Origin of the sequence: Flavobacterium cheongpyeongense, from assembly GCF_003202435.1 — a bacterium.
Classification (GTDB): domain Bacteria; phylum Bacteroidota; class Bacteroidia; order Flavobacteriales; family Flavobacteriaceae; genus Flavobacterium; species Flavobacterium cheongpyeongense.
On record NZ_QJHK01000004.1, the window covers coordinates 1 to 57,671 of the forward strand.

The window sequence follows — 57,671 nt, forward strand, 5'->3', positions numbered from 1 at the left end:
AGTTTTGTTTTAGGATAAACCGTTCTCAATTTAAAACAAGTATTTTTCATAAATCCATAGAAAGAATGGTAAATGCAAAACCGATATATCAAAAAAATATAAAACAGATATTAAGTGCATAACTCAATAATTTTATAATAGGTTGTTCTTTTGAGGGCAACCTATTTTTTTAGCGCAATATTTGTGATTTCGAGTAACGAGAAATCTTCGCAAGTAACTCCGTAAAGAGAATCCAATCTTTGTCGAGCTTCTCACGAAGATTTCTCGTTCCTCGAAATGACAAAATTGCGGAAGAGCTTTACGACGAACTTTGACAAAGCTTACTACACGTAAAGTTTGTCATTCCTGACAGAACAAACGAAAATACTCTTATGAAAATGACTGCCCTAGCCCCGATAGCAGTGAAATCCTTTTGTGGCGGGGTTCGCCACAAAAGATTGCAACGGATAGCGGGATTAGCTCCTAAAAAATTCTTTTTTCCATAGACAATCGAAATGATAAAATCACGCTGTTTTACTCAAAATAAAGAGAGGGAAAATTATCCATCACATAGCGTACATTCTCCATGTTCTAAAATCTGTAATCGTTGCAACTTTGTAATGTCAAAAGACAACAACAAATAATAACAATTAAAAATCAAATAAAATGACACGATTAACAGCATTAAACCCGGAAGAAGTAACAGGAAAAACTAAAGATTTATTCAACGCTGTACAGGCAAAATTAGGCGTTGTTCCGAATATGATGAGAACAATGGGGAATTCTCCAGCAGTTTTGGAAGGATATTTAAACTTAAGCGGTGCATTAAGCCACGGAAAACTGAGTGCTAAAACAGGTGAATTAATTGCTTTGGCAGTTTCAGAAAGCAATTCATGTGATTACTGTTTAGCGGCTCATACTTATATCGGAGAAAAATTAGTTAAAGCTGATCCTGCAGTTTTAAAAGCGGCAAGAGCAGGAAATTCTACAGATGTAAAAACAGAAGCGATTTTACAATTGGCTAAAACATTAATTAGCAAAAATGGTTTAGTAAATGATGAAGATGTAAATAAAGCTAAAACCGCGGGAGTTTCTGATGCTGAAATTGCAGAAACTGTTGCACATACAGCATTAAATGTTTTGACAAACTATTTTAACAATTTAGCAAATACTGAAATTGATTTTCCGGCTATAGCTGAATTACAAAACTAATTTTACCAAAATTCATTAGAAAGATAGTTATGAATATTTTCATGACTATCTTTATATTTTTTAAAACAGCACTTTATGAGTTCTCAAAATGTTTCTACTTTAATAAATCCAAAAACTGGTAATTTAGCATTCAAAATTCTTCCATTTGAGGACAACGTTCATTTTGATCATTTACAGCGCAATAATTATTTCTCTTTAATTTGGGTGACCAAAGGAAAAGGGAAAGTAAAGGCCGATTTTGCAGAACATCATTTTGAAGAAAACTCCCTTCTCGCCTTTTCTCCATATCAACCCTTTATGCTGTGTGTAAACGAGTCAATTGAAGGAGTTGCGATTCAATTTCATCCTGATTTTTATTGTATTCACATGCATCAAAAAGAAGTTTCATGCAATGGTGTTTTATTCAACAATATTTATCAGCCCCCTTATGTGCAGGTTACAGAGCAAGCAGAACAAACTTTTAAAATGATTTTAGAGCAAATGAAGGCTGAAATTAAAAATGCAGAATTGGCACAATATGAATTGCTTATTTCGTATTTGAAAATCTTTTTGATCACAGCTTCAAGATTAAAAACAGAACAATTAGAGGAAATGAATTCAGTTCCGGATTCAAAAGAGCCTATAATTCTTCAAAATCTGAAAGATGCCATTGAACTCCATTTTAAAACCAAACATTCAGCGGGAAATTATGCTGATTTACTGAACATCTCTCCAAAGGCTTTAGCCAAATTGTCCAAGAATTATTTCAACAAAACCTTAACCGATTTAATTTCGGAAAGAATTATTATCGAAGCCAAAAGAGAATTATACCTGACCAGTAAAACAGTCAAAGAAATTGCCTACGAATTGGGTTATGACGACGAGCATTATTTTAGCCGTTTCTTTAAAACCAATGCAGATGTTTCACCTCAAATTTATCGCGAAACGGTAGGTTTTGGAAAAATGGATACTTAATTTTATTCTTATCTTCTATCCATTTTGCTATGTATTTTGTGCTTTTAGTGTATGCTACTACAGCAAACTTCCTATAAAAACTATTCTTCTTTAATACATTTAACCGAAAAACAATATCGCTTAAAAATACTGTCTCTCCTTACATCTGCAAAAGCCTGAAACATTCTGTCACTCCAATTGTACAATTCAAAACTTCCATTGACAGTCCAATAATATCCGTTAGATCTAAGCATATAAAAAGCTCCCTCCTCGTCCCGATACCCGCCCGGCAACGCATTAAAACCAGTTACATTATTACCCACCGTATTAGACGGCAACCAATGTGTGTTTCCTTTTTCTTTTAAAAAAATCCCTATTGAATTGGAATTAATAAAAGACTCCAGTTCCTTTAAATCTTCTTCTGTCGGAATCCTCCAGCCTTTTGGTGCAATACGTCGGATATCTTTAAGGCAATTGTAATTGTATAAAAGTCCGTACTCTTTTACAAAAGCAACATCATTATTATAGAAAGAATAACCCGCTTGTTCTGCCTTTTTCCAATCTTTATTCGTTGTGATTTTTTTAATCGAATCTCCATTATTAAACCGGGTGACTTTAAGGTTTTCTACCATCCAGGTCTGCTTTCCAATCTTTGTTGTATGGTATATGTTACCGTCTAAATCTTCTACTGTTTCAGCATTTTTACAAGAAAAGAAAGAAAGAAAAAAAAGAAGAACAGCTATTTTGTAAATATCTTTAATTTGTGTCATTATCCATTATTCTAAAGCATTTTAAACATCTTTATTTCTTTATTGGTTTCATAAAATATAAAACAATCCTGTTCCAAATTCTTTATAAGAAATCCGTTTTTCTTTATTACAAGAGATTCCGGTACTTTTTTTACAATATCTGTTCTTCCCGCAGGTTTTACGGACACACAAAAATGCACTCCTTCAGGTTTTATATTCTCAATTGAAAAGGGAGAAATCCAATATGAATAATCCTTATGTGAGGATAAAATAATTCCTAATTTTAATTGATTACCATCCTTTATCAATACAGCATAATCAAGTATTTGGTCATTATTAATATCCGTATAACATTCATTTGGAATCATATTGCGATCATAAAAATCCCAAAACAAATTAGAATACTCTTCTTTTTTTATCATTTCAAGCTTTGGGAATTTTTGCAGAAAATCATTTTCTACCTTTTGAGGGATTGTAAAAAGATTATTTTGCTGCGGAACAGACCTTTCAAAATCCATACTACGTTCTTTGGAAGCATCTTTGCATCCGTAAAAAGATAATAGAAAAATAAAAAAAATAAATCGGCTTATTGATCCGTTCATAGAAAGAAATTTATAAAAGCGATATGAAAAATCACATCGCTTTGTTTTTTAAACTATACTATTACCACGTTCCGTTCACAGCCGTATAAGTCTGACCGTTTACTTTAGTACTGCAATTCGTTGCATTTTGATGCTGAACATTAGGATGCCCATTACTTACTGTACCTGCCAGGACCTTTGTATTGCTTGCATTTTGCAATAAAATACCCTGAATGGCTGTATTGGCAATATCAACAGTATTTACGGTACAACCGTTGCTGCCCGTAACGCTAAAGAAACCGCGTCCGCTGCCTCGGGAATATACTTTACTACAAACTACATTTGGTCCGTTATTATTGGCACAACGAAAAGTCGCATAACCTGTAACTGAACCTGTTGTACTGTTATTGGTTCCTGTAACCGTACCCACAGTTCCATTTTTGGATTGATTGAGTAATACTCCGCAAGCAGCATTATTGCTGGAAGTCACGTTGCCAATAGAAAACCCGTCAACACCATAGGTTTCAATAGAATTATCTCCGCCAGTAATATTAATAGTTCCGCTGATAGTCAAATTGCTGGTTGCAGCTGTACTGTTATCAACCCTGATTCCTAATCCTAAATCAGCCTGAGGCACCCCTATATTCATGGTAATATTACTAATATTCATAACTGTACAGCCTTTAAACCAAATACCGTAGCGCGGTTTTCCCGAAACCTTAAGATTTTTTACCTCAATATTCGTTTTTCTGTCTGCCCAAACTGGAATAACCAAAGCATCGCCGCTATTTGCATTGAAAGTATTGTTTGCAAAATCTAAACCCGTATAGCTTGCCATATTTACATATTTCAGAGATCCGCCTGTTGAACCCGACGCACCTGAAACGCGAACGGTTACCCACTCTTTTGTATCTCTCCCTGAAGTAAGATTGTTAATCGCAGCCTGTATTGCAGCCACATAATCTGAACCGGTGTATTTGGTTACACCATTTACTTTAGCAACATAAGCTCCTGTTGAGCCTGTTACTTCACCTGAAAGATTCCCGCCTTTTGCTGTTGAAGGTTTAATGATTTCATTTTGTACTGCAGCTTCTTCGTTTGTTTCTAAGCTTTCGCTTTCGCAACCTACAAATAAGTTTAGGCCAAAGAATAACATTGAGACGATAAAAAGTCTCTTAAACATTTGTTTTTTCATAATAACGTTTGGTTTGATAGTTAATAAGCGAGTAAATTATTACTATTTATCTCGTAAACTATCCTGTACAATCCTTCTTTATAAAAACACAAATAATTAAAAACACAAATGATTAAAAACCAACTAACTAAACCTGATTTAAATCAATAAATTGAGCCTATTCAAAATGCAAAAAAAATTAAAGATGCTTATTCTTTGCTTCTATCCATTTTGCCATATATTTAGTACTTTTTAAAGTATGATGCTGCAATAGGCTTCCCATGAAATTATGAAGGCGATGAACCTCATAATCATTCAATAAAGCATTAACCCTATTTATTAATTTTTCTGAATATTTATCTTTTAAATAACACTCATGTACAATAGCAATTCCGTTTTTCTGAGCTTGTCCCCAGAGATTCTGATCCTTATAAAGCGAAATTGCTTTTTTAGCAAACTCATCTGGAGTATCTTCAATGAAACCATTCCAGGGTAAATTTTCATGCATAGCTTCAGAACCAATTACTGAAGTTACACTTGGTGTTCCGCATTGCATAGCTTCTAATAATTTGCCTTTTAAACCTGCTCCAAAACGAATTGGAGCCAAAACAATTCTGGCATTTTTTACAATCTCATTCGCATCAGTAGCCCTTCCCATAATAAAAAAACCGTTTTTAGGCTGATGCAATTGCAAAACTTTTTGCGACGGATAAGCCCCGTAAACCTGCAAAACCGCTTCCGGAAAATCTTTTCTAATTAATGGCCAGATTGTTTCTTTTAAACACTGAACCGTATTCCAATTGGGTTCATGAAGAAAATTTCCGATGAAAACAAAATGCTGACGATCTTCAAAAGAAGGCAATTTCAGTAAATCTTCCTCAGACATTTCTTCAACCAAAAAAGGCAGATATTGCAATAAAGCAGAATCGATTTTAAAAACATCCTTTAAAACCTTCAGTTCAAATTCTGAAATAATATACGATAAATCACATCTCAGAATACTGGCAATTTCGCGTTTGGCAACTTCTTCAGAAAGTAAATCCGTCAGTTTAAAAGTGCTGTTTTCCTTGAAAGCTTTTTGTCTCGCTGTTCTTAAGCAATGTAAATCTTCTGTATCTAAAATCCGGATGGCCTTCGGGCAATTCTCTGCAACACGCCAGCCAAATTGTTCTTCAATCATAAAACGATCAAATAAAACGACATCCGGATTTAATTCGATTATAAAATCATCAAAACTTGAATTATTGAGTTCAATTGATTTTTTTTCAACACCAAATTGAGACAAATCAACCATAAAATCGCTGTCTAAGGCAGGACTTGCAAAAGTAATTTTAAATCTATTTGCTGCAAAAACAGAAATCAGCTGCATCATCCTCCCGCCAGCCGCAGAAGAGTTTGGTTCAGGCCATACAAAGCCAATAATTAAAAGTTTTTTCAACCGTTCGGTTTTAATTGGTTTCATTTTACAAAATAATGGTTTTCTGAACGTTTTTGCACCATTTTTTCTAACTTTTGGTTGTAAAAAAAGACTAATTTTGCAGCATATAAACTACCGTCGTCATGTTAGGATTAAAATTAGCAACAGACCCACGCTGGGTAAATATTGTCGAATCGAATATCGAAGAAATTTTAACGGATCATGCCTGGTGTGAGCAAAAAGCTGCTTCAAATGCCATTAGCTTAGTAACATATAACTCTGAATTAGAAGAACTTGTAACAGAAATGCTTGTAATTGCCAGAGAAGAACTTGAACATTTGCAATTGGTTCACAATTTAATCAAGAAAAGAGGCCTGACTTTGGGACGTGAAAGAAAAGATCATTATGTAAATGAACTTTTCAAATTCATGAAAAAAGATGGCAGCCGAAAAGACGCGCTTTGTGATCGGTTATTATTTTCTGCCATGATTGAAGCCAGAAGCTGTGAGCGTTTTAAAATCCTCTCAGAAAATATCAAAGACGAAGAACTGGCCAGATTCTACCGTGATTTAATGATTTCTGAAGCAGGTCATTACACTACATTTTTAGGATTTGCCAGAAAATATGCTGACAATGTCGATGTAGACAAACGCTGGAAGGAATGGATTGAATACGAAGGCTCCATTATTACTAATTATGGCAAAAATGAAACTGTTCACGGGTAATCATCCTATTCTATAACCATTATTTAAATATAAACTAGACAATATTTGTTATGTTAAAAAACAAATCCAAATCGATCTTATTAAAAATTGGAAAATATACCGGAATAACTTTTTTTGTTATTTTAGGATTACTTTTTTTGACACCGATTGTTTTTGCCGATAAAATCAAGGAACAGATTAAAAAAACTGCCAATGAAAAATTAAGTGCACAGCTCAATTATTCTGATGTTTCACTTTCTTTTTTTCATCATTTCCCTTCACTGACCCTAACTTTAAACGATTTAAACCTTAACGGATCAGCACCTTATACAAAGGAAAAATTCATTACCGCAAAAGAAGTCTCTTTTGGAATTAATGTTGCCAGTCTGATATTTAGCAAAGAAGTCAAAATTGACCAGATTTATTTATCGGATTCGTTTATTAATGTCAGAGTGAATCAAAAAGGAGCTGCGAATTACAATATCTATAAATCTTCTTCACAGCAGGAAAAATCGAAAGACAGTACAGATACGGCCTTAAAACTGGAAAGAATTGAAATTATAAACAGTAAAATAATTTATGATGACCAGTCGACCAAAGTTCATTTTGACGCATTAGGATTCAATTACTTAGGAAAAGGGGATTTAAACAAAGCTGTTTTCGATTTGTATTCGAAAGCTAAAATTGAAAAACTCAATATTGTTTATGAAGATGAACCGTATTTAATGAATAAAAAGATTGATGCTGATTTAATAACTAAAATTAATGTAAACTCATTGTCTTTTTATTTCCAGCAAAACAACTTAAAAATCAATCAGCTTTTGGTTGATTTTAAAGGGAATTTTGATTTTTTAAAAGACGGATACAATATAGATTTTGTTATCAAATCTGACAATAGTGACTTGTATGATGTTTTTACAGCATTCCCTCCAAAATACATTACATGGCTTTCTAAAACCAAATTAAAAGGAAAAACCAATTTACTTTTTACCCTGAAAGGAAATTATATAGCATCTCAAAAAATTGCGCCTGATTTAAATTTAGATGTAAAAATAGACAATGGATTTGTGAACTATAACAAAAGTGCTTTTCCGGTTTCAAATTTAAATATTGAAGTAAAAACGACCGTTCCATCTTTAAACCCAGACCTTTTAATTGTTGATGCTAAAAATTTATCTTTAAATGTAGGCAAGGATTATTTAAAATCTAAATTTTACATGAAAAGCATGAATACTCCTGACATTAATGGTGATTTTAAAGCTAAGATTGACCTTGAAAAATTAAATAAAGGTCTTGGAATTCCTGATTTAACATTAAAAGGAATTTTAGTTGGTGACGTTAAAGCAAAAGGGAAATTTGATCAGAAGAATAAACTTTTTCCAGTTACAAACGGAGTAATTGATTTGAAAAATGGTTATTTAAAAACAAAATATTATCCAAATCCGATTACCAATATTACTTTAAAAACTAAAATTGAGAATCAAAAAGGGACTTTTCAGGACTTAAAAGTTAATCTGAAACCTGCTCAATTTACTTTTGAAGGAAAACCTGTTTTTGTACAAGCAGAATTGAGCAATTTTGATGATTTAAATTATGACATCAAAGCAAAAGGTGAACTTGATGTTAAGAAAATATATAAAGTTTTCTCCAAAAAAGGACTTGATTTAGACGGTTTTGTAAAAGCTGATTTGGCTTTGAAAGGTAAACAAAGCGATGCTGAAAAAGGAAATTACAGAAAATTAAACAACAAAGGAACCCTTGAACTTAGAAACATAGGAATAGCTTCTGAGTATTTGCCTAAAAAGTTTATAATTAAAGAAGGCTTTTTTAAAATCAATCAGGACAAAATGTCTTTCAATAACTTTTTGGCGGCTTACGGCCAGTCTGATTTTAAGATGAATGGTTATTTGCAAAATGTTTTTAATTATGCTATCACTAAAACCGGAATCCTGAAAGGTTCTTTTACGGTTTCAGCACGATATATTAATGTAGATGAGTTTATGTCTATTACGCAGACCAATACATCGGCAACGAAAAACCCGGCTTCAAAACCTGAAACAAAACCCACCACAACAAACCAGACAGGAGTTATCATAATTCCGGCCAATTTGAATTTACAGTTAATAGCAAATGCCGAAAACATATATTTTGACAAACTTAACCTCCAAAATGCAAAAGGAAATTTAAGCATGAAAAATGGCAAACTTACCATGCAAAATACAGGCTTTAATTTAATTGGCTGTAACGTGAGCATGAATGGTAATTATCAGTCCACAACATCTCAAAAGGCTAATTTTGATTACGCTATCAAAGCTTCAGATTTTAGTATCAAAAGAGCATATAACGAAATTGAAGTCTTTAGAAAAATGGCCAGCACCGCCGAAAAAGCGCAAGGAATTGTTTCTTTAGATTACCAATTAAAGGGCAGATTAAATGAAAATATGGAGCCTGTTTACCCATCTTTAGCAGGAGGCGGAACACTTTCTGTAAAAGATGTAAAATTAAGGGGATTGAAAATGTTTAATGCCGTGAGTAAGAAAACAAGCTCAGAATCCATGAAAAATCCTGATGTTTCCAAAGTAGATATTAAAACTAAAATCAAAAATAATATTATAACAATTGAACGTTTTAAATTTAAGTTTGCCGGATTCAGACCAAGAATTGAAGGAACAACAAGTCTGGACGGAAAACTGAACTTAAAAATGCGTTTAGGACTGCCACCGTTAGGCATATTTGGAATTCCGCTGACTGTTACCGGAACTCAGAATAACCCAAAAGTAAAAGTGGGACGAAATACTGAAAACCTTGAGGAAACACAAGATACTGAGTAATTTCAATAGCAAAATTCAATTGTAATATCAAATTTTAATTTTGGAAATTCCAAATTCCAATCATTAAACAGCCTTTGTCAAAGTTTACAAAGGTTTTTCTTTTATATGTTATCGATACGATTCTTGCGATAAATGACCGAAGTGTGAGTGTGCCTTTTAAAATGAAGATATCACTTTATATGGTAAAACAAACTTTGCTATTTTAGCAAATAAAAAACCCGATCTTTTTCAAATCGGGTTTTGTATAATAATTTATCTAATGATTATGCTTCAAATGGAAGGATAGATACATAAGATTTGTTATCTTTTTTCTTTTGGAACTTAACAACTCCAGCTACTCTTGCGTGTAGTGTATGATCTTTACTAATGTAAACATTTTCACCTGGATTGTGTTTTGAACCTCTTTGTCTAACGATGATGTTCCCAGCAATAGCAGCCTGACCACCAAAAATCTTAACGCCTAGACGTTTTGATTCTGATTCTCTACCATTCTTCGAACTACCGACACCTTTCTTGTGAGCCATGACGTATGAGTTTAAATATTGTTATTATTCTTCTTTAGCTTCTTTTTTTGCTTTTGGAGCTGCTGCTTTTTTTGCTTTTGGAGCTGCTTCAGCTTCAGTAGCCGGAGCTTCTTCTGCTACAACTGCTTTTTTAGCTGCCGCTTTTTTAGTTCCGCCTGCTGCAGTAATACCTTCAATTACAATTTGTGTAAGATATTGTCTGTGACCATTTCTTTTTTTGTATCCTTTTCTTCTTTTCTTTTTGAAAACGATAACTTTATCACCTTTTAAGTGTTGTAACACTTTAGCTTCTACTGAAGCACCTTCTATAGCTGGGGCGCCTAAAGTTACATTTCCGTTGTCATCTAATAAAAGAACTTTGTCAAAAGAAACTTTTGAACCTTCTTCATTAGCCAAACGATGAACATAAACCTTTAAGTCTTTGCTTACTTTAAATTGTTGCCCTGCTATCTCTACGATTGCATACATACCAAATTGATTTATTGATTTTTAAGGTTGCAAATATACAATTAAAAATTTACTGTGCAATCTCTTAATCCAAAAATATTTTTCACGCTTTAAAGTCTGCTTTTCAAGCTGTTTGTTCTCTTTCCTAAAAACATTCAGAGGTAAAAGATTGTTAAAATACAACCAAAAAAAGCACCTGTTTTTAAATGATGAACAAAAAAACTTATTTTTGGTGTAACATAATCAACTCTTGAATATCTAATTTAATTTAGATAATTATAAATTATTAATCTTTATGAAAAATTCTATAATGATGTTAAGTGCAGCAATAATGCTCGGTGGAGTAGCTAGTGCCCAAAAAGTAGCTTTCGAAGAATACAATTTAGACAATGGCCTGCATGTTATTTTACACAATGATCCTTCAGCCCCTGTTGTTATTACTTCTGTAATGTACCATGTAGGATCTAAGGACGAGCGCCCGGACCGAACCGGTTTTGCACATTTCTTTGAACATTTATTATTTGAAGGTACCGAAAATATAAAACGTGGTGAATGGATGAAAATCGTTACCGCAAATGGAGGCGTAAACAATGCAAATACATCCGATGACAGAACCTATTATTATGAAGTTTTTCCATCAAACAGTTTAGAGCTTGGTTTATGGATGGAATCCGAACGATTGATGCATCCTATTATTAACAAGATTGGTGTTGATACACAAAACGAAGTGGTAAAAGAAGAAAAAAGAACCCGTTACGATAATCAGCCTTACGGAAATATTTTAACTGAGGTAAAAAAATACATGTTCAAAAACCACCCTTACCGATGGACAACCATTGGTTCGATGAAAGATCTTGACGCTGCCACTCTTGAAGAATTCCAGGCTTTTAATAAAAAATTCTATACGCCAAACAATGCCGTTTTGGTTGTTGCCGGAGATTTCGACAAAACCAAAACCAAAGAATGGATTCAGAAATATTTTGGACCAATTCCGAAAGGAGAGGTGGTGAAAAAACAAACTTTTACAGAAGAACCGATTGCACAAACGATAAAAGCCTCTTACGAAGATCCTAATATTCAGATTCCGATGGTCGTTGCTTCTTACAGAACTCCATCAATGAAAACAAGAGACGCAAGGATTTTAGATCTGATTTCTTCTTATTTGAGTGATGGAAAAAGCTCAAAATTATACAAAAAAATAGTTGACGATAAAAAAATGGCGCTTCAAATTGGCGCTGTTGGTTTTAATCAGGAAGATTACGGAATGTATATTTTGTACGGTTTACCAATGGGAACTTACACAACAGCCGATATCTTAAAAGAAATGGACGAAGAAATCGTAAAAATCCAAACCGATTTAATTTCAGAGAAAGACTATCAAAAATTACAAAATAAATTCGATAATAATTTCGTAAATGCAAATGCAAGTGTTGAAGGAATCGCAGAAAACCTTGCTTCTTATTATTTACTATACGGAGACGTAAACCTAATCAATACAGAAATCGACCTTTACCACTCTATCACACGAGAAGAAATCAGAGAGGTTGCCAAAAAGTATTTAAACCCTAATCAGCGTTTAATTTTAGATTATGTTCCTTCAAAAAAAGTTCAAAACTAAGCACCGAACCATGAAAAAAATACATACAATTTTAATCCTTTTATTCCTTAGCGGAATTATGCAAGCACAAAATCGTCCACAACCCAAACCAGCAAATGCACCAGTAGTCAACATCAAAAAACCACAAACTTTTGTTTTAGCAAACGGTATGAAAGTTTTGGTGGTTGAAAATCACAAATTACCAAGAGTGAGTTTTAATCTAAAACTGGACAACGCTCCTTTTATTGAAGGAAAGAAAAAAGGCGTCGATGAGCTAACCAGCAGTTTAATTGGTAACGGAACAAAAAAAACGAACAAAGAAGCGTTTAACGAAGAAATTGACTTTTACGGAGCCAGCATCAATTTCTCATCATCTGACGCTTACGCAAGTTCTCTTTCGAAATATTCAGGACGTATTTTAGAATTATTAGCGGAAGGTGCCTTACAGCCAAATTTTACACAGACGGAATTTGATAAGGAAAAAGCAAAAATGCTGGAAGGACTAAAAGCTGATGAAAAAAGCGTTCCTGCTATTGCCAGCCGTATTGTTGATGCTTTGGCTTTTGGAATAAACCATCCTTCCGGAGAATTTGTTTCTGAAGAAACCCTGAAAAATGTCACTCTTGCTGATGTTGAGGCTAACTACAATACTTATTTTGTACCTGAAAATGCTTATTTAGTTGTAATTGGCGACATTAAATTTAAAGAAACAAAAGCAGCTGTAGAAAAACTTTTTGGAGGATGGAAAAAACAAACCACCCCAAAAAATACATATCCAAATCCAGAAAATGTTTCTAAACTTCAGATAGACTTTGTAGATGTTCCAAATGCGGTTCAATCTGAAATTTCGTTGGTAAATACCGTAAACTTAAAAATGAGCGATCCTGATTTTTTCCCTGCCGTAATCGCAAATCAAATTTTAGGAGGAGATTTCAATAGTTACCTGAATATGAATTTAAGAGAACAGCATGCCTGGACTTACGGAGCAAGTTCTAATATTGGAAGCGGAAAATACGTAACCAAGTTCAAAGCTTCGTCTGCAGTTCGAAATAGTGTTACGGATAGTGCTGTTGTTGAATTTGTAAAAGAAATTAAAAGAATCCGGACTGAAAAAGTTTCTGAAGACGTATTAAAAAACGTAAAAGCAGGATATATTGGAAGATTTGTAATGCAAGTTGAGAAACCTCAGACTGTTGCACGTTATGCCTTAAATATCGAAACCGAAAAACTTCCGGCTGATTTTTACGAAAAATACATTCAGACTATAAATAATGTTACTGCAGATGATATTTATCGTGTATCCAACAAATACTTCGCAATTGATAATATGAGAATTGTAATTGTTGGAAAAGGATCAGAAGTTATTCCCGGATTGGAAAAACTTCAAATCCCGATTTTTTATTATGATAAATACGGGAATCCAACTGACAAACCTGTTAGTAAAAAAGAAGCTCCGGCAGGAATTACAGCAAAAACTGTTTTTGACAATTATATCAAAGCAATTGGCGGAGAAAAATCAGTTGTTGCAGTAAAAACATTATTTATGAACGGAACTACTACAATTCCGCAGGCTCCATCTCCACTGGCTTTTGTTTCAAAGTTAGATTCGAAAGGAAAAATGATGGTTTCGCTTTCTATGGGAAGTATGGCTTTGATGAAACAAGTTGTAAACGACAAAGGAGCTTATATTGAACAACAAGGACAACGCAAAAATCTGGAAGGAACAGATTTAGCCGAAATGAAGGCAAACGCAACTCCCTTTGAAGAGTTACAATTAAACAAAAGAACAGATCTAACTGTAAGCGGAATTGAACAAATAAACGGTAATGATGCTTACGCCATAAAAGACGGAAAAACGATTTACTTCTATGATGTAAAATCAGGGCTAAAAGTAGCCGAAACGAAAGTAAAAGAACAAAGCGGACAATCGACTACACAAACCACCTATTTTAATGATTATAAAGAAGTAAAAGGAGTAAAAGTCCCTTTTAACCTAATACAAAATGCAGGTTTTGAATTAGACATTAAAATGTCTGATATTAAAATAAATGAAGGAGTTACAGAGAAGGATTTTCTTTAAGTATCTGAGTTACTAAGATGCTGAGATTCTAAGATTTTTTTTTAACAGAAAGGCTGTCGTAACTGACAGCCTTTCTGTTTAACTCATATTGTTTTTTTGTCAAGCTGAGCGGAGTCGAAGCGAGTTCCAATGGATAATAATCTTTGACTTCGCTCAAGGTGACACGACAACAACATTTTACATCTCACAAAAACCATTTCACAGCCAAAAATTATTTTTTAGCCGACAAATAAACCCCAATTAAAATAACAAAAGCACCAAAAAACTGAATAGGCGTTAACATTTCATTATCCAGCAATCCCCAAAAAAAGGCCACTATTGGAATCAGATACGTTACGGAGGTCGCAAATACAGGCGAGGACATCTGAATAAGTTTAAAAAACAATACATTTGCAATTCCGGTTCCTAAAATACCCAAAATCATTACAAACAAAACAGCATGTTGTGTTACTTCCAGATTTATTTTTTGTGTAAAATCTGTTGTGCCTAAAATAAGTAAAGCAGGTAAAAGCAAAATTGCAAAATTTCCTGTTGTAATACTCAACGAATTCAGATCGGAAAGATATTTTTTTATCAGATTCACATTAACAGCGTAACAAAGAGAGGCTGCAACTACAAAAATCAAATAATAATAATTTTGCCCCGCATCATTTGAAGCACCGCTTAAAATCAACAACAAACAACCTATAAGTCCGATAAAAACTCCTATGCCCTGACGTTTTTTAAACTCAACTCCGAAAAAAATTATCCCTAAAATCAGTGTATTTAAAGGTGTTAATGAATTCAGGATTGCTACAATCGAACTATCAATCTGAGTTTCGGCAATAGCAAAAAAGAACGCTGGAATAAATGTTCCAGAAAATGAAGTTAGAGCCACAAATTTCCATTGCCGAAGTGAGATTTTCTTCAAACTTGAAAATCCTACTATCAGCAAGAACAAAGCCGCAAAAATAATTCGGAGCGAGCCTACCTGAATTGCCGTTAATCCAACCAATCCTCTTTTTATCAAAATAAAAGAGCTTCCCCAAATTAGCGAAAGCAGGAATAAATAAAACCACTTTAATTGTTTTGCATCCATAAACCGAATTTTGATACAAATTTGTACTATTTTTAGGAACTGACCTTCTGATTTTTATTAATTTTGCAACAAATAATATTGACGTCTAAAATTATACATAATGAAAATCACAAAAATACTCGTATCATTAACAATTGCCGGTCTGGTATTGGTAAGCTGCAAAAAAGAAGAAGATAAAAGTTTGGCAGTCGCAAAAGGCGAAAAAACAGAAACTCCAAAAGAGCATAAACCAATTGCAGCAGAAAATGTACAGACCGCGAGTTTTACAATCGAAGGAATGACCTGTGCTGTTGGATGCGCTAAAACTATCGAAGAAGAATTAGCAAATCTTGACGGTGTAGAAAAAGCCGCTGTTGATTTCGACAAAAAAACAGCAACTGTAACTTTTGACAAAACCATTCAAAATACTGAATCTTTGACAAAAGTGGTTCAGGAAACCGGAGACGGAAAAACATATAAGGTTTCTAATTTTAAATCGTAATTATCAACTCTCAAACAAAAAACGGCGCTCAATCTGAACGCCGTTTTTTGTATAATCTACTTCCACTTTAAGGTTTCCATCAGCCTCTGCATATCATTTTTGATATAACTCGCTGCGGGCATGATTGAATCAAAATTTGGTTTTGTGTAAAAATAAACCGATCCTGTTATAAAGTGCTTTGTACTGTCAGTAACATAAAATTGTGAGTTGGTTGCCGCATTTCCGTTTACCTGATAAAACATTCCGTATACTTTTTTGGAGGGATTTAAATACGGCTGTTCTAATATATCATCTGCTTTGATAACATGTTCATACGTTAGTTTTTGGGCATCTCTAAGCAATTTATCAATATTATTATGTACAGGTTTATAGGTTAAATAAATAGTGGCTTTCATTTTTGGATACGTAATGGCAAAACCACACTCTTTTTCACCTTTAATTACTGCTGCTTCATTCATTTGAAAAGAAAACGGACACGTATTTTCGAAGTTTACATATTTAGCTTCCGGATAATCCAATCGCAAAAAACCGGCAGGTTTAGGCAGTACATCGTCTTTACAGCTTGCAACAGTCAGTCCTATTAAAATTACGGCCAACCACATTGTTTTTTTTAACATCTTACTCTATTGTTACTTTTATTTGTTTTACTCGTTTATTATCGACAGCTTCTATTGTAAAAACACAGTTTTCAAAAGTGATCTTCTGATTTTTTTTTGGAAAGTTACCCAGAATTTCCAGAATAAATCCGGCCAGCGTCTCGGCCTCTCCTTTGTGATCTTCAAAAATTTCTTCATTAACTTCAACAATTCTGTAAAAATCCTTCAAATTAATTTTGCCTTCAAAAAGGAAGTTTTTTTCATCGATTTGAGAATAATTCAAATTTTCATCATCAAACTCATCGCTAATATCCCCAACTATTTCCTCAATTACATCTTCTAAAGAGACCAAACCTGAGGTTCCGCCATATTCATCAACCACAATGGCCAGGTGGCTTTTAAGACTTTGAAAATCCTTTAGCAGGTTGTCAAGTTTTTTATTCTCCGGTACAAAAAATGCTTCCCTGATTAAATTGCGCCAGTCGAATTGCGGATTATCTATATGAGGCAGCAAATCCTTAACAAATAAAACACCTTCAATCTGGTCAATATTATCACGATAAATTGGAATCCTCGAATACCCTTTATCAATAATTTTTGGATAAATCATTTCAAAAGATTCCGAAATTTCCAAACCAAAAATATCGATCCTTGGACTCATTACCTGTTTGGTATCAGTATTTCCGAAAGAAACAATTCCTTCCAGTATTTTTTGCTCCTCAGTTGACGTTCCTTCAGAATCGGTAAGTTCCAGGGCCTGAGAAAGCTGATCAACTGAAAAATTAGTCTTTTGCTTTCCTAATTTATGATGCAAATATAACGTAAGCGAACGCATTGGCAAACTTACAGGAGAAAGTAATTTATCTAAAAAAGCAATTGGATAGGCTACCCTTTTTGCAAATTTTATATTGTTACGGCTGGCATAAACCTTGGGTAGAACTTCTCCAAAAAGCAAAATGAGAAAAGTGACCAGAATAACTTCTGAAATAAATTTTAATAATGACGATTCGATTCCTTCAAAGATGTTTCTGCCAATAAAGGAGAACAGTATGACAACTCCAATATTCAAAAAATTGTTGGCTACTAATAAGGTAGCTAAGAGTTTTTTTGGTTTTTCCAATAGATTTGAAATTATTTTACCCTTTTGGTTATTTTCCTGCAGTGTATTGTCAATATCTTTTTGAGACAAGGAAAAAAAAGCAACTTCAGCACCTGAGACAATGGCTGATAAAAAAAGTAAAATAAATATACCGACAAAACCAATAATCAGGTTGTTGTCAGCAGATTCTAAAAATAAACCGGGCTCCGGGTCCAAAATTAAAAGAAATTAGTTAAACAATTAAAAAGGCAAATCATTTATAGGTAAGCCCTCATTAGGATTTTCAAAGTTAGCATTTTTTGGTGATTCTGCCGCTTGGGTTTGTTTATTGTGATCGGTTTCTTTTTTGGTGGTCAAAAAAGTAAATTCGGTTACCTGAATCTCGGTGGTATGTTTTATACTTCCGTCTTCAGCCTGCCACTGCCTGGATTTAATGCGTCCTTCGACGTATATTTTATCTCCTTTAGACAAATATTTTTCACAGATTTCAGCGGCTTTATTGCGCACAACCAGATTATGCCATTCTGTTGAGCTAATTTTTTCGTTTGTAGTTTTATTGATATACACTTCATTTGTAGCCAGTTGAAACCTTCCAATACAGTTACCTCCGTCAAAATAATGCATTTTAACATCATCGCCCAAATGACCTATCAACATCACTTTATTTAATGTCCCATTCATGATATAACATTTGTGTTTATATCAAAGGTAATTTTTTTCAACGACTTATTTCTTCCTTTTCAATAAAATTATAAATAGCTATCGGAAACGGAAATAATTTTAAATCATTAAAATTCAAGCCATTAACTAAAACATCATTCACCTTAATTTTCCAAAACTGGATATGCAAGTGCTGATGTGAAAGTTTATGGATAATAGTGGCCTCCGGATACTCCTCAAATGCGATGATGGTCTGAGAAGACAAAATACCTTCCTGAACAGCTTTGAAAACAAAATCAAAACCCTCAATTTTATCCGTTTCCAAAAGTGGAAATTCGTACAGATTATGCCAAATGCCTTTTGAGGTACGTTTTTGAATTAAAGTTTTCCCTTCAGCATCTTCTAAAACCAGGTAATTAAAGAAACGGTTGGTAACTTTTAGTTTTTTTAATTTTACAGGCAAAACAGCGACTTTCTTCTTTTTCAATGCCAGACAGCTCCCGTTGAAGACACAAAGAGAACAATCTGGATTTTTAGGGACGCACTGGATTGCTCCGAATTCCATAATGGCCTGATTAAAAATTGCCGGGTTGTCTTTTGGCATCAATTCCTGTGCAAGAGCAGTAAATTCTTTTTTAGTTGCAGGTAAAGCGATATCTGATTCAATATCAAAATAACGCGAAAGCACCCTGAAAACATTTCCGTCAACCACCGAAACAGCTTCATTATAAGAAAAAGAAGCAATTGCAGCAGCTGTATATTCACCAACCCCTTTTAATTTCAACAAATCATTATAAGTAGTAGGGAAAAGTCCATTTAAATCATTTGCAACGTATTGAGCCGTTTTATGCAGATTTCTGGCCCGGGAATAATACCCTAATCCCTGCCAAAGTTTCAAAACCTTTTCTTCATCGGCATTTGCCAAATCACGTACGGTAGGAAATTCCTGTGTAAAAGAAAGAAAATAAGGCATTCCCTGCGCTACTCTTGTCTGCTGGAGCATAATTTCTGAAAGCCAAATATGGTACGGATTGACCGTATTTCGCCACGGCAAATCGCGCTTATTTTGTAAATACCAATTTATCAGTGTGTTATGAAAATCCATTTAAAAATACTTAGAAAACAAAAGTAAATGTTTATGTAATTAAAATTTAACGAATTAGCTTGATTAATTATTTTTTTAATTCCTATATTTGCAAACTCAAAAAAATAGTACATCATTTATAAAATAAAATAGGAAAGAAAATGACGAAAGCAGATATCGTAGCGAAGATTTCAGAGAAACTAGGTCTTGAAAAAGGAGACGTTCAGGCAACAGTTGAAACTTTTATGGAAGAAGTTAAAACTTCATTAGAAACTGGTGACAATGTTTACCTGAGAGGTTTTGGAAGTTTCATCGTAAAAACCAGAGCTGAAAAAACAGGAAGAAACATCTCTAAAAATACCACAATCAAAATTCCTGCACACAATATTCCTGCTTTTAAACCTGCAAAAGTTTTTGTAGAGGGAGTAAAAACAAATAACGAAGCAAAATAATACTATTAATTAATCATAAAATCGATACGATATGCCAAGTGGTAAAAAAAGAAAGAGACATAAGGTAGCTACTCACAAAAGAAAGAAAAGAGCGAGAGCTAACCGTCACAAAAAGAAAAAGTAGTTTTAAACTACTTTTTTCTTTTTAACGTTCATTGAAATCGAAAATTAGTGTTCAGTATTCCGTTTTTAGTATTCAGTATACTGCTGACTTAAAACTGTTAACTGCCAGCTAACTTTCCCCGGGTTCAATACCTGTTAAAATATTGTTTAATCCATCCTTGTAGAAGTTGATGGCTGATGGTTTTTGGTTAATGGTTTTTACCAACAACTGACAACAACCAACCAACAACCAATTCACGGATAAAAATTTACAGAGTGAATAAAGAATTGATCATTAGGTCTGGTTCTGAAGCCGTAGATTTTGCCTTATTAAAAGATGGAAAACTAATTGAATTACACAAAGAACAAGAAACAAGCAACTTTCAGGTTGGTGATATCTTTATTGCCAAAATCAGAAAACCAGTTGCCGGACTTAATGCTGCTTTTGTCAATGTAGGCTTCGAAAAAGATGCCTTTTTACATTATCACGATTTAGGTCCAAACTTAGCTTCCCAACTGAAATTCATAAAACTTGTAAGCGCAGGTAAATTAAAAGATTTCTCCCTAAAAAACTTTCAGTTTGAAAAAGAGATTGACAAAGATGGCATCATTACTGATATTTTAAGTGCCAATCAATCTGTCTTAGTGCAAGTCGTTAAAGAACCTATATCGACCAAAGGGCCAAGAATAAGCGCTGAGCTTTCATTGGCAGGAAGATTTATTGTTCTCGTTCCGTTTTCTGACCGCGTTTCTATTTCACAAAAAATAGAAGACAAAAAAGAAAAAGATCGTCTAAAAAAACTTGTTCTATCGATCAAACCTAAAGGATTTGGTGTTATTGTTCGCACAGTAGCCGAAGGCAAAAATACAGCCGAATTAGAAAAAGATTTGCAGAACCTGCTTGGCAGATGGACTGCAATGTGTAAAAAATTACCAACTGCTCATCATCCGTCCAAAGTATTAGGAGAACTCAACAGGGCTTCTTCGATATTAAGGGATGTCTTCAACGATACCTTCAGCGGTATTCAGATAGATGATGAAGAGTTGTACCATCAAACGAAGGATTATCTGCAGGAAATTGCACCTTCAAAACAATCAATTGTGAAGTTTTATCAATCAAACGATACTCCAATTTTTGAGAAATACAATATAGAGAGACAAATCAAAACTTCTTTTGGAAGAACGGTTTCTATGAGCAAAGGTGCTTACCTTATTATTGAACATACTGAAGCTTTGCACGTTATAGACGTGAACAGCGGAAATCGTTCTAATAAAGCGACCAATCAGGAAGATACCGCCATGGAAGTAAATATGATTGCCGCTGCAGAAATCGCCAGACAACTTCGTCTGCGTGATATGGGCGGAATAATCGTAGTTGATTTTATCGATATGTCTAATCCTGAAAACAGAAAGGTCTTGTTCGACTTCTTGCGAGAAGAAATGAGCGACGATAAAGCAAAACATAAAATATTACCGCCAAGTAAATTTGGTTTAGTCCAGATTACAAGACAGCGCGTAAGACCAGAAGTTAATATTAAAACCAGAGAAGAAGATCCTAACAATGAAAATGGCGAAATTGAAGCGCCTATTTTAATCATTGATAAAATCGCACTGGATTTAGACAGACTTTTAAAAACCCACAAAAATGTTGTCCTAAACGTACATCCGTTTGTGGCTGCTTACCTCAGTAAAGGTTTTCCATCCTTACGTTCAAAATGGTTTTTTGAACATAAGAAATGGGTGAAAATCATACCTCGTGACGCTTACACGTACTTAGAATATCATTTCTACGATAAAAAAGGAAATGTTATTTCAGAATAAAACAAAAACCGCCTTTCGAAAGAATGGCGGTTTTTTTATGCGTAATTGTGAGCAACAAAGTAATCTAATTTTGCATTTCACTTTTACCCCTGTAGTTTGGGATTTCCAAATTGAAATTTGTTTTATTAGAAGCAGTCTCCAGTTATACGCTTGTATCTTTTACTGTCTAAAGAAGCCAGAAAAAGGATACCGCTCCTATCTGGGCTAGGCACTCAATTTCATAACAAACTTTATCTGATCAAAATATCATTGATTTCTGGAATTGGGACTCGGGCGATAGCAAACAGGTGAAGCAATTTCAAAAAATTGGAATTTCTTTTAAAATTTATTCTCTAACTATCTCAATTTTCCTTCTGATTTCATTCCCATCAGCATCTACAACTGTAATATAATGAAATCCTGCCGTAGGTGAAATAGGCAATTCATGAAAGGTTTTGGTTGTGGCTTTATAAACATTATCAACATACCAGAATAATTCTTTGTCCCTTTCAGAATAGGCTACTTTTAAAATTACGGGCTGGACTTCGCTGTTAAAATCCTTCGTTAAATAAATTTTGCTATTGGCTTTCGGATAAATAAAATCCATTGTTGTCGTTTGAGTTCCTTCACAGCCTTCTTTAAAAGGCGGTAATGCCAAATATTCAATGTGCTGGCTTTTATAGTACCATGCCATAACGGGAGGCAGTACGAACCAGTTTTTGGCTACAATATTATCAATACTTTCACAACTGCTGTTTACCTGAAATTTTTGTGCTTTATCCAAATGGATCGTTTTATGATACGGGCAAACCGTTGTAGATTTTCCTTTTTTAGAAACCCATTGTTTGATTTTCGGACAATTCTCTTTTGCAAGATAACCGCTTAATCGGCAAACCTCAACTTCGGCTAAATCATTGTAAGGCATTTCAAACCATCTTTGTCTTGGCAATAAATTAAAAACATCAAACAAAATTGGAGCTGCACTTGTAACTCCGGTCAAAGTTGGTCTTCCTTCTCCGGTTGCATTTCCGACCCAGATTCCCACTACATACCTGGAATTGGTTCCTATTGCCCATGCATCCCTGTTTCCGAAACTAGTTCCGGTTTTCCATGCAATTTTAAGCGAACTGTCATAAAATTTCCAGGCTTCATCCCCTTCCGGCCTGTTAACTTCTTCCATAGCATTATACGTCAGCCAGATTGATCCTGCACCCAAAACATTCTTCTGATTGGTCTCTGAACCAAAATCAGGTTTAAAATCGTTTTTATAATTTAGCTCTGTAAATTCATTGGTTCTGTAATTACCTTTACTTTTCGTATAAAAATTAAGTGTAGAAGATAAGTTTGAGTAGGTTCTGCACAGATCCCATAAATTACTTTCTGCTCCACCCAAAATCAATGACAACCCATAATGATCGGGCGCTTTGTTGATATCCCTTAATTGGAACTTTTGTAATTCTCCATAAAATTTATTCACACTAAAATCCTGCAACATCAAAACAGCCGGAATGTTTAGAGATCGGGACAAAGCGCGATGTGCCGGAACAGCCCCATCAAATGTAAGATTGAAATTTTGCGGTGTATATCCGGAAATCTGTGTGGGGATATCAGCCACTAAAGTATTCGGCAGCAGTTCGCCATCATCCAGCATGGCAGCATACAAAAGAGGTTTTAAGATACTTCCCGTGCTTCTTGGCGCATCGATTATATCCACATCTTTTTGGTGATCGTTATCTGTTGGTGAATTCCCGACATAACTCATTACATTTCGATTAGAAACGTCAATAACCAAAATCGCAAGATTATGCACTTCATTTTGTTTGTATTGATTGTAATAATATCTAGCAATTTGATTTACCCTGTTTTGCAGTGCATAATCAACTGTGGTTTTAACTCTTGTCCCTTCTTGATTTTTAGCCACTCTCTGTAATAAATGTGGCGCCATCTGAGGTAAATCATAAGGCTTTTGAGGCAAGGGCTCTTGTGCCGAAAGTTCGTATGTCTGCTTGTCAATTATCCCTTCCTGATGCAGTTTCAACAAAAGTCGGTTTCTTTTATTTAGTAATTTAAGCTGATTTTTTCCCGGATAAATTAAGCTTGGCGCATTAGGCAAAACAGCCAAAACCGCATTTTCTGCCCAGGAAAGCTGACTGGACTGAACGCCAAAATAACGCCACGAAGCCATTTCTAAACCCACAACATTTCCTCCAAAAGGCGCGTGAGCTGCATACATTTCCAGAATTTCATTTTTTGAATAACCTAATTCTAAACGTGTTGCGAGAATTACTTCGATTATTTTTTCGAAATAAGTTCTTTTTGTCCCCTTGCGGGATAACCGAATAACCTGTTGGGTCAGCGTACTTCCACCCCTGACTACTTTTCTGGCTTTTCGATTTTGTTTAAATGCATTCACCATTGCTCCCGGATTAAATCCGGGATGTTTATAAAAATACTCATCTTCAAAATAAACAATGCATTTTTTGAACTTATCCGGAACGCTATCCTGAGCAGGAAAACGCCATTGTCCGTCATTTGCAATTTGAGCTCCCAGCAATTCTCCTTCCTTGCTTTCTATAACAGTTGAATAAGGCTCCTGAAACAGAGTACGGGGAAGTGAAAAATAGTAAATCAGCAAGAGCAGAAATGCAATTACTGATTTTATTTTATTCTTTTTTATCCAGTTTATTATGCGCTGAAAAAACGCTTTTACTTTATTTTTCAAAGTTGTATTTTGTTTCGTCTTCTAACAGTTTGTAGAAACCTGTTAGAAAACGTAATCTTTAAGAAATAACTATTTTACCACCTTAACCCAGAATCCTTTTGTTCTGGCTAAAAATGTATTGTCGTACATTGCCTCACATTGCAATCCCGGTAAATAATAATTCCCTAAATAAGATGCATTTAAAAGAATCCTGAAAACTTTGGTTTCCCTGGCTTTCATACCGAAATAGAAATTTGTTCTGTCATCACGAATATCAATATAATCAGCAATGTTGTTTACAGCATCTCCGTAATCTGTAAATCGGGTATTTACAATTTCGAAACCGGAAGGCAGAATTTGTGAAAGTGCCACATTCTGAATACTTTCTCCTCTTTGGTTTTTAATCGTAACCTCGGCAACAAATTCAGTTCCCTGATTGATTTTCGAAACATTGATGATACTTCCTTTTCTGTTTTTGAAAACTATTGAAGCAGAAACATCATTCTGAACAGGATTTTCCTGTCCAATTGGCAAGATTCCAGTATTCAGCACACGAACATATACCGTATTCGCTTTATTATTTTTCAGGGTAATTTTGTTTGTGCCCGAAGTAACAGACAAACTTCTGTCTGCAACCGATTTATTGGTATTGATAGTGGTTGCTTTTCCGTTTTTACTAAACTGAATATTGATTCCTTTTGGACCGTTACTCACCGCAAATTTCGACATTCCATACAAACAGTAAGCCGTTGTCTGCGTACTCATCCATTGATTAGCCGACATTTCTTTCGCCAGTTTCGAAGCCGTTACAAATGCTTTTTGTTTTTGTCCTAAAAGCAGCATGGTTTCTAAAGCCATTGCTCTGTTCCTTTCGCCTGAGCCATAATAGTAATAGCTGTAACCGTCTGAACTTCCATCGATACTCGTACCCAACAACAAACTTTGCCCTGCCGCTTTCTGTCCGGCCAAAGCATAAGCGGCTGCCAGACGAAGCATACTTTCATTCGAAATTCCTTTTGTTTCTCTCAGTCTGTTCATTGACGATAGATCCGCATTTCCTGCTAATGCCAAAGTGTATAATCTGTATGCCTGAGCCAGATCATTACCGTATTTAGGCTCGAAACGCCATTGTTTGGCTTCTCTTTGTTGGTAAGACAACCATTTTGATTTAAAATTAATGGGCAGTACATATCCTTTTTTCTCTGCTTCAACCAGGAAATGTCCGGCATACGATGTTCCCCAATCGTCAGCAATTGTACCTCCCTGCCAGTAAGGCAAACCTCCGTTAGACAATTGAAAATTTCCTAATCTTGCTATTCCGGCTGCAATATTGTTTTGAATAATTTCTTTACGCTTATTATCAATATCAGCCACATCATTTAAAAATAATTGTGGGAAAACCGATGAAGTCGTCTGCTCTACACAACCATGCGGATACTGAATTAAAAACTGCAGTCGGCCGTTCAGATTCATCGAAGGCATCGACGAAACTTCCAGCCTTGCCTTATTACTTCCTGCAATTCCGAATGTTTTCCACGAAAGTGTTTTAGAACTATTTGGTGCCAATACAACATCTGTAAAAGTACTCGTAACCGGATTCGGATTGGTCATATCGATCTCTACGTCATAAACTGATTTTTCATTTCCGGATGTTGCGATTACCTGAACTTTTGCAATTCCGGTTGCAGAACCTACTACTAAATTAAAGTAAGCCATTTTCTCATCTGGCCTTGCAAAATTTAGTCTTTGAACCGCACTTCCCATTACTTTCAATCCGTTGCTTGTTTTAACCTGAACCGAAACATTTTTGATTTTGTTCTCCGTTGCAAAAACTGTTACCGGAAGGGTTACTTTTTCTGAAGGCGAAATCTTTCTTGGCAACGAAGCCAGCACCATCAACGGACTTTTTACCGGCGTTGCTTTTTCTACACTTCCGTAAGCACTTGTAGCAGCATCTCCGGCCACAATCATTGTTCTAACCGAACCAATATATTTCGGTAATTTTAACTGATGTGATTTTGTCTGTCCTTTTTCTAATTTAAAAGGTCCATAATACAAGACAACTGGCTTAAAGCGATTGGCTTTTTTGGCTTTTCCGCCTCCTAAATCCTGATCCCCGCCGATACTGAAAATCTGATTTATTTTTCCGCCATAAGCCCCAATTACATCATCATAAATATCCCAGGTTTTTACTCCAAGAGCTTCACGAACATAAAAACTATCCCAGGCATTTGGCGTTTTAAAACGGGTTAAATCCAAAAGCCCTTCATCAACTACTGCAATAGTATAGGTCATTTCCTTGCCTGACTTCTCACCTACTTTTATCGTAAAATTTTGTTCCGGTCTCAACACATCCGGCATTGAAAGTGTCGGTGTCAATATGGTGTTTTTATCCACTACTTCAATCGGAACAATTCCGTACATACGAATTGGCGAATCGTTTTTGGTCGAAGCGTGTGGCTGTAGCAAAGTAATATTAAAGTATACATTTGGTGCCATCGCTCCCGTGATCGGAATTTCTACTTTAGTCTCGCCATTTTTGGTTTCTGCCCAAAGTGTCTGTACCACTCTTGATCCGTTTTCAATCGAAATCAAAGCACGTCCTCCTTCACTGGATGGAAAAGAGATTTGTGCTTTTTCACCAACAGCATAATTTTTCTTATCTGTAGAAAACACTAACATATTAGCTGTAGAAGCATCTCTGTTTCTTGTTTTACCGGACCAGATTGGCCAGTCGATATTTACTGTCAAAGCGGTTGCGTGTCCTCCGTTTGGATCTTCAACCCGAATTAAATAGCGTCCCCACTCTTCATCTGTCAAAGCAAACTGAAAACTTCCTCTCCCTCCCGAATCGGTATCAATCATAGTAGATTTGTAAGATGTCGTTGCATTTGCAGCAGTATAATTGGATAAATTATCATTTGACGAATCCCACCACCATCTCCAGTTCACCTTATAAATTCTAACTTCAAGATTACGTACCGATTTAGGTCTTCCGTTCTCATCAACCGTAACCACGTCAAAACGATTGTTGGTTCTTGTTTCCAACATGTTGTATTTGTTGAGTTCTGGCGATTTTATCCCGACATAGGTTTTGTATGGAGAATACGTTGTCGAAATCACATCGGTACTAAAATCACCCCCTTCTTCATACACTTTGGTAATAAATGAGGCGCGAAGCATTCCTGGTGCCTGTCCCTGTAATTTTGGTTCAATATCAACAGAAGCTTTTCCATTTTCATTTAATTTTCCGGAGAAAACATTGATTTCTTCTGAACTGAACTGGCGTACCATGTCATCAAAAGAAAATTTTTCATATCCTTTGAATGTCGTCGTTTGCTGCGAAAATTTAGCCTGCATTTCTACATTCAGGCTTTTCGCAATAGCACCATGAAGCCACGTTACTTCAAGATTGCTTTTATTTGGATAAGACGACGAAAGCGTTTTTCTCGAAAAATTATTCCTGATTTTTAAACGATTTGGCTTAATTGTTTCTATTTTAATGCTTTTGTAAAATTTTGCACCACCAACGCTTACCATCGCTTCCCAGTTTCCGGTTGGCGCATCCTGATTTGTTGGCACTATAAAAGCATAATGATTTAGTTCGTTGGTTTTTTGAACTGTCTGGTAAACCGTTTTTCCATTCGGATCATTTAATCTGAATTTTATCGGATGCGATTTCGGCAATTTATTCGAAGCATCATTCAGAATAAAAGACAAATACAAATTATCTCCCGGACGCCAAACACCTCTTTCACCATAAATAAACCCTTTCAACCCTTTTTGAAGCGTTTCTCCGGCAACATCAAAATTACTAACCGATAACGAAAGTCCGTCATCAAGCTTTACATAAGTTGACTGATCGCCTAAAGAAACGATTGCAAAATAAGCAAACTTATCTAGTTGAAAAGATGCTATTCCGTCACTATCTGTTTCTTCTGATCCTATTTTCTGCTGTTGAAAATTATACAAATCAACTTTCGCATTCGAAACCGGTTCTGTTGTCACGATATTATTTACGGCAAACAAATACGATTTATTTTCGCCTCTCTTGGCTATCACACCCAAATCAGAGGCTAAAATATTCGTTGCAATTTTAGCATTGTAATAATAAGACCCGGAACAAGGATCCTGGCTTTCACGCCAGTCGTAATCGTCATAATAGTAATCATCATAGGAGTTGCCACTGTAATTTACATCATTTTCATCTACTTCCTCTTCCTCTTCTTCATTTTGATCTTCTTCTGATGATTCACATTTATATAACGAATATTTCTTTTTATATTCAAATTCAACCCTGTAAATAGCCCCTGGTTCAGGTTTAATGATTTTAGACAAATCTAAAGCATAAGTATTCCATTTCGTCAAATTTACAAGAGTGCTTTCTTTTAAATTAAGTGTCGTTTTGGCAATGGGCTGTGCTACTTTTTTCAGGTTTTGGCCTCCATTCAACTCATTATACTGAAGAAACTGCAGAATATTGTTTTTGTAAATTTTATAAACCTTGACATCGACAGCACTAAGATTTACAGCTTCGAAATTTAGTTTTAAATTGTTTGAACTTGGCAAAATCGTTCCGTTTTTAATAAAACGAACATTCGGTTTGATCTGGTCAAAGGAAATTTTCTCTGTATAATTGGACTCCATCTTTTTTCCATACTGACTCTCAATTCCCTGAAAAATTTCCAGCAGGAGTTCGCCAGTAATAACTGTTTCCGGTTCTTCATCCGGAACTACTTCTACTACTTCTTCTTGTTCTGCAACAACTGCAGCAGCAGAATCAACAACTGCAGCGGCAGAATCAACGGCAACCTCAACAGAATCAACGGCTACATAAGCAGGTTCTTCTTCGGCAACCACTTCGGCAACCGGCTCTTCTTTTTTTGGTGCTTCCTGATTGGTAAAATAAACTTTCAATAAGTTGCCCTGAGTAGAAAACTTCAGATTATTGGTATTCTGAATCGAAACCAGTCCTGCAAAATCCTGCCCTTTTTCCAATGGTTCCGAAAAATTAATGGCAACCGACTGATTGTTGCCTTCCGGCACCTCTACTTTTATAACTTTAAATTCGTTTATACCCGTAACTGGAAAATCAATTTGCCCTTTCTGATCAATATCAAAATCGTCTCCATCGTATAAAATCTCCAGATTTGTTGCTTCAGAATAGCGCTGAATACTGTCAATTATAAAATGAAATTCCTTTCCGGAACCTGAATTTTTTTCGAATTTAATTTTAAGGTCATTCCCTTTTTGTTTCGCCTTCACCAGCTTCATTGCGGTTTCAACATCAATGTCATCAGCCGTCTTTAAAATACAGTTTAGATATTGATATTCTTTGCTGTACGACTGAAGATCAGCAGTATTAACCGTAAAATCCTGTTTTACTGTTTTAACAGTAAAGTTGAATTTGGACAGTTCGTCTTCTTTTTCTTTTGGGATTGCCGTGAGTTTATCTAAGTTTAAAGTAACCTGATATTCTATGCCAGGTTTTAATTTTTTCTCCGGAATAAAAGCTAACGTATTGGTCGAAAGCGCCACCACTTTCCCATCCACACTTGGAGAAATATCAAACAAATCGTCATCAAGTTCCTGATTGGGTTTCCAGTCGTTTTTATCAAAAGCCAGAACCACCCGGATATCCGAATCAGTAGAAATTATTCCACCCGTAAAACTGGTAATATACTCAGTAAACAAAGAGAAATCAGAATTAAAATCAGCTGCAGATTTTCGCCCGCAGGACTGGAAAATAAAAAACACAAAAAATACGAGAGCTAATCCTTTTGTTTTCACTTTATTTAGAGTTAATGGTTAACAATTGAGAACTTAATAGACTTTGCAGTCAAAAACTATAACAGCAAAACACGCATTAAATTATGATAAAAGTATAATATTTTCTGAATATTTTAAGAAGAAAATTCTCTACGTCAATTTATTTAACTTTTGTTGAAGCCAAGTATTAAATGATGATTAATAAGGAGCTAATTCCAGCTGTCCGCTATATCTTTTTACCCGCAAAAAAGCAGATAAAAAGGATGCCACTTCCATCTGGGCTAAGGCACTAATTTTCAAAATATTACTTTCGTTTTTCCAGAAAAAAACGTTTCATCAGATCAGCCGCTTCGTTGGCCATCACTCCGGAAACAACGGTAGTTTTTGGATGCAGTTTGGTTCCCATCGCAATAAAACCTCGCTGTTCATCACGGGCTCCAAAAACTATTTTCGAAATCTGGCTCCAATATAAAGCGCCTGCACACATCTGGCAAGGTTCAAGTGTCACATACAAAGTACAATCTTTTAGATATTTACCTCCCAGAAAATTGGCTGCTGCGGTTATCGACTGCATTTCGGCATGAGCTGTAACATCATTTAACAATTCCGTTAAATTATGACAGCTTGCAATTACTTTATTAGCAACAACAATTACAGCACCAACAGGAATTTCGCCGTTAGCATAAGCCATTTCAGCTTCCTGCAAAGCTTTTTTCATAAAATATTCATCGGTGAAGGGATTTATCATGTAACAAAAATACATTTTTAGTTCATAATTTTTATTACATTTATTTTCTGAAACTCTAATTCATGGACAAACAATACAAAATCTCAATTCCTGAACCCTGTCATGAAAACTGGGATAAAATGGCTCCAAAAGACAACGGAAGATTCTGTTTGAGCTGTTCAAAAACTGTAGTTGATTTTACATCCATGCTTCCTGAAGAAATTCAGCATTATTTCATTCAAAACCAAAACAATAAAATTTGCGGAAGGTTTAAAAAAACGCAATTAGACAATATCATTATACAAATTCCGAATTGCGTATTATATTCTCAAAATCATTATCATAAGATCTTTTTACTGGCATTGTTTATCGCGATGGGGACAACTTTGTTTAGCTGTACCGATAAAAATGGAAATAAAAAGAAAATTGATAAAATAGAAATTGTTAAGACTTCGGAAACAGAACCTATACAAGTTGGGGATATTAAAATAAAGGGGAATAATAATTTTGTACCACCACCTCCTCCGCCAAAAACAGATAACGTAAAATTTGTAAAAGGAAAAACTAAAATAAGCGATGCCAAAATTAATAGTTCTTCTACTCCTGATTGCAAAGCATCATTACAGGAATCTACTGTGCAAGGAGATACTTATATTACAGGAGCTGTTATGGAATCAAAAGCAGACTATCCGGGTGGGATTAACAACTTTTATCAGTTTTTAGTAAACGAATTAAAACTTCCTAACGATGCTGAAAAGCCAAAAAACAGAATTATAATTTCGTTCGTAATAGAAAAAGACGGCTCCTTGTCATCATTTGAATTCCCAAAAAACATTGAATCAAATGTAGAAGCAGAAATAAGGCGTGTTTTAAACTTGTCCCCAAAATGGAATCCAGGAGAACAAAATGGAAAAAAAACACGAACCAAATATAGTTTACCAATATTATTTCAATAATGGAAAGAAAAGAAAAAACTATTCCAGAAAAACGGAACAAAATAATGCTATCACGGTACCCTAAAATATTTTCACTGATTTTGATTATTACGGGAACAACTTTGTTTAGTTGTACCGATAAAGACAACAAAAAACAGAACAACGAAATTGAAATTGTTGATTCAGAAAAAAACGAAGTAAACGAACCAAAACAGATTCCTCACTCGTCTCAACTATCAAAAGAAGAGAACCCGGAACATCCTGAAAAAAATATTGAAATCAATAATGAACAGGTTATTTCATCATCAAAAAAGAGAGATCAGGTAAAATTGGCAGAACCCAAAAACAATAAAAACCTGCAATCTGCGAAAACAAGCCATGAGAAAAACAGCTCTGATAAAGTGAAGATTACAGCTACCCCGGCTGGAGAAACTATATCTCAAACCAATGCAGAATTTCCGGGCGGAATAGATCAGTTTCATAACTTTTTTATGAAAGAATATAAAAGACCGGAAAATGTAAGTTATTGGAAACTTAATATTAATATCGCCTTTGCAATAGAAAAAAACGGTACCCTTACATTTCTCGAATGTTCGCCTAAAGTTGAAGAACCACTGGAAAAAGAAATTATCAGGGTCCTCAGTTTATGCCCTAAATGGCAGCCTGGTGAATCTAACGGAAAAAAAATCCGAATGCAATATTCTGTTTCTATTTTATTGAAATAAGAACCAGCAAAAAAATTCAAATTTAAAACCGTAAATTTGCTTTTTATCCTTACAATGAAAAGCAATCTACTTTCAAACATATACAACCCTGCCGATTTACGCTTACTTTCTGAAGAACAGCTCCCTCAGCTTGCTAAGGAATTACGTGATTTTATCATTGCTGTCGTTTCGGTAAAAGAAGGGCATTTAGGAGCCAGTTTAGGCGTAATTGAATTGACAATTGCCTTACATTATGTTTTTAACACCCCAGAAGATTTACTGGTCTGGGATGTCGGACATCAGGCTTACGGTCATAAAATTCTAACCGAAAGAAGAGAAAATTTTCACACCAACAGACAGTTTCGAGGGGTTTCGGGTTTCCCAAAAAGAGCCGAAAGTGTTTATGATGCGTTTGGCGTAGGGCATTCTTCCACTTCTATTTCGGCAGTACTCGGAATGGCGATTGCATCTAAATTAAAAGGTGATTTTGACAAACAACATATTGCTGTAATTGGAGATGCCTCTATTGCCAGCGGAATGGCATTTGAAGGCCTGAATCACGCCGGAGTTACGGATGCCAATATCTTAGTGATCCTAAATGATAACGCCATCGGAATTGATCCAAGCGTGGGGGCTTTAAAAAATTATCTGACAGCTGTTAAAAACGGAAAAAACCCCAGACAGAACAACATGATAAAATCGCTGAATTTCGATTATTCAGGCCCCGTTGACGGACATGATCTTCCGGCTTTAATCAAAGAATTAAATCGTTTAAAAAAAATAAAAGGACCGAAATTCCTTCATATTGTCACCACTAAAGGAAAAGGCCTGCAGCAGGCAGAAGAAAATCAGGTAAAATATCATGCGCCAGGAAAATTTGATGCCCTGACAGGTGAAATTCATTTGAAATCTGAAGAAAACCTTCCTCCAAAATATCAGGATGTATTTGGTCTGACTATTTTAGATTTAGCCAAAAAGAACAAAAAAATTATCGGGATTACACCTGCAATGCCATCAGGAAGCTCATTGAAATTTATGATGGATGAAATTCCGGAACGTGCTTTTGATGTTGGAATCGCTGAACAGCACGCCGTCACCCTTGCTGCGGGAATGGCAACGCAAGGTATGATCGTATACTGCAATATTTATTCGACTTTTTTGCAGCGTGCTTACGATCAGGTCATTCATGATGTGGCTTTACAAGATTTACCCGTTATTTTTTGTTTAGACAGAGCAGGTTTAGTTGGTGAAGATGGTGCAACGCATCATGGCGTTTTTGATATTGCCTATTTAAGAGCTATTCCAAATATGATTATCTATGCACCAATCAATGAAATTGCCCTTCAAAATATTTTATATACGGTTCAGTCAGGTTCTTTGGATCATCCTATTGCCATTCGTTATCCGAGAGGCCGTGGCGTTGTGCCAAATTGGGTATCAGAAAATTTTGGAAATTACCAGAAAATTACTACCGGCAAAGCAAATTGTTTGAAAAACGGAACAAAAACTGCTGTTTTATCTACTGGTACTATCGGAAACAATGTAATCGCTGCCTTAAATGAATTAGACCATCCTGAAACAATTGCACACTATGACTTTCCTTTTATAAAACCTTTAGATAATAATCTGCTAGACAAAATCTTATCCTCTTTTAACCATATTATCACCATTGAAGACGGAGCAAAAATGGGTGGTTTTGGAAGTGCCATTTTAGATTATGCTGCAATGAATAATTTAACTATAAAAATAGAAATTTTAGGCATTCCGGACACTTTTATTGAACATGGCACAATAATTGAGCAACAACATTTTTGTGAAATTGACGTTAAAAGTTTAGCAAATCTTTTTTCAAACATCGAAAAATAGTATTTTGCACAGCCAAAAAAAAATCAAAAGTTTGCCTGATGAAATTATTACGACCAACCCTTTTTTTATTCCTTTTTTTATTTGCTACAAACAGTTTTTCCCAAATTATCAGAACTACATTAGACCCGGGACAGGCACCACCACCCCCTTCTAACTGGAGTAAAAAAAATAAACTTGGCTTTGATATTTCAGAAATTGCTTTTGTCAATTGGAGTGCAGGGGGAACGAGTTCTATTTCCGGATTGTTCAAGGGCGAATTTACCAGAACCTATATAAAAGATAATCACAAATGGTTTAATGAACTTATTGTGAAATACGGAATGAACAAGCAAGATGGTACCGAATTAAGAAAAACGGATGATGCTGTCCAGTTTAACTCCACTTACGGTTTCAGAAAAGATACACTTTCAAATTGGTTTTATTCGGCCAAATTTAATTTCAATACTCAATTTACCAACGGTTATAAATATCCAAACAGGGATATTGCCATCTCTAAACCTTTTGCACCCGCATATATTTTCCTGGGAGCCGGAGCTGAAAATTCAGACAAGAAAAAGAACAGAACTTTTTATTTCTCTCCAATCACCTTAAAAACCACTTTGGTATTAGATCAGGATCTGGCAAACCAAGGAGCTTTTGGTGTTAAAAAAGCAGTGTATGGGACTGATCCTCTTGACCCTGACGCTACAATTTTAATTGAAGAAGGTCAAAAAGTAAAAGCAGAATTTGGTATTTTGTTTACCGGATACATGAAATCTGAGATTTACAAAAACATTTTTTACGAAAACAGACTGACTTTATATACAGATTATTTAAACCATTTTGGAAATGTCGATGTGGATTATGATACCCGTTTAGACCTTGTCGTTAATGCTTATGTCAAAGCAAATATTGGTGTTCATATCGTTTATGACGACGACATTAAAACAAAAAAAGATGTCGTAGATCCTGTGAGTGGCTCAAAATCGCAGGTAGATGACGGCCCAAAAACCCAGTTAAGACAAGTTCTGGGTGTTGGCCTTGTATATGCTTTTTAGCAACTAATTATTTTTTCTGCCATTGATCATTTCATATAATTCTAACGCATTTCCATCCGTTAAAAGGGAAACATAATGACAAATATGAAGCAGACGTTCGTATAAATTACCTTTTTCTAATTGATGTTTTTCAGGAAGCATTTTCAGGATTAGTTTATCGTAATTCGAAGCTGTTCCTTCATATTTGTTGTTAAAAGCGGTTATAAATTTATCCAGTAAAGTCTGAATAATCTGATACCCCACAATTTCTTTCTCTATAACTTCACGGCTCTGATAAATTTTTTCAACACTTAACTTAATAATATCATTCATTTGTGCCTTGTATTTGCTTTTATCTGTTAAGGCAAAAGGGAATTTCCCGTTCAGGATTGCTTCTTCATTTTCGATAAAAACATCTACAGCATCATTAATCAGGGTGCCTATTGCCAAAGCTCTCAAATAACTGATCCGGTCTTCTTTTGTTTCCAGTAATTTGTATTTGGCAACGTCAATATTATCTTTCACCAGTTTAATCAGATATTCTAAAGCAAAATCTTCCGAAACCAATCCTAAATTAATACCATCTTCAAAATCGATGATCGTATAACAGATATCATCAGCAGCTTCAACCAAATACGCCAGAGGATGTCTTTCAAAACCAATATCTCCATCTTCTTTGTTAGCGATCAATCCCATGTCATCAGCCACTTCCTGAAAGAATAATTTATCTGCCTGAAAGAAACCGTATTTTTTATCGGCTATATTATTTGTTGGTTTTTTCGGCAAACTCTCTTTCGGATATTTCATAAAAGCACCTAAAGTCGCATACGAAATCCTTAAGCCTCCTTCTATCCCTGGGCGGCTTCCGGTTAAAACTGAAAAACCATTGGCGTTTCCTTCAAAATCAATTAAATCCTGCCATTGTTTAGCCGTCAGTTTGTCTTTGTATTTTAATCCTTTTCCAATAGAAAAATACTCTCCAATCGCTTTTTCACCTGAATGTCCAAAAGGCGGATTTCCGATATCATGAGCTAATGAAGCCGCAGCAACAATGGCTCCAAAATCGTTCATATGATAGCCGTGAACTTCTTTTAGGTACGGATATTTTTCGATGATTTTCTTTCCCACCAAACGTCCAAGCGAACGTCCTACAACAGAAACTTCCAGACTATGCGTTAAACGCGTATGCACAAAATCTGTTTTTGAAAGCGGAATTACCTGTGTTTTGTCCTGCAGACTTCTAAATGCAGCAGAAAAAATGATTCGGTCATAATCTACCTCAAATCCTAATCGGGTATCATCCTGTTTTATACGTAATCTTTTGTTTGTGTCGCCTTGTTTTTTAAGAGATAAAAGTTGTTCCCAGTTCATTTTGTAATTTTAAATCTAGCGAATATAAGAAAAAATGAAGCATTTAAAATAACAAGATTGATCAAAATAAAGTCTCATAGCGCAAATCTCCTCGGATTATATTCATATTCTGAACATTCCCAAATCCATTGCATGCATTGCCTATTTAAAATTAAATTTTTTATTGGATCAGAAATCATTGCTATTTCAAAAAAATCATCTGTTTGACGAACAATAGCAACATAAAATTTTTGTGGCTTTGCTTGTGCTACTCCAATTTCATTATTGGTTAACTTAAATTTCTGTCCTGGAAGTGTTATCGATTTTACTTCAATGTGAATTTCTTCTCCATTGGGGTCAAATCCATCTAAATCATAACCAATATTTTGTTTACTTACATCTTGTAAATTAAATCCATTTAAATTCAAAATTTCCAAAGTAATTTCTTCTGCAGTTCTCCAACGTTTTATAGCATATTTAATTCTATCAGTTGAAATTTCTTTAGAATTATTATACCAATTATCTGTTGGGATATTTACATTTTGAATAAAACTATTAAGCATAATATCATTATCCTTTTTCTCCAAAACTAAATTTCCGCTATAATTTGGAAGTAGTTTTTTAAATGCTTGCTTTATATCAAATTCAGTTAAACCATTTTCAATTAACAAAGAAATATAAGAATCATCAATTAATAATTTTTCAGAAAGAACTTGCTTAAAAGAATATCTTTTCTTGTTGTGAATTAGTATTTTTAAATCACTTACTTCAAGAATAAAATTATCATTACTAATTGACAATATAGAAACAAAAATATATTTTGAAATTTGAACACAACCAAATGTCGAAATATCCGAATTATTAATATTTTTTTTCAATGAATCAAACGAAGCTTCTTTTGCTCCAAGAAATTTTAAAAACGATAACAATCCATCAATATTTAAAAAATTTGAATCAACGACTAAATTATTAATTGTTTTGGCTATAACATTATAATCCTTTGCATTAAGCCAATTCGGCGGTAATAATAATTTTTCAAAGAAGGCTGGGTCAATATTTTTAACTTCCTCTAAAAGAATTTTTTCAAAAGAAGTCTTTTTAAAACTCATCATTCTAGGGTCAGCGTAGGGAACAAGGCACTTAATTATATTATTATTTTCTAGTTTATTACCCCCCAGATTTTCCTCAATTATATTTATAATTTGACTAGCAATATTTTTTATCGTAGCATTTGTTTCAATGTCATATATCAGGTGTTTTCTTGACGGATCAGTACTAAAATCACCATTAACAATAACTCCTAATCCCGTTATATCTTCAGTTGGTAAAAATGAATAAACAAAAGCATCTACCAAGTTGATTCTTGTAGGTAAATTATTTTCAATCTGAAAAGCTATCGAAGTATTATTATAGGTTGAAACAAGCCACTCAGATTGATTCTCATTATTTTCAATCTTTAGTTTTGTTTTGTGTTCAGAAATTATTTCTTTTTCAATATATGTTGAAATATAATTAGAAATTAAAATTTCTGTTGTGGTTATATTTTTGAGAAACAGTAACGACTTATAATCAAACGAGTCATATTCAGATTCAATTTCTACTGAGGTAATTCCAGTAAAAATAAAAATAGTGGTAAACCCAACATTTAATAGATTCCCAACATTTTCAGCTATTAGCGATTTATCATCTTGATGTATCGAATGTGGTATTCTTATAAGCGGAACTCTTGTTGCGTTTATAATTTCATTTTTAGTTCTCTCTTTGGAAAATGTGATTTCTAAATCACCACTAATTATATGAATTTCTTTAGCGAAACTTACAACAGATTTAAATCCAATTCCTCTATAACCAATATTTTTTCCTCGTATTTTGTTTGAAGATGCACTTCTGCATAAACTTTCTATATCACTTGCATTAAAAAACCTTCCATTGTTAGCAACATATAAAAAATTATTATCTTTTATGATTTTAAATTTGGTCGCGTTTGCATCATCAGCATTTTGCAATAATTCTATAAAAGAGCGATTGTTATAACTTTCAGCAATATAGGTTTCTAAACCCGCCAAATCTGCAAGCAAGTTCGGAGATGATTTTGCTTCTTCTAAAAGTTGATTCCTAATTTCATTAATGATCATAGAATTACAATTTAGGATATAATCTTAATTTATTGATTTTGTCTGAAATTCCATCTTCTTGAAAACTAAATTTAAAAACTTCAAATCCAAAAAATTTATCCGGAAAAACATAGTTATCGTTGACTTCCAATATGTGACCATCAATATCATATGCTGTACACTCAATTTTTATTATATCATCTATAGTAGGACCACTATTTGAATGAAATTCAAAAAACACAAACACCCATCCATAATCATCAACTTTTACTGAAATATTCTCAAACCTTACATTAAGGCGTTCCTCGAAAGTTTCAAGTCTTTCAATTTTATTTAATAATGATTTTGCAATTATATCTTTCATTTGATTTATTTATAATTTCAACTTTATAAAATTAGTGTTTTTGATGTTACAATAAAATAAATGAAAGCTCATCCTTACAATTATCGCGATTGGCTTTAGATTTAATAACTCTAAAATCATTTTATTTTACGACTTTTTAACCATCAAAACTCCAAGGCCGTACTATGTTTTATTTCGCCCATTACAAAAATACTGTTCGTATTGCCAATGTTTTCTATCGTCGATAATTTATTCATGACAAAATCCTGGTAGCTTTCCATATCCTTTACTAATATTTTGAGCATAAAATCATAATCTCCTGCGATATTGTAGCATTCGATAATTTCAGGAAGTGCCACAATATCTTTTACAAAATTACTCCCTACATTTTTTGCATGTTCTTTTAAGCGGACATTACAAAAAACAGTCATACCGCGATTCATTTTTTTCCGGTCTAAAAGGGCAACATATTTGGTGATGTAACCGTCCCTTTCCAGCCTTTTGATACGTTCATAAACAGGCGTGACCGTGAGAAATAATTTACCCGCAAGGTCTTTTGTATTGATATCAGAGTTATCCTGCAGGTGTTTCAGTATCATTAAATCTGTTTTATCTAAGTTTTCCATAGTATTTTTTACGGCTAAAAGTCATTTTAAAAGTATTTATCAGTAATATAATCTTTAAAAATTAATTTTTAAAACACTATTTACTTAAATAATAATCAAATATAAGACATAAAAACCAATGAACTAAATTTGTCCAGTAAAAAATACTGAAATAAAAATGAAGACAAATAATTTAGGTTACCCACGAATTGGAAGCAACAGGGAATTAAAAAAGGCCTCAGAATTGTACTGGGCAGGAAAAATTTCTGCTGATGAACTTATTGATGCCGGAAAAGAAATCCGTCTTAAAAACTGGAAATTACAAGCTGAGGCAGGAGTTGATCTGATTCCGTCTAATGATTTTTCTTTTTACGACCAGGTACTGGATCTGACTTTGGCGGTTGGTGCTATCCCAACACGTTATCACGAACTCGCAAAAAGCAATTCTTCTCTTGATTTGTATTTTGCTATGGCAAGGGGAGCCCAAAAAAACGGTCAGGATGTTGTGGCAATGGAAATGACTAAATGGTTTGACACCAACTATCATTACATTGTTCCTGAATTTACCAAAAACCAAAAGTTTGCTTTGTTTTCAGAAAAAATAATCAACGAATTTAAAGAAGCCAAAGCTTTAGGAATTGTAACCAAACCTGTTTTAATAGGTCCTGTTTCTTATTTATTATTAGGAAAAGAAAAAGAAGAAGGTTTTGAGAGAATTGATCTTATTGACGCCTTACTTCCGGTATATTTTGAAATTCTGGAAAAACTACAGTCAGAAAATGCCGAATATATCCAGTTAGACGAGCCATTTTTAGCTTTAAATCTTAATGACAAAGAAAGGAATACTTTCACGAAAGTGTATAATGAAATCAACAAACGTTTCCCGAAAATTAAAATAGTCCTGGCGAATTATTTTGACTGTTTCGGAGAGAACTTAACTACGGCTCTGGCTCTTCCAGTTGATACTTTCCATTTAGATTTAGTGCGTTGCCCCTCTCAGTTAGATGATATTTTAGAGTCCGGACAATTAAACCCTGGTACCAATCTTTCTTTGGGAGTGGTTGACGGAAGAAATATCTGGAAAAATGATTTCACAAAATCGTTAGAGTTAATCCAAAAAGCAACGGCTGTATTGGGAGAAAACAGGATTTTTGTTGCTCCGTCCTGCTCTTTAATCCACAGCCCTTGTGATTTGGATTTAGAAACAAACAACGAGACTTTAACTCCTGAAATCAAACAATGGCTGGCTTTTGCTAAACAAAAGATAAACGAAATTGTAGTATTGAAAAAATTTGCTTCAAAAGAAGTTGACATTAAATTATCAGCTGAATATGAGAGAAATGTAGTTGCAAATAACAACCGTAAAACTTCAAAATTAATTCATAATAATGAGGTTAAAGCCCGTGTTAGCAACATTACAGCTTCTGATGACAAGCGTAAAAGTACTTTTGCAACAAGAAGAACAAGTCAGATTGACGCTTTAAACCTTCCTTTATTCCCAACCACCACAATAGGTTCTTTTCCTCAGACTGCCGAAGTGAGAAGCTGGAGGGCAAAATTCAAAAAAGGAGAATTAACAACCCAACAATACAACGATTTAATTGAAAAAGAAACCGAAGCTACCATTCGTTTTCAGGAAGAAACCGGAATCGATGTTCTGGTTCACGGAGAATTTGAACGTAACGACATGGTAGAATATTTTGGAGAACAACTGGCCGGATTTACGTTTACCAAAAACGGCTGGGTACAAAGTTACGGAAGCCGCTGTGTAAAACCTCCTGTTATTTACGGTGATGTTTCAAGACCAAACCCTATGACGGTAAAATGGTCACAATACGCACAATCCCTGACTCCAAAATGGGTAAAAGGAATGTTGACCGGGCCGGTAACAATTTTGCAATGGTCATTTGTACGTAACGATCAGCCGCGTTCTGAAACCTGCACACAGATTGCTTTAGCGATTCGTGATGAAGTGGTCGATTTAGAAAAAGCCGGAATCAAAATCATTCAGATTGACGAACCTGCCATTCGCGAAGGTCTTCCGTTAAGAAAAGAAGAATGGGCTACTTATCTGGATTGGGCCGTAAAAGCATTTAGAATTTCGGCTTCGGGCGTAAACGATGATACACAAATTCACACACACATGTGTTACAGCGAATTCAACGACATCATCCAGAATATTGCCGATATGGACGCTGACGTTATCACTATTGAATGTTCGCGTTCGCAAATGGAACTTTTAGATGCTTTTGCCGATTTTAAATATCCAAACGAAATTGGACCTGGTGTTTATGATATTCACTCGCCAAGAGTTCCGTCAAGTGAGGAAATGGTGCAATTGCTCGAAAAAGCAGCGGCAGTTATACCAGTAGATCAGCTGTGGGTAAATCCGGATTGTGGTTTAAAAACACGTCATTGGGACGAAACCAAAAAAGCACTAATCGAGATGGTTGCAGCAGCACAGGAAATGAGAGCTGCCGTTGAAAATATTGTGAGCTTATAATTCTTTTAAATAATTTTTGTTTTTTAGTGCCGGCAGGCGAAGTCGAAAATCTTGTAGTTATGATCCTTTTTCGGCTTCACTGGTCGGCATTTTTATTTTTTTTTTTGTAGCAGAACTTATTCGTTTTCAGAACAAATACAGTCCCGCTATCCGTTATATCTTTTCCTTGCTAAAGAAGCAAGAAAAAGGATATCACTTCTATCGGGCTAATTGACAAGTTTAGTTTTCATAAAACTTTTAGCCAATAAAAAAGCACCTCGATTGAGATGCTTTCTTAAATTGAATAGATAAACTAAGATTAGAAATTTTTAGAGATTCCTATGTTAAATGTCTGACCGAAATTGAAGTAAAATGAATTTACATCCGGTCCATTATTATCATAACTCAATGTTTCATATCCTAAGCCGCCAATACTAAAGTTTAGACCAAAACCTTTTTTAATGTTAATGAAAAGAGCCGGAGTTACTCCTAAATACAAACCATCAGCTTTAGATTTTGAATCAAGTGATCCGTTATCGTAATTTTTTACTTTTGCATTTTGAAAACCTGCTCCCATATCAGCAAAAACAGAAAAAGTCTGGCTTAGTGGAACCGAGTAACGAACAAAAGCACCCGCTTTAAAAGCATTCCTTTTTTGCTCATCTCCTGTAAAACCACTTTTTGAAGAAGCAACTGTAAATTCACCCCCAACAGTCCAGTTCTCGTGAAACTGGTAACCAACTTTAGGAGAAAAACTAAATTCATTTGTTTTTGATTCAGTAAACCTGTATTCAGATTTTTCAGAAGTATATCCGATGTTTCCACCTACTAAGATTGTTCCTTTTTGTGCATTTGCAAAACTACCGATAGCTAAAGCAGCCATCACTAAAAATTTTTTCATAATTTGGGTTTATTTTATTTTAGCATTCCCTTAACAATAACGATGCCGTGAGTAAAGGGACTTTGCTGTTTTTTATTATTACTTTAAAAGACAAAATGTAGTAATCGAAACTATTTCTGTTTACTTTTGCAGTAAATAAAAAGTCATGTCGATAGAAGTAAACAGCATATCAAAAAGTTACGGAGAGCAAAAAGCTTTAAATGAAATTTCTTTTAAAATTGAGAAAGGAGAAATCGTTGGATTCTTAGGACCAAACGGCGCAGGAAAATCTACACTGATGAAAATTTTGACTACTTATTTGCTTACTGATAGTGGCTCAGCCTTTGTAAATGGTCATGATGTCATGACAAACACAAAAGAAGTACAGCTTTCTATTGGATACTTACCAGAGCATAACCCACTATATCTAGATTTGTATGTTCGTGAGTATTTGGCTTTTAATGCCGATGTTTATAAAGTCCCAAAATCAAGGATTGAAGAAGTGATTCTGCTGACAGGACTGACGTCAGAAAGTCATAAAAAAATAAGTCAGTTATCGAAAGGTTACCGCCAGCGTGTTGGACTTGCTAATGCTTTATTACACAATCCGGATGTTTTAATCCTGGACGAGCCCACTACCGGACTGGACCCGAATCAGTTAGTAGAAATTAGAAATGTGATCAAAAATGCCGGAAAAGATAAAACTGTTTTTCTTTCCACACACATTATGCAGGAAGTCGAGGCAATCTGCGACCGTGTCATCATTATTGACAAAGGAAAAATCGTAGCCGATAAAAAACTGGATAATTTAATTTCAGCGGACAAAGAACAAGTAATTGAAGTTGAATTTGATTACAAAATTGAAGAACAGGTAATTGCCACAATTCCGCATTTAAAATCATATACAAATATACATGATTGTCTTTGGGAATTAACCTTTCTATCTGATAAAGATATGAGACCGGCAGTATTTGATTTTGCACACGATAATGGTTTGAAGACTTTGCAGCTTAATCAGAAAAACAAAAATCTGGAAGCTGTGTTCAGAGAGATTACTAAATAAATTGGTTAAAAAAGCCGTATCAAAAACTACTCGATACGGCTTTTTTTATTAACCTAAAACAACGTAACTGGTACTCTTTTCACCAAGGGTTCTGTTGTACGTTTTCAAAGAGTTACCAAACTAAATTTATAAAAAAAGGGTAGCGTTTACAACGCAATTAACTAAAAACAGCAGTGTCTTTAAACAAGCTCACTTTTGTTTTTTTGTTTATAACACACCTTTAACCAACATATAAAAATCCAAAAACTTAGGAATTATTACAGTTTCGAAGAAAATACTCCTATCACTTATAAATCCAGCCTTTATAGAATATATTCTAACAAACGAACCAATGTACCTTTAATAAGCTATCCGAATCAAAATAAAACACAACCTACGCTTTTTATTCTTCTCGAAATAGAGCCAACTAATTTGTTAGCCCTTTTAATCCTAAATACTTTTACACCAAACTAACAATCACTAAATCAAAACAATACACATGTATTATTTTTTAAAACAAGCAAAATAGTATTAAATATGGATAATATTATCTTAGATAACTTGTAATCCAATACTTATTTTTACAAAGCATTATAATCTTAACCTCTAATCTATATGTAATTATGAAAAAACTTTTCTTACAATTTATCCTTTTTCTTTGCAGTTATATTGCAATGGGTCAAAAAACACTCTTTACGCCAACAGAATGGAGTGACCCCAATAATGAGTTCTATAATAAAGTATCGAACACCAGAAAATACGAGTCTACGAACTTTGTAGTTTACTGGGGTGACAAGGTAGGTACCAATCCATCAACTTATTCTGATGCCTCTTTAAGATTTACACCAAAGTCGGTTGCAGATACGCTTGAATATTCTTTTAAAAGGTATATAACCGATTTACATTTTGTAAATAATGCTTCAACAACAAATTTCGGCAAATACAAAATCATCATTATGATGATGAATACCTGGAATTCTACAGATCCCCGACTACAGGCTTTTGCGCAAGCCAGTTCGTTTAGCAATACCATTGGCGCAATGTTTGTACACCCTGAAGCAACCAGAGATGGAGGGGCATTATCTCATGAATTTGCCCACACCCTTCAAATGATGATGCGTATTCAGGAAAATCCGGGTAACGGAACTGCATTTTCTGGTTATGACTGGGCTGGTCCGTTTTTTGAAGGCCACGCCAATTTTATGCGCGGACAAGCTTATCCGCAATGGGCTGAGATTGACGGTACACTTACCAGATGGATACAAACCAAACATTTTATGTGGTCATCAAACCGCCACCATTATACCAATTTTCATTTAATGTATTATGTTCAGGAAAAAGAGGGGTTTGATTTTACCCGAAGAATGTGGGCTGAATCAAGAAATCAGGAGCATCCGCTAGAAACAATCAAAAGATTAAAAGGCTTTACACAAGATCAGCTTGGTGATTATTTATGGAGTTATGCCCAGCGTCAGCCCGCTTTTGACTACCCAATTCAATGGAATTCACAAATCAACACGACCAGCAACTTTGGCAAAAAAATTAGAGAGGTTAATCAAGCCATTAAGACCAATATGCCAAGATATACCAGCAGGCAATATACCCTTTTGACAAAAGTTACCGGAACAACAGATCAGTATTATACAAATAATGATTGGGCACCGCAGGATTATGGAATGAATGTGATTCCATTATACCCAACTTGTACAGGTACAGAAAAAAAAGTTACCATTAAATTTAAAGGACACTCAGAAGTAAATCCAACTCAGGCAGGATGGCGATATGGTTTTGCTACAACAAAAGCTGATGGAACTATATCCCGTTACAGTCCAATGTACAAAACTGATGGAGAAGCCTCATTTACGCTAAAAACAGCCACAGAAGCAAACCTTTTTTTAATTGTCTTTTCTGCTCCTAAAGTGCATGTAAACTACAACATGGACGAAGGTTATCCTAAACAAAGAAGGTATCCATACGAAGTAAAAATTGCAAATGCTAATCCGGAAGGGTTTCAGCCGGCTGCTGATTTTAGAAAATTTCTTAAGAATAATGGACACCTGCATACAAACGGTGGCGGATGGGTGTCTAATACTGCCAGTGTAGCTTCAACTGTATATGTTGGTCCTTATGCAATTGTGAGAGCAGGAAATATTTCAGGAAATGCCCGCATAGATGAATATGCAATGGTAGACGGTGGTACCATAAATGGCAATGCTATCATAAGGGGTAATGCCTGTGTATATAATACGACCATTTCAAACAGTGCAATCGTAGAAGGAAATGCCTGGATGGAAGGCGGTTCTGTGTCAAATACAGCAAATATAAAAGGAAATGCAATGCTTTTTGCCGGGAACTTTGGCAGTTCAGTTGTTGTGGGTGGAGATGCTGAAATTGGAAGCTGTTCTACACCGGGAGTTTACCTTCAGTTTCCGTATTGGAGAAATGGCAGAACCGAATGTGATGGAAAAGGCGCAAGCGACGTATCTAATACAGATATTAACGCTGCCTTTACCAATTTCTCAGCTTCTTCAATGGCATTTAGCACTACTCCGACCTGCACTATAACTTCTACTGCAAAAAAATCAGTTCAAAATATTGAAGATGAAGAAGATTTAAGTATTTATCCAAACCCTGCTGGAGATAACTTTTCTATTTCATTTATGCAGACAGAACAACAAAAAGTAACCATTTTATTGTTTGACGTAAATGGTCGTAAAATTGATGTTATCACTGATAAAATTTATGATATAGGCAGGATTATTGTTCCTTACGACAGTACTCATTTAACTCAGGGTGTTTATATTATTCAGATTCAGAATGGCAGCACCATTATTACTAAATCATTAATCAAAGAGTAGCAAGTAACTCCTGTCTCAATAATAAATTAAAGCCTGTAAAACGAATACTTTACAGGCTTTATTTTTTATTAGACACTTTAAATCAACATATTGTAATACCCCTTTTAATTGTTTTACAGTTCGGAAATTTTCTGGTATAAAAGACGCTATAATACCTTTTATGCATATACAATAGCCTAAATATGCAAAAATGGTATAATTGCTTTTTTGAAAAATTATACCAAACTTTATCTACACATTATACCATTCTTTACAACGCACTCTGCCTAAAATTACAGAAAAAAGGGAGCTTTGCAATTGCGTTTAAGTAATAACAGAAGTGGCTTTAAATAAGTGAACTTCTGTTTTTTTGTTTATATCCTGAATCAACATATTTGACAAAAGGCATAGTAGAACTTAAAAATTATTGGTACTACGAAGAAGACAATTCTAAATCAAATTTTAAAAGCACTATCACAAGCCTCATTTCACAAAATAATGATTATCCTCAAACCAATCTGTCAATCGTTGCGGCCAGGTATTCAGTGAGTTTGTTTTGGCTCTTTTGCCCATATTAAATGCATGCCCTCCTTTAGCATACAAATGCATTTCTACCGAAACATTCGCTTTTCGATACCCATTAAGCAGTTCGACTATAGGAGCTGAACAGCATGAATCATCGTTTGCGGCTATCAAAAAAGCAGGTGGTGCATCTGGCTGAATCTTGTTGGGAATAAATAATGGTCCCGGGTAAACCAGTATCTGAAAATTGGGCTGGGCATCCTGTCCATCAATTGCATCTCCGGTGTTTTTGATGCTATTTTTAGCATGATAAGCAATCAAAGCGACCACTTCTCCCCCTGCCGAAAATCCCATGGCACCAATTCGGCTGACATCAATTTTAAATTCAGCAGCCTTGCTTCTTATGAGTCTCATGGCTCTTTCTGCATCTTGTTTTACGTGTGTTTCCAATTTGTATGGGGAGTTTTTTGTCCTTGTCAGACGGTATTTTAAAACAAAAGCCGTTATTCCAATACTGTTTAAAAATTCAGCAGCATCTTTTCCTTCTGAATTAAAAACCAGATTTTCATGACCTCCGCCAGGACATATAAGTACAGCCATTCCGTTTGGTTTGTCGGGCAAATAAGCCGTTATTGAAGGATTATGAATGTTTCTGACCCACCAGTCCTGAGCCTGTTCCGGCTCATCTTTACGATTTTCAAAACCTGGAGCACCATTTTGCCACAAATTAATTTTAGTCCCGTTTAGTTGCGCAAAACCCTGATTACAAAAAATTAAAACAAATAAATAAACGCAAAATTTGATCTTTGATTTCATTACAATTTATTTAAACTGATTTATAAATATACAGCTTTTAATGTTTCTTTCATTTCAGCTATTACAATCCTAATGTCATTTTCTGTTGTTCTCCAATTTACAAATGATGCCCTGATTCCGTTACGTCCCTGATAAAATGTTGGTGTCATGAATACTTTTCCGGTATCGTTGAGATTCGTTAAAAACCGGGACACTTTTTCCTGGTTATGATCTCCTTTTACTGTAAAGCAAACATTGTTCAGGCGAATTGGAGCCAGAAGTTCAAAAATTTTATCTTCGATAATAGCATTACCAAAATGCAAAGCCAATGCAATATTATTTTCAACTATATCACGAAAGCCTTCTTTTCCGTATGCCAATAACGAAAACCAAACAGGTAAAGCTCTTAAACGTCTTGAGTTTTCAGGCAGTACATTGAGATAATTAAAATTCTCTAACGGATTCCCTAAATACGGTGCATTAGAATTCTGAAAAGTTTCAATTTGCAAAGCCGTATGCTGTACTTTTACTAAATAAAAAGCACTTTCATAAGGTACGTTTAGCCATTTGTGACAATCAATTGTAATACTGTCTGCTCCCTCCCAGCCTTTTACAAGATGTTTGTACTTATCTGAAACTGCTGCAAAACCTCCAAAAGCTGCATCAATATGCCACCAGAAATTGTATTTTTCTTTAAGTTTTGAAATAGCTTCAAAATCATCAAAATCAGCTGTATTTACTGTTCCGGCACTTGAAATTAAAATGAAAGGTTTTTCGTTTAAACTTTTGATGTTTTTCTCTAAATCAGCTATATCAATTGCTTCACGATTCCCTTCAATTGCTTTGATCGAAGTGTAATTTTGGCTCCCAATTCCTAACATTGATAATGTCTTTATGGATGAAGAATGTGGAGTAGCCGAGAAAATATTTATGGGTTCTGAAATTCCGTTTTTGGCAAAATCTTTTCCTAATTGTTTCCCAAACCATTGTCTGGCAACTCCTAAACAGGTAAAATTAGACATAGTTGCCCCAGTCACAAATCCTCCTGAAAATGATTTTGGCAGATCTAACAATTGCAAAAGCAGATTAATTGTTTCAAACTCAATTAATGCCGAATTTCCTCCCTGCGCTGCAACCGCCTGTGTGTTCTGATCGTAAACAGAAGCAAGCCAATCGCCTGCAATTGAAGCCGGGGTTGAACCACCCGTTACAAATCCCCAATATCTTGGCCCTGGTGAAGCAACCATCAAAGGTGCCAGTCTTGTATGAAACTCTTCTAACACTGCCAGAGACCCCAAACCTGATTGGTTTAATTCACGATTGGTGTCAATTGTTTCTTTATTTGACGTTGGGATATTTTCAAGATTATTCAAAAAAACAATTGCCTGTTGTTTTGCTTTTTCAAGTATACTTTCAAAATTATTTAAATCATGGTGTAAGACTGGATTCATTTTTCTACAAATTATTTTTTTGCCCGAAATTAAGCAATTGCATTTTAATTGTAGGAAAAAAAATCATCTTTTCAAAGTAAAATGACCTTTATACACTTTGCCATTTGCCCTTGTCACGACAAACCAGTAATCTGTTGCAGGCATATTATGACCATTAAAAGTTCCATCCCAGGCCGAGGCGGCATTTAAATCTTTAATAAATTTTCCGTAGCGATCAAATATCTTAATATTTAAATTAGGTTCTGTTTCTGAGAATTTTATAGCCCAATTTTCATTATACCCATCTCCGTTTGGCGTAAAAAACTTTGGATAATTTAATAGAAAAACTTCCTGATTCACAGTTCCGCAACCGTTTTTATCCCGCACATATACCAGATAATCGCCTGTAGCCAGTCCTGAAAAAGTATTGCTGTCCTGATACGTAATTCCGTCTATAGAATATTCATAACTGCCTAAACTGCTATCGGCAAGTTCTACCACAATTATGTTATCATTATCCGTCCAGTCCTGAGTTACTATATTTAAAATAGTAGCCGCATTGGACAATTTTACTTGAAAATTTTTGACTGCGGAACAAACTGTGCTTCCATGATTTTGGGTTACAGAAACCGAATAAACACCTACAGTAGAAACAGTTATAGATTCTGAGATTGCTCCTGTTGACCACAAATAACTGTCGAAACCTGAACCAGCATTTATAGAAACATCTTTGCCTTGACATAACGAAACTGTATCCGGAATAGAAATTATTGGCTCAGCCACAAGTGTCAGACTCAATTGTCCCACTTGATAACATTTATCATTAGTATCAATTCTGACATAAATTATTACAGTTCCTAATACCAGACCATAGTCAGACGGTGTTGAAATTTGATCTGCTGTCGTTTGATTTTCTGCACCCGACAATGATTTAAAATAGGTAAAAATACAGGAGCTGCAAGTCGCAATTTTTGAATTATAAGCAGTTAAATCTACTGTTTCAGAACCATCGTTCCCATCATCACAAATAAAATCTGTGTTGTCAGTTACTGGTAAACCTGGAGATACTATAGATGCCGAAATTGCTAATCTGTTTACACTTTCGCAACCATTTACAGTTTGCGTGGCATAATATGTTATTCCATTTACCAAGCTTGTAGTCGCTGGCAAAACATTTCCGCCTGTTGGATTGTCGTACCAAATAATTGCAGACCCTGTAAGTACTAAACTTGCAATTGTTGCTTTTTGAGTCGTACAAAAATTTTGTACAGCATCACCTGTTGGTGCTGATGTTGCCTGAATATTTATTACTACCGGAGTACGTAAACTTTCACAACTCGTTAAAGTTTGCGATGCATAATAGGTCTTGTTTTGCAGCGTTGTTGTATTGGTAAGCAAATTTCCATTTACAGCTGCATCGTACCATTTTACATTTGTGCCAGAAATAGCAATATCAGTAATCGTGGCATTTTGCTGCACACAAAAAGTTTGTGGTGTCGTTACAACAGGAAGAGGTTCGGCATTTACAAAAGGTTTGATTTCAACTGAATTTGCTACAAGCGAAACACAGCCAATTGTGTTTTTTATCACAACCTGATAAGTCCCAGGAAGCAGATTGGTAGTAGTATTACTTGTAGTCCAGTTTTGCCCACCATCAAAACTGTAAGACGCCGCACTATCTGTAACCGTAATGGTTCCTGTAGCCGTAAAACAATCCGGTTGCGTAATATTTACTATTGGAGTTGGCGGATATCCCGGCGGAATACTAATTGTAGCTTTAATTGGTGTGGTTTCGCACAAAGTACTATTTCGTGTTTTGACCCAATAATCTCCCGGAACAAATCCGGTTTTTACATTACTAGACTGCCAGTTTTCTCCATTGTCAAAACTATATTCTGCATCCGGACTGGTAACTGTAATTGTGCCGAATGGATTGGTACAAATTACAGGTTGAATAATATTTATTGTTGGTGTCTCGCTTGAAACAGCTACTAAATTAATATGAGCTGAAACCGGAGCCGAAACGCAGCTGGAACTTTTAGTAGTAACATTATAATCACCACCCGATAAACCAGAAAAAACCATAGATGATTGATAATTAATACCGTCTACACTATACAAAAGTCCTGTTGGGGCTGTTATCATAATCGTCCCCGAAGGCACATCGCAATTGGGTTGTATTGTTTCTACGGTAGGTTGTATTGGTCCTGATTTTACATTGATTGTTATCTCGTTAGAAAAGACACGGCAATTAGTAGAACTAATATTAGAACTATCAGCAGTTGCCAGACGATATTTATAAGTACCAATACCCCCTGAAACAAAAGTATAGGTAGCAGCAGTTGCTCCTGAAATATCTGTCCAGGTTATTCCTCCATCAGTACTATTTTGCCATTGATAACCAGTCGTTGTGTAGGCTGAAGACAAAACAGATCCGCTCAGTGTTATTGATTTAGATTCACCTTCACACACTTCCAGATTCGTTACTGATTCGTTTATAATTGTCGAAGTAACCGTTGGTCCGCAGGCTCTAAAAGTAATATCATCCAGAGCAATATCATTTCCTGGGGCAGCACCTGCCTTATTATTTCGCATTCGGATGATAACCGTTGAAACCCCGGATGGAGTCGTAAAAAAGAATCCGTATTGTTTCCATACCGCACTACTCGACAAACCAATATCTCCTGTATTGTAGGTCCCTAAAATTGCACCGCTGGTATCTTCAATCGTAAAAGTAATATTGGGCAGACTATTATCCTGACTTCTCAACAGGTTCATGATCCAGGCAGCAAACTCATAAGTAGTCCCTGCACACAAACCTGAAACCGTATTTTTATAAAAATAATCGGTAGTAGAAATGCTTGCATTTACGACCATCATATAACCTCCGCCTGTATGATCAGTAGTTGTCCACCATGTTCCTGCTGTGTTTGTCCTGCTTTCGATTGTATAAGAACCATCGCTTGGAAAATCTGCCGTAGTCCAGGTATAACTGGTAATTCCGCTTCCTAAAGCTGTGCCATGTGTTGCCGTTCCAGAACCAAAATCCAATTTAACCACCGGATCACCTAAACTACCGGTACATAACTGCGCCTGTAATTTTGATACAAAAAAAAGTGTGCTTACTGCAAAATAAAAGGCGATACGATTCAAAATAAAGTCATTTTATTTCGGTAAAACTACTTTATTAAAAAATCAATTGTTAAACTTTTAGACCAATTCATATAAATGGACGATGAATCCTAAACTCCTATCTATTACCATTTTATTTAAAACTCAAATCATGAATAAAATCTATTTTAACCATAATAGAAAGTACACTCTTTTCTTATAAAGAACAATAAAACAGGGCAAAAAAGTGATGGATTGATTTAAAATTATTTACTTCTCAACGACAATTGTAGTAAAAGCCCTGTCAGCTAATTCACCCGTTTTACTTTTTACTTTTTCAGTCAGAGTTTCTGTACAAACTGTTTTGAAAGCCGTTTTATGAATTAAATTTTGAACTTTTTCAGTGCTGTATAATTCAAAACCGTATTGGGTAAAAGGAAGTTTTTTCATGAAACTTCCTTCAGCAAAGGTCAGGCAAAAATTTCCGTTTGGTTTTAAAACCCTGTAAATTTCTGAAAGCAGTTTTTGTGGATCCTGCCAAAAATAAATGGTATTTACTGTGAATATTTTATCAAAAGATTCCTTTTTAAAAGGAATTGCATTTCCGTCATAAATCGAAAAGAAAGCTTGTTTTTGAGAGACGAAATTTCGGTTGATCCGGCGTGCTTCCTGAAACATTAGCTCAGACATTTCGAGTCCGTAATATTTGAGGTTTTTGGCCTGCTCGAAAAGAAATTCGACATGTCCGGCATTTCCATGGCCTAGTTCCAGAATCAAACTCTCCTTTGCTATATTGAGATTTTGAATAGAATGTCTGGTCATATTGATGTTCGTTTCGTTCATCATAATGGCTATTTCGATTCCTTTTTCTCCGGTTGGATGTTTTAACTGGGAGGCTATTTCGTGTAATCCTTCCTGTTCCATAAGGTTCAAATTTAGTACAAATTGAAATTAAAACTCCTAATGCCCTAGCCCAGATGGAAGCGGCATCCTTTTGTGGCGGGGTTCGCCATAAAAGATATAGTAAACAGCTGGAAATAGCTTCTGAAAGCAAATAAACTAATCGCTGTATTTGCCATTCTGAGAAACGAGGAATTTGCGTTGCTAAACCAACAAAGATTGATATTTGTTGGAGCTACTGATAAAAATTCTTTCTTCTTCAGAATGACAATATTGCGCTATTAAATTATGATATTAAAAAACCTGACTCGCGATTTGGCGGATATTCTCAGATTTACCCATTGAATAATAATGCAGAAACGGAACTCCGGCTGCTTTTAATTCTAATGACTGCTGAATTGCCCATTCGATTCCGACTTGTTTGATTTCAGCGTTATTTTTGCATTTATCTACTGCATCAATTAAATCTTCAGGTAGATCGATACGGAAAATCTGTGGCAGGATCTGCATGTGTTTTTGGACTGCAATTGGCTTGATTCCCGGAATAATTGGCACCATAATTCCCATTTCTCTTGCTTTTTCTACGAAAGTAAAATATTTAGCATTGTCGAAAAACATTTGTGTCACCACATAATCTGCTCCGGCATCTACTTTTTCTTTTAGTCTTCTTAAATCAGACTGTAAAGAAGGTGACTCTAAATGTTTCTCCGGATATCCGGCAACGCCAATGCAAAAATCAGCTCTGTTGTCGATATCCATCACCTCGTGAAGATATTTACCGCAATTTAGATCATTGATTTGTCTAACCAGATCCACAGCATAATGATTACCTCCGTCTTTAGGAACAAAAGACTGCTCATGTTTCATGGCATCACCACGAAGCGCCATTACATTATTGATTCCCAGATAATGGCAATCCACCAGCATGTATTCGGTTTCTTCCTGTGTAAAACCGCCACAAAGCAAATGCGGAACGGTATCTACATTGTATTTATGCTTTATAGAAGCACAGATCCCTAGTGTTCCCGGACGCATACGGGTGAGTTTTTTATCTAAAAGTCCGTTGCCCCGATCGATATAAATATATTCTTCGCGAGAAGTAGTTACATCAATAAACGGAGGTTTAAACTCCATCAACGGATCGATATTGTCGTATAATTCCTGAATACTTTTCCCTTTTTGAGGCGGAATAATTTCAAATGAGAATAATGTTTTTCCTTTGGCGTTTTCTATATGTTCTGTTACTTTCATTGTAAGTCTTAAAGTTTGAATGTCGAAAGTCAAAAGTCATGTCCTTTGAGACTTTATGACTTTTGACTTTATGACTATATTTTAGTCTGCTATATTAGGATTTAACCATTTCATGGCGTAATCGGTTGGAACATTGCGTCGTTTGGCGTAATCGGTAACCTGATCTTCTTTTATTTTACCGAGTCCGAAATATTTGCTTTTCGGGTTTCCGAAATAATACCCGGAAACTGATGAAGCCGGCCACATTGCCATACTTTCTGTCAGCGTTACTCCAATCTGTTTTTCAACATCCAGAAGTTTCCAAATCGTTGGTTTCTCTAAGTGATCCGGACAAGCCGGATATCCTGGTGCCGGACGGATTCCTTTATAATTTTCTTTAATCAGTTCTTCGTTTGTTAAAGACTCTTCTCGATCATAGCCCCAGAAATCTTTACGCACTTTTTCGTGAAGATATTCGGCGAAAGCCTCAGCAAAACGATCAGCCAATGCTTTTACCATAATCGAATTATAATCGTCAAGGTTTTTCTCATATTCGGCTGCCCATTCATCAACACCAAAACCGGTTGTGACACAAAATGCGCCCATATAATCTGTTTTTCCGCTTTCTTTTGGAGCAATAAAATCTGCCAAAGCAATGTTTGGAGCACCTTTGGTTTTTTGTGATTGCATTCTCAGCGTCAGAAATTTTTCTAAAAATTTTCCGTTTTCATCTCTTAATTCGATATCGTCATCATCCACCTGGTTACAAGGAAAAATTCCGTAAATACCTTTTGCTCTTAGTTTTTTCTCTTCCAGAATCACTTTTAACATTGCCTGAGCATCTGCAAAAACAGCAGTGGCCTGTTCACCTACAACCTCATCCGTTAAAATCGCCGGATATTTTCCATACAATTCCCAAGTTTGAAAAAAGGGTGTCCAGTCAATATAGGGAACCAGAACATCCAGTTCAACTTCAACAATCTGAGATCCGATAACTTTTGGTTTTACCGGAGCATATTCGTCCCAGTCTAATTGTAATTTGTTTTTACGGGCATCTTCTATCGTCAGGAAGTTTTTATCTCTCGAACGATTCAAAAATGTTTCTCTAAAAGAATCGTATTCTGCACGGATATCCGCAGCATATATTTTTCGGTTATGGTCCAACAGGTTTCCGGCAACCGTCACCGCTCTCGAAGCATCGTTTACGTGAATAACTGTTTCTCTGTATTGTGGAGCGATTTTCACGGCCGTATGCGCACGCGAAGTCGTTGCACCACCAATCATAATCGGGATTTTTATGTTTTGTTTGTCTAATTCTTTGGCCAGATACACCATTTCGTCAAGTGAAGGCGTAATCAGTCCGCTTAATCCGATAATGTCGACATTATGCTCGATTGCCGCTGCGATAATTTTTTCAGGAGGCACCATAACACCCAAATCTACGATCTCATAATTGTTACAGGCCAAAACCACCGAAACAATGTTTTTACCAATATCGTGAACGTCACCTTTTACAGTTGCCATCAGGATTTTTCCGTTTCCGGATTTATCTCCGGCTTGTTTACTGGCTTCGATAAACGGCAATAAATACGCCACCGCTTTTTTCATAACACGAGCCGATTTTACTACCTGAGGCAGGAACATTTTTCCGCTTCCGAATAAATCTCCAACCACATTCATTCCCGTCATCAAATTGATTTCAATAACCTCGATTGGTTTTGTGGCTGCTAAACGGGCTTCTTCTACATCTTCTTCGATAAAAGCATCGATTCCCTTTACCAAAGAATGTGTAATACGATCCTGAACCGATCCTAAACGCCATTCCTGAATGGTTTTTTCGTCGCTTTTTACTTCTCCCTTTACATTTTCTGCAAAATCCAGAAGTCGCTCTGTTGCATCGTCGCGTCTGTCCAGAATTACATCTTCAACATGTTCTAATAAATCTTTTTCAATATCATCGTAAATCGTTAACATCTCTGGATTTACGATTCCCATCGTCATTCCGTTTTTGATTGCGTGATACAAAAAAACCGAGTGCATGGCCTCGCGAACGTGATCGTTTCCTCTAAACGAAAACGATACGTTACTCACGCCACCACTTATATGTGCGTGTGGCAGATTCTCCCGAACCCATTTTGTACCTCTAAAAAAGTCAATTGCATTTAAACGGTGTTCTTCCATTCCGGTTGCAACCGGGAAAATATTCAAATCGAAAATAATATCCTGAGGCGGAAATCCAACTTTATTGACCAGAATATCATACGAACGCTGGCAGATCTCAACTCTACGGTCGTAATTATCTGCCTGACCTACTTCATCAAAAGCCATGACAATCGCTGCAGCACCGTATCGCTTAATCAGTTTTGCGTGATGAATAAAAGCTTCTTCTCCTTCTTTTAACGAAATCGAGTTGACCACACTTTTTCCCTGCACAACCTTCAGACCAGCCTCTATGATTTCCCATTTCGAGCTGTCGATCATAATAGGCACTCTCGAAATATCCGGTTCTGCCGCAATTAAATTCAGGAATTTGGTCATGGCATTTACACCGTCCAACATTCCCTCGTCCATATTGATGTCGATAATCTGTGCGCCTCCTTCTACCTGCTGCCTTGCAATATCAAGTGCTTCATCGTACTTCTCTTCCTTGATCAAGCGCAGGAATTTTCTTGAACCCGTTACGTTTGTACGCTCTCCAATGTTTACAAAAACACTTTCGGGCGTAATAATCA

41 protein-coding genes and 1 pseudogene (1 of these 42 running past the window's edge) are annotated in these 57,671 nt (G+C 35.3%); 17 read left to right on the forward strand and 25 right to left on the reverse strand.

Annotation, left to right across the window (positions count from 1 at the left end):
• From DMB65_RS05770 to DMB65_RS05780, 3 genes and pseudogenes are all read left to right on the forward strand, one after another.
• Positions 1-122 (forward strand): annotated as a pseudogene (locus DMB65_RS05770) (IS1595 family transposase); the annotation flags it as partial.
• 523 nt (positions 123-645) lie between these two features.
• Positions 646-1,191 carry a carboxymuconolactone decarboxylase family protein gene (locus DMB65_RS05775; RefSeq protein ID WP_110305710.1) on the forward strand — a complete coding sequence of 182 codons (546 nt, stop codon included), beginning with the start codon at positions 646-648 and terminating at the stop codon, positions 1,189-1,191.
• 75 nt (positions 1,192-1,266) lie between these two features.
• Positions 1,267-2,145 (forward strand): helix-turn-helix domain-containing protein, encoded by an 879-nt coding sequence (locus tag DMB65_RS05780; protein ID WP_110305711.1) that lies wholly within the window; start codon positions 1,267-1,269, stop codon positions 2,143-2,145.
• A gap of 80 nt (positions 2,146-2,225) precedes the next feature.
• Here the strand turns inward: DMB65_RS05780 and DMB65_RS05785 are convergent, their stop codons facing one another.
• From DMB65_RS05785 to DMB65_RS05800, 4 genes are all read right to left on the reverse strand, one after another.
• Positions 2,226-2,894 (reverse strand): fibrobacter succinogenes major paralogous domain-containing protein, encoded by a 669-nt coding sequence (locus DMB65_RS05785; RefSeq protein WP_110305712.1) that lies wholly within the window; start codon positions 2,892-2,894, stop codon positions 2,226-2,228.
• 11 nt (positions 2,895-2,905) lie between these two features.
• Complete coding sequence (locus DMB65_RS05790; RefSeq protein ID WP_110305713.1) at positions 2,906-3,475, reverse strand: hypothetical protein; 570 nt, start codon at positions 3,473-3,475, stop codon at positions 2,906-2,908.
• 61 nt (positions 3,476-3,536) lie between these two features.
• A complete protein-coding gene (locus tag DMB65_RS05795; protein ID WP_123955276.1) occupies positions 3,537-4,649 on the reverse strand; it encodes a hypothetical protein in 1,113 nt (370 codons plus the stop codon).
• Between the two features lie 178 nt (positions 4,650-4,827).
• A complete protein-coding gene (locus tag DMB65_RS05800) occupies positions 4,828-6,090 on the reverse strand; it encodes a glycosyltransferase family 4 protein (RefSeq protein WP_110305715.1) in 1,263 nt (420 codons plus the stop codon).
• A 98-nt stretch (positions 6,091-6,188) separates the two neighbouring features.
• On the opposite strand from DMB65_RS05800, the gene miaE reads away from it, so the two are divergent.
• Positions 6,189-6,770, forward strand: coding sequence for a tRNA-(ms[2]io[6]A)-hydroxylase (gene miaE / locus DMB65_RS05805; protein ID WP_110305716.1), 582 nt, complete (start codon positions 6,189-6,191; stop codon positions 6,768-6,770).
• A 50-nt stretch (positions 6,771-6,820) separates the two neighbouring features.
• Positions 6,821-9,580 carry an AsmA-like C-terminal region-containing protein gene (locus DMB65_RS05810; RefSeq protein ID WP_110305717.1) on the forward strand — a complete coding sequence of 920 codons (2,760 nt, stop codon included), beginning with the start codon at positions 6,821-6,823 and terminating at the stop codon, positions 9,578-9,580.
• Positions 9,581-9,843: 263 nt separating this feature from the next.
• Here DMB65_RS05810 and rpmA read toward each other — a convergent pair whose 3' ends face one another.
• Entirely contained in the window at positions 9,844-10,104 is a 261-nt protein-coding gene (gene rpmA / locus DMB65_RS05815) for a 50S ribosomal protein L27 (protein ID WP_017497241.1), read from the reverse strand.
• 24 nt (positions 10,105-10,128) lie between these two features.
• Positions 10,129-10,572 (reverse strand): 50S ribosomal protein L21, encoded by a 444-nt coding sequence (rplU, locus tag DMB65_RS05820; protein WP_078227187.1) that lies wholly within the window; start codon positions 10,570-10,572, stop codon positions 10,129-10,131.
• A gap of 274 nt (positions 10,573-10,846) precedes the next feature.
• Here rplU and DMB65_RS05825 point away from each other — a divergent pair, with 274 nt between their 5' ends.
• Together DMB65_RS05825 and DMB65_RS05830 are read left to right on the forward strand one after the other, a co-directional pair.
• Positions 10,847-12,169: a M16 family metallopeptidase gene (locus DMB65_RS05825; protein ID WP_110305718.1), complete on the forward strand. Its 1,323-nt coding sequence runs from the start codon at positions 10,847-10,849 to the stop codon at positions 12,167-12,169.
• Positions 12,170-12,179: 10 nt separating this feature from the next.
• On the forward strand, positions 12,180-14,228 hold the full coding sequence (locus DMB65_RS05830) for an insulinase family protein (protein ID WP_196239568.1): 2,049 nt from the start codon (positions 12,180-12,182) through the stop codon (positions 14,226-14,228).
• A gap of 211 nt (positions 14,229-14,439) precedes the next feature.
• Here DMB65_RS05830 and DMB65_RS05835 read toward each other — a convergent pair whose 3' ends face one another.
• Complete coding sequence (locus DMB65_RS05835; RefSeq protein WP_110305719.1) at positions 14,440-15,306, reverse strand: DMT family transporter; 867 nt, start codon at positions 15,304-15,306, stop codon at positions 14,440-14,442.
• Positions 15,307-15,406: 100 nt separating this feature from the next.
• Between DMB65_RS05835 and DMB65_RS05840 the strand changes: the two genes are divergently transcribed.
• Complete coding sequence (locus tag DMB65_RS05840; RefSeq protein WP_110305720.1) at positions 15,407-15,787, forward strand: heavy-metal-associated domain-containing protein; 381 nt, start codon at positions 15,407-15,409, stop codon at positions 15,785-15,787.
• Between the two features lie 56 nt (positions 15,788-15,843).
• On the opposite strand, the gene gldD is transcribed toward DMB65_RS05840, so the two are convergent.
• From gldD to mutY, 4 genes are read right to left on the reverse strand one after another with little or no spacing between them, the layout of a single operon-like run.
• Entirely contained in the window at positions 15,844-16,404 is a 561-nt protein-coding gene (gene gldD / locus DMB65_RS05845; protein ID WP_110305721.1) for a gliding motility lipoprotein GldD, read from the reverse strand.
• A 1-nt stretch (position 16,405) separates the two neighbouring features.
• On the reverse strand, positions 16,406-17,698 hold the full coding sequence (locus DMB65_RS05850; RefSeq protein ID WP_110305722.1) for a gliding motility-associated protein GldE: 1,293 nt from the start codon (positions 17,696-17,698) through the stop codon (positions 16,406-16,408).
• Positions 17,699-17,722: 24 nt separating this feature from the next.
• The gene (locus DMB65_RS05855; RefSeq protein ID WP_110305723.1) at positions 17,723-18,163 is read right to left on the reverse strand and encodes a single-stranded DNA-binding protein; all 441 of its coding nucleotides are present in this window, start codon (positions 18,161-18,163) and stop codon (positions 17,723-17,725) included.
• 37 nt (positions 18,164-18,200) lie between these two features.
• Positions 18,201-19,247 carry an A/G-specific adenine glycosylase gene (gene mutY, locus DMB65_RS05860; protein WP_110305724.1) on the reverse strand — a complete coding sequence of 349 codons (1,047 nt, stop codon included), beginning with the start codon at positions 19,245-19,247 and terminating at the stop codon, positions 18,201-18,203.
• A 140-nt stretch (positions 19,248-19,387) separates the two neighbouring features.
• Here mutY and DMB65_RS05865 point away from each other — a divergent pair, with 140 nt between their 5' ends.
• On the forward strand, positions 19,388-19,678 hold the full coding sequence (locus DMB65_RS05865) for an HU family DNA-binding protein (protein ID WP_007805026.1): 291 nt from the start codon (positions 19,388-19,390) through the stop codon (positions 19,676-19,678).
• A gap of 378 nt (positions 19,679-20,056) precedes the next feature.
• The gene (locus tag DMB65_RS05870; protein WP_110305725.1) at positions 20,057-21,601 is read left to right on the forward strand and encodes an Rne/Rng family ribonuclease; all 1,545 of its coding nucleotides are present in this window, start codon (positions 20,057-20,059) and stop codon (positions 21,599-21,601) included.
• 325 nt (positions 21,602-21,926) lie between these two features.
• Here the strand turns inward: DMB65_RS05870 and pbpC are convergent, their stop codons facing one another.
• From pbpC to DMB65_RS05885, 3 genes are all read right to left on the reverse strand, one after another.
• Positions 21,927-24,302, reverse strand: a complete 2,376-nt coding sequence (gene pbpC, locus DMB65_RS05875) for a penicillin-binding protein 1C (protein WP_110305726.1) — start codon at positions 24,300-24,302, stop codon at positions 21,927-21,929.
• 69 nt (positions 24,303-24,371) lie between these two features.
• On the reverse strand, positions 24,372-30,071 hold the full coding sequence (locus DMB65_RS05880) for an alpha-2-macroglobulin family protein (RefSeq protein WP_110305727.1): 5,700 nt from the start codon (positions 30,069-30,071) through the stop codon (positions 24,372-24,374).
• A gap of 283 nt (positions 30,072-30,354) precedes the next feature.
• A complete protein-coding gene (locus DMB65_RS05885; protein WP_110305728.1) occupies positions 30,355-30,798 on the reverse strand; it encodes a nucleoside deaminase in 444 nt (147 codons plus the stop codon).
• Between the two features lie 62 nt (positions 30,799-30,860).
• On the opposite strand from DMB65_RS05885, the gene DMB65_RS05890 reads away from it, so the two are divergent.
• The 4 genes from DMB65_RS05890 to DMB65_RS05905 are packed head-to-tail and all read left to right on the forward strand — an operon-like array spanning position 30,861 to position 35,319.
• Positions 30,861-31,733: an energy transducer TonB gene (locus DMB65_RS05890; protein ID WP_110305729.1), complete on the forward strand. Its 873-nt coding sequence runs from the start codon at positions 30,861-30,863 to the stop codon at positions 31,731-31,733.
• 44 nt (positions 31,734-31,777) lie between these two features.
• Positions 31,778-32,437 (forward strand): hypothetical protein, encoded by a 660-nt coding sequence (locus DMB65_RS05895; protein ID WP_230470614.1) that lies wholly within the window; start codon positions 31,778-31,780, stop codon positions 32,435-32,437.
• Positions 32,438-32,491: 54 nt separating this feature from the next.
• Entirely contained in the window at positions 32,492-34,282 is a 1,791-nt protein-coding gene (locus DMB65_RS05900; RefSeq protein WP_110305731.1) for a 1-deoxy-D-xylulose-5-phosphate synthase, read from the forward strand.
• Between the two features lie 38 nt (positions 34,283-34,320).
• Positions 34,321-35,319: a DUF3078 domain-containing protein gene (locus tag DMB65_RS05905; RefSeq protein ID WP_110305732.1), complete on the forward strand. Its 999-nt coding sequence runs from the start codon at positions 34,321-34,323 to the stop codon at positions 35,317-35,319.
• Between the two features lie 3 nt (positions 35,320-35,322).
• Here the strand turns inward: DMB65_RS05905 and DMB65_RS05910 are convergent, their stop codons facing one another.
• The 4 genes from DMB65_RS05910 to DMB65_RS05925 all read right to left on the reverse strand — a co-directional run bounded on the left by DMB65_RS05910 (position 35,323) and on the right by DMB65_RS05925 (position 39,731).
• Positions 35,323-36,669 carry a deoxyguanosinetriphosphate triphosphohydrolase gene (locus DMB65_RS05910; protein ID WP_110305733.1) on the reverse strand — a complete coding sequence of 449 codons (1,347 nt, stop codon included), beginning with the start codon at positions 36,667-36,669 and terminating at the stop codon, positions 35,323-35,325.
• 74 nt (positions 36,670-36,743) lie between these two features.
• Positions 36,744-38,783, reverse strand: a complete 2,040-nt coding sequence (locus DMB65_RS05915; protein WP_110305734.1) for a DUF3883 domain-containing protein — start codon at positions 38,781-38,783, stop codon at positions 36,744-36,746.
• Between the two features lie 4 nt (positions 38,784-38,787).
• Entirely contained in the window at positions 38,788-39,126 is a 339-nt protein-coding gene (locus tag DMB65_RS05920; RefSeq protein ID WP_110305735.1) for a hypothetical protein, read from the reverse strand.
• A 143-nt stretch (positions 39,127-39,269) separates the two neighbouring features.
• A complete protein-coding gene (locus tag DMB65_RS05925; RefSeq protein ID WP_110305736.1) occupies positions 39,270-39,731 on the reverse strand; it encodes an Lrp/AsnC family transcriptional regulator in 462 nt (153 codons plus the stop codon).
• Positions 39,732-39,888: 157 nt separating this feature from the next.
• On the opposite strand from DMB65_RS05925, the gene metE reads away from it, so the two are divergent.
• A complete protein-coding gene (gene metE / locus DMB65_RS05930) occupies positions 39,889-42,213 on the forward strand; it encodes a 5-methyltetrahydropteroyltriglutamate--homocysteine S-methyltransferase (RefSeq protein ID WP_110305737.1) in 2,325 nt (774 codons plus the stop codon).
• A gap of 298 nt (positions 42,214-42,511) precedes the next feature.
• Here the strand turns inward: metE and DMB65_RS05935 are convergent, their stop codons facing one another.
• Positions 42,512-43,093, reverse strand: a complete 582-nt coding sequence (locus tag DMB65_RS05935) for an outer membrane beta-barrel protein (protein WP_110305738.1) — start codon at positions 43,091-43,093, stop codon at positions 42,512-42,514.
• A 145-nt stretch (positions 43,094-43,238) separates the two neighbouring features.
• Here DMB65_RS05935 and gldA point away from each other — a divergent pair, with 145 nt between their 5' ends.
• Positions 43,239-44,135, forward strand: coding sequence for a gliding motility-associated ABC transporter ATP-binding subunit GldA (gene gldA, locus DMB65_RS05940; protein ID WP_110305739.1), 897 nt, complete (start codon positions 43,239-43,241; stop codon positions 44,133-44,135).
• Positions 44,136-44,737: 602 nt separating this feature from the next.
• Positions 44,738-46,972: a DUF6055 domain-containing protein gene (locus DMB65_RS05945; protein ID WP_110305740.1), complete on the forward strand. Its 2,235-nt coding sequence runs from the start codon at positions 44,738-44,740 to the stop codon at positions 46,970-46,972.
• A 462-nt stretch (positions 46,973-47,434) separates the two neighbouring features.
• Here the strand turns inward: DMB65_RS05945 and DMB65_RS05950 are convergent, their stop codons facing one another.
• The 6 genes from DMB65_RS05950 to metH all read right to left on the reverse strand — a co-directional run.
• A complete protein-coding gene (locus DMB65_RS05950; protein ID WP_110305741.1) occupies positions 47,435-48,289 on the reverse strand; it encodes an alpha/beta hydrolase in 855 nt (284 codons plus the stop codon).
• A 20-nt stretch (positions 48,290-48,309) separates the two neighbouring features.
• Complete coding sequence (locus tag DMB65_RS05955; RefSeq protein ID WP_110305742.1) at positions 48,310-49,719, reverse strand: pyridoxal phosphate-dependent decarboxylase family protein; 1,410 nt, start codon at positions 49,717-49,719, stop codon at positions 48,310-48,312.
• Positions 49,720-49,782: 63 nt separating this feature from the next.
• Positions 49,783-52,851 carry a T9SS type B sorting domain-containing protein gene (locus DMB65_RS05960; RefSeq protein WP_110305743.1) on the reverse strand — a complete coding sequence of 1,023 codons (3,069 nt, stop codon included), beginning with the start codon at positions 52,849-52,851 and terminating at the stop codon, positions 49,783-49,785.
• Positions 52,852-53,079: 228 nt separating this feature from the next.
• Positions 53,080-53,733, reverse strand: coding sequence for a class I SAM-dependent methyltransferase (locus DMB65_RS05965; RefSeq protein ID WP_110305744.1), 654 nt, complete (start codon positions 53,731-53,733; stop codon positions 53,080-53,082).
• Positions 53,734-54,003: 270 nt separating this feature from the next.
• Positions 54,004-54,960, reverse strand: coding sequence for a methylenetetrahydrofolate reductase [NAD(P)H] (gene metF, locus DMB65_RS05970; protein WP_110305745.1), 957 nt, complete (start codon positions 54,958-54,960; stop codon positions 54,004-54,006).
• 81 nt (positions 54,961-55,041) lie between these two features.
• A protein-coding gene (metH, locus tag DMB65_RS05975; RefSeq protein WP_110305746.1) for a methionine synthase crosses the window boundary here: on the reverse strand, positions 55,042-57,671 show its 3' portion. 46 nt of this gene lie beyond the right edge of the window; the window shows 2,630 of its 2,676 coding nt (coding positions 47-2,676); the start codon falls outside the window, past its right edge — the gene reads right to left on this strand; it ends in the stop codon at positions 55,042-55,044.

Bases quoted from the DNA above. Each gene is read 5' to 3' on its own strand.
- DMB65_RS05955 (WP_110305742.1), bottom strand. From the start codon at position 49,719: ATGAATCCAGTCTTACACCATGATTTAAATAATTTTGAAAGTATACTT.
- DMB65_RS05825 (WP_110305718.1), top strand. From the start codon at position 10,847: ATGAAAAATTCTATAATGATGTTAAGTGCAGCAATAATGCTCGGTGGA.
- DMB65_RS05800 (WP_110305715.1), bottom strand. From the start codon at position 6,090: ATGAAACCAATTAAAACCGAACGGTTGAAAAAACTTTTAATTATTGGC.
- metE (WP_110305737.1), top strand. From the start codon at position 39,889: ATGAAGACAAATAATTTAGGTTACCCACGAATTGGAAGCAACAGGGAA.
- rpmA (WP_017497241.1), bottom strand. From the start codon at position 10,104: ATGGCTCACAAGAAAGGTGTCGGTAGTTCGAAGAATGGTAGAGAATCA.
- DMB65_RS05905 (WP_110305732.1), top strand. From the start codon at position 34,321: ATGAAATTATTACGACCAACCCTTTTTTTATTCCTTTTTTTATTTGCT.
- DMB65_RS05865 (WP_007805026.1), top strand. From the start codon at position 19,388: ATGACGAAAGCAGATATCGTAGCGAAGATTTCAGAGAAACTAGGTCTT.
- miaE (WP_110305716.1), top strand. From the start codon at position 6,189: ATGTTAGGATTAAAATTAGCAACAGACCCACGCTGGGTAAATATTGTC.
- DMB65_RS05945 (WP_110305740.1), top strand. From the start codon at position 44,738: ATGAAAAAACTTTTCTTACAATTTATCCTTTTTCTTTGCAGTTATATT.
- DMB65_RS05900 (WP_110305731.1), top strand. From the start codon at position 32,492: ATGAAAAGCAATCTACTTTCAAACATATACAACCCTGCCGATTTACGC.
- DMB65_RS05910 (WP_110305733.1), bottom strand. From the start codon at position 36,669: ATGAACTGGGAACAACTTTTATCTCTTAAAAAACAAGGCGACACAAAC.
- DMB65_RS05950 (WP_110305741.1), bottom strand. From the start codon at position 48,289: ATGAAATCAAAGATCAAATTTTGCGTTTATTTATTTGTTTTAATTTTT.
- DMB65_RS05920 (WP_110305735.1), bottom strand. From the start codon at position 39,126: ATGAAAGATATAATTGCAAAATCATTATTAAATAAAATTGAAAGACTT.
- DMB65_RS05935 (WP_110305738.1), bottom strand. From the start codon at position 43,093: ATGAAAAAATTTTTAGTGATGGCTGCTTTAGCTATCGGTAGTTTTGCA.
- DMB65_RS05915 (WP_110305734.1), bottom strand. From the start codon at position 38,783: ATGATCATTAATGAAATTAGGAATCAACTTTTAGAAGAAGCAAAATCA.
- DMB65_RS05835 (WP_110305719.1), bottom strand. From the start codon at position 15,306: ATGGATGCAAAACAATTAAAGTGGTTTTATTTATTCCTGCTTTCGCTA.
- mutY (WP_110305724.1), bottom strand. From the start codon at position 19,247: ATGGATTTTCATAACACACTGATAAATTGGTATTTACAAAATAAGCGC.
- DMB65_RS05785 (WP_110305712.1), bottom strand. From the start codon at position 2,894: ATGACACAAATTAAAGATATTTACAAAATAGCTGTTCTTCTTTTTTTT.
- DMB65_RS05925 (WP_110305736.1), bottom strand. From the start codon at position 39,731: ATGGAAAACTTAGATAAAACAGATTTAATGATACTGAAACACCTGCAG.
- metF (WP_110305745.1), bottom strand. From the start codon at position 54,960: ATGAAAGTAACAGAACATATAGAAAACGCCAAAGGAAAAACATTATTC.
- DMB65_RS05855 (WP_110305723.1), bottom strand. From the start codon at position 18,163: ATGAATGGGACATTAAATAAAGTGATGTTGATAGGTCATTTGGGCGAT.
- DMB65_RS05890 (WP_110305729.1), top strand. From the start codon at position 30,861: ATGGACAAACAATACAAAATCTCAATTCCTGAACCCTGTCATGAAAAC.
- DMB65_RS05885 (WP_110305728.1), bottom strand. From the start codon at position 30,798: ATGATAAATCCCTTCACCGATGAATATTTTATGAAAAAAGCTTTGCAG.
- DMB65_RS05965 (WP_110305744.1), bottom strand. From the start codon at position 53,733: ATGGAACAGGAAGGATTACACGAAATAGCCTCCCAGTTAAAACATCCA.
- DMB65_RS05895 (WP_230470614.1), top strand. From the start codon at position 31,778: ATGCTATCACGGTACCCTAAAATATTTTCACTGATTTTGATTATTACG.
- gldA (WP_110305739.1), top strand. From the start codon at position 43,239: ATGTCGATAGAAGTAAACAGCATATCAAAAAGTTACGGAGAGCAAAAA.
- DMB65_RS05795 (WP_123955276.1), bottom strand. From the start codon at position 4,649: ATGAAAAAACAAATGTTTAAGAGACTTTTTATCGTCTCAATGTTATTC.
- gldD (WP_110305721.1), bottom strand. From the start codon at position 16,404: ATGTTAAAAAAAACAATGTGGTTGGCCGTAATTTTAATAGGACTGACT.
- DMB65_RS05775 (WP_110305710.1), top strand. From the start codon at position 646: ATGACACGATTAACAGCATTAAACCCGGAAGAAGTAACAGGAAAAACT.
- DMB65_RS05810 (WP_110305717.1), top strand. From the start codon at position 6,821: ATGTTAAAAAACAAATCCAAATCGATCTTATTAAAAATTGGAAAATAT.
- DMB65_RS05780 (WP_110305711.1), top strand. From the start codon at position 1,267: ATGAGTTCTCAAAATGTTTCTACTTTAATAAATCCAAAAACTGGTAAT.
- DMB65_RS05830 (WP_196239568.1), top strand. From the start codon at position 12,180: ATGAAAAAAATACATACAATTTTAATCCTTTTATTCCTTAGCGGAATT.
- rplU (WP_078227187.1), bottom strand. From the start codon at position 10,572: ATGTATGCAATCGTAGAGATAGCAGGGCAACAATTTAAAGTAAGCAAA.
- DMB65_RS05840 (WP_110305720.1), top strand. From the start codon at position 15,407: ATGAAAATCACAAAAATACTCGTATCATTAACAATTGCCGGTCTGGTA.
- DMB65_RS05790 (WP_110305713.1), bottom strand. From the start codon at position 3,475: ATGAACGGATCAATAAGCCGATTTATTTTTTTTATTTTTCTATTATCT.